Origin of the sequence: Synechococcus sp. 1G10 (assembly GCF_002252625.1) — a bacterium.
In the GTDB taxonomy this organism is placed as follows: domain Bacteria; phylum Cyanobacteriota; class Cyanobacteriia; order PCC-6307; family Cyanobiaceae; genus Regnicoccus_A.
In genome coordinates, this window is the sequence record NZ_NQKW01000001.1 from 329193 (window position 1) to 385478 (window position 56286).

At 66.4% G+C, this 56286-nt stretch carries 54 protein-coding genes and 2 tRNA genes (2 of these 56 running past the window's edge); 29 read left to right on the plus strand and 27 right to left on the minus strand.

The features are described 5' to 3' along the window. The 3 genes in view from CJZ82_RS18200 to CJZ82_RS01720 are tightly spaced (at most 20 nt apart) and all read left to right on the plus strand, a layout consistent with a single transcriptional unit that may run on beyond the window. Positions 1-1011 carry the 3' portion of a hypothetical protein gene (locus CJZ82_RS18200; protein ID WP_158218465.1) on the plus strand. It extends 333 nt beyond the left edge of the window, so only the last 1011 of its 1344 coding nucleotides appear in the window; its start codon lies off the left edge, out of view; it ends in the stop codon at positions 1009-1011. Further along, positions 969-3497, plus strand: coding sequence for an ATP-dependent DNA helicase RecG (gene recG / locus CJZ82_RS01715; protein WP_094554038.1), 2529 nt, complete (start codon positions 969-971; stop codon positions 3495-3497). The genes CJZ82_RS18200 and recG overlap by 43 nt, the downstream gene beginning before the upstream one ends. Positions 3498-3517: 20 nt before the next feature. Then, on the plus strand, positions 3518-4264 hold the full coding sequence (locus CJZ82_RS01720) for a M15 family metallopeptidase (RefSeq protein ID WP_143593498.1): 747 nt from the start codon (positions 3518-3520) through the stop codon (positions 4262-4264). Here the strand turns inward: CJZ82_RS01720 and CJZ82_RS17610 are convergent. After that, positions 4234-4611 carry a hypothetical protein gene (locus tag CJZ82_RS17610; protein ID WP_143593499.1) on the minus strand — a complete coding sequence of 126 codons (378 nt, stop codon included), beginning with the start codon at positions 4609-4611 and terminating at the stop codon, positions 4234-4236. The two genes, CJZ82_RS01720 and CJZ82_RS17610, sit on opposite strands and share 31 nt — an antisense overlap. Further along, positions 4611-6374 (minus strand): sulfite reductase, ferredoxin dependent, encoded by a 1764-nt coding sequence (gene sir / locus CJZ82_RS01725; RefSeq protein ID WP_198949619.1) that lies wholly within the window; start codon positions 6372-6374, stop codon positions 4611-4613. Before sir ends, CJZ82_RS17610 begins: the two co-directional genes overlap by 1 nt. A gap of 157 nt (positions 6375-6531) precedes the next feature. On the opposite strand from sir, the gene glyS reads away from it, so the two are divergent. After that, positions 6532-8700: a glycine--tRNA ligase subunit beta gene (gene glyS / locus CJZ82_RS01730; protein ID WP_094554040.1), complete on the plus strand. Its 2169-nt coding sequence runs from the start codon at positions 6532-6534 to the stop codon at positions 8698-8700. Between the two features lie 18 nt (positions 8701-8718). Here the strand turns inward: glyS and chlP are convergent, their stop codons facing one another. Beyond that, positions 8719-10125, minus strand: a complete 1407-nt coding sequence (chlP, locus tag CJZ82_RS01735; protein ID WP_233129962.1) for a geranylgeranyl reductase — start codon at positions 10123-10125, stop codon at positions 8719-8721. Positions 10126-10301: 176 nt separating this feature from the next. Here chlP and CJZ82_RS01740 point away from each other — a divergent pair, with 176 nt between their 5' ends. The 7 genes from CJZ82_RS01740 to ccsB all read left to right on the plus strand — a co-directional run bounded on the left by CJZ82_RS01740 (position 10302) and on the right by ccsB (position 16849). Beyond that, entirely contained in the window at positions 10302-10991 is a 690-nt protein-coding gene (locus tag CJZ82_RS01740; RefSeq protein ID WP_233129963.1) for a M15 family metallopeptidase, read from the plus strand. 101 nt (positions 10992-11092) lie between these two features. After that, positions 11093-12898, plus strand: coding sequence for a translational GTPase TypA (typA, locus tag CJZ82_RS01745; RefSeq protein WP_094554042.1), 1806 nt, complete (start codon positions 11093-11095; stop codon positions 12896-12898). Continuing rightward, a complete protein-coding gene (locus tag CJZ82_RS01750; RefSeq protein WP_094554043.1) occupies positions 12895-13260 on the plus strand; it encodes a DUF309 domain-containing protein in 366 nt (121 codons plus the stop codon). The genes typA and CJZ82_RS01750 overlap by 4 nt, the downstream gene beginning before the upstream one ends. Continuing rightward, on the plus strand, positions 13257-13958 hold the full coding sequence (locus CJZ82_RS01755) for a hypothetical protein (protein WP_369820004.1): 702 nt from the start codon (positions 13257-13259) through the stop codon (positions 13956-13958). The genes CJZ82_RS01750 and CJZ82_RS01755 overlap by 4 nt, the downstream gene beginning before the upstream one ends. Further along, a complete protein-coding gene (gene lptB / locus CJZ82_RS01760; RefSeq protein ID WP_094554044.1) occupies positions 13955-14683 on the plus strand; it encodes an LPS export ABC transporter ATP-binding protein in 729 nt (242 codons plus the stop codon). Before CJZ82_RS01755 ends, lptB begins: the two co-directional genes overlap by 4 nt. Before the next feature lie 83 nt (positions 14684-14766). Beyond that, positions 14767-15885, plus strand: a complete 1119-nt coding sequence (locus CJZ82_RS01765; protein ID WP_369820008.1) for an LptF/LptG family permease — start codon at positions 14767-14769, stop codon at positions 15883-15885. 55 nt (positions 15886-15940) lie between these two features. Beyond that, positions 15941-16849, plus strand: a complete 909-nt coding sequence (ccsB, locus tag CJZ82_RS01770; protein WP_094554046.1) for a c-type cytochrome biogenesis protein CcsB — start codon at positions 15941-15943, stop codon at positions 16847-16849. 70 nt (positions 16850-16919) lie between these two features. On the opposite strand, the gene rpe is transcribed toward ccsB, so the two are convergent. Further along, the gene (gene rpe, locus CJZ82_RS01775; RefSeq protein WP_094554047.1) at positions 16920-17603 is read right to left on the minus strand and encodes a ribulose-phosphate 3-epimerase; all 684 of its coding nucleotides are present in this window, start codon (positions 17601-17603) and stop codon (positions 16920-16922) included. A gap of 167 nt (positions 17604-17770) precedes the next feature. On the opposite strand from rpe, the gene glpX reads away from it, so the two are divergent. The 7 genes from glpX (at position 17771) to CJZ82_RS01810 (ending at position 24709) form a co-directional block, all read left to right on the plus strand. Then, entirely contained in the window at positions 17771-18775 is a 1005-nt protein-coding gene (gene glpX, locus CJZ82_RS01780; RefSeq protein WP_094554048.1) for a class II fructose-bisphosphatase, read from the plus strand. A gap of 10 nt (positions 18776-18785) precedes the next feature. Then, positions 18786-20096 carry a glutamyl-tRNA reductase gene (locus CJZ82_RS01785; protein WP_094554049.1) on the plus strand — a complete coding sequence of 437 codons (1311 nt, stop codon included), beginning with the start codon at positions 18786-18788 and terminating at the stop codon, positions 20094-20096. Between the two features lie 121 nt (positions 20097-20217). Next, on the plus strand, positions 20218-21513 hold the full coding sequence (locus tag CJZ82_RS01790; protein ID WP_094554050.1) for a glucose-1-phosphate adenylyltransferase: 1296 nt from the start codon (positions 20218-20220) through the stop codon (positions 21511-21513). 113 nt (positions 21514-21626) lie between these two features. After that, positions 21627-23042 carry an NADP-dependent phosphogluconate dehydrogenase gene (gene gndA, locus CJZ82_RS01795; protein ID WP_094554051.1) on the plus strand — a complete coding sequence of 472 codons (1416 nt, stop codon included), beginning with the start codon at positions 21627-21629 and terminating at the stop codon, positions 23040-23042. After that, entirely contained in the window at positions 23042-23773 is a 732-nt protein-coding gene (gene pgl, locus CJZ82_RS01800; RefSeq protein WP_094554145.1) for a 6-phosphogluconolactonase, read from the plus strand. Before gndA ends, pgl begins: the two co-directional genes overlap by 1 nt. A gap of 14 nt (positions 23774-23787) precedes the next feature. Beyond that, complete coding sequence (locus tag CJZ82_RS01805) at positions 23788-24342, plus strand: CIA30 family protein (RefSeq protein WP_094554146.1); 555 nt, start codon at positions 23788-23790, stop codon at positions 24340-24342. Position 24343: 1 nt separating this feature from the next. Then, positions 24344-24709: a hypothetical protein gene (locus tag CJZ82_RS01810; protein ID WP_094554052.1), complete on the plus strand. Its 366-nt coding sequence runs from the start codon at positions 24344-24346 to the stop codon at positions 24707-24709. Here the strand turns inward: CJZ82_RS01810 and ilvD are convergent. The 12 genes from ilvD to CJZ82_RS01865 all read right to left on the minus strand — a co-directional run bounded on the left by ilvD (position 24693) and on the right by CJZ82_RS01865 (position 38783). Further along, positions 24693-26363, minus strand: coding sequence for a dihydroxy-acid dehydratase (gene ilvD, locus CJZ82_RS01815; protein ID WP_094554053.1), 1671 nt, complete (start codon positions 26361-26363; stop codon positions 24693-24695). The two genes, CJZ82_RS01810 and ilvD, sit on opposite strands and share 17 nt — an antisense overlap. A 74-nt stretch (positions 26364-26437) precedes the next feature. Continuing rightward, on the minus strand, positions 26438-26731 hold the full coding sequence (locus tag CJZ82_RS01820) for a hypothetical protein (RefSeq protein WP_094554054.1): 294 nt from the start codon (positions 26729-26731) through the stop codon (positions 26438-26440). Positions 26732-26767: 36 nt separating this feature from the next. Further along, positions 26768-28270, minus strand: coding sequence for a GMC oxidoreductase (locus CJZ82_RS01825; protein ID WP_094554055.1), 1503 nt, complete (start codon positions 28268-28270; stop codon positions 26768-26770). Continuing rightward, positions 28267-28869 (minus strand): heme-copper oxidase subunit III, encoded by a 603-nt coding sequence (locus CJZ82_RS01830; RefSeq protein ID WP_094554056.1) that lies wholly within the window; start codon positions 28867-28869, stop codon positions 28267-28269. Before CJZ82_RS01830 ends, CJZ82_RS01825 begins: the two co-directional genes overlap by 4 nt. Before the next feature lie 3 nt (positions 28870-28872). Beyond that, positions 28873-30564: a cbb3-type cytochrome c oxidase subunit I gene (locus CJZ82_RS01835; RefSeq protein ID WP_094554057.1), complete on the minus strand. Its 1692-nt coding sequence runs from the start codon at positions 30562-30564 to the stop codon at positions 28873-28875. 4 nt (positions 30565-30568) lie between these two features. Beyond that, a complete protein-coding gene (locus CJZ82_RS01840) occupies positions 30569-31498 on the minus strand; it encodes a cytochrome c oxidase subunit II (protein ID WP_094554058.1) in 930 nt (309 codons plus the stop codon). Beyond that, the gene (locus CJZ82_RS01845; RefSeq protein WP_094554059.1) at positions 31495-32070 is read right to left on the minus strand and encodes a DUF2231 domain-containing protein; all 576 of its coding nucleotides are present in this window, start codon (positions 32068-32070) and stop codon (positions 31495-31497) included. The genes CJZ82_RS01840 and CJZ82_RS01845 overlap by 4 nt, the downstream gene beginning before the upstream one ends. After that, positions 32070-32567, minus strand: coding sequence for a DUF2231 domain-containing protein (locus CJZ82_RS01850; RefSeq protein ID WP_094554060.1), 498 nt, complete (start codon positions 32565-32567; stop codon positions 32070-32072). Before CJZ82_RS01850 ends, CJZ82_RS01845 begins: the two co-directional genes overlap by 1 nt. A 109-nt stretch (positions 32568-32676) precedes the next feature. Next, on the minus strand, positions 32677-32826 hold the full coding sequence (locus tag CJZ82_RS18205; RefSeq protein WP_158218466.1) for a hypothetical protein: 150 nt from the start codon (positions 32824-32826) through the stop codon (positions 32677-32679). Between the two features lie 28 nt (positions 32827-32854). Further along, on the minus strand, positions 32855-34669 hold the full coding sequence (gene ggt / locus CJZ82_RS01855; protein ID WP_094554061.1) for a gamma-glutamyltransferase: 1815 nt from the start codon (positions 34667-34669) through the stop codon (positions 32855-32857). Beyond that, positions 34656-38282: a hydantoinase B/oxoprolinase family protein gene (locus tag CJZ82_RS01860; protein ID WP_094554062.1), complete on the minus strand. Its 3627-nt coding sequence runs from the start codon at positions 38280-38282 to the stop codon at positions 34656-34658. The genes ggt and CJZ82_RS01860 overlap by 14 nt, the downstream gene beginning before the upstream one ends. A 9-nt stretch (positions 38283-38291) precedes the next feature. Continuing rightward, positions 38292-38783 carry a YajQ family cyclic di-GMP-binding protein gene (locus tag CJZ82_RS01865; protein ID WP_094554063.1) on the minus strand — a complete coding sequence of 164 codons (492 nt, stop codon included), beginning with the start codon at positions 38781-38783 and terminating at the stop codon, positions 38292-38294. Positions 38784-38843: 60 nt separating this feature from the next. On the opposite strand from CJZ82_RS01865, the gene CJZ82_RS01870 reads away from it, so the two are divergent. After that, entirely contained in the window at positions 38844-39305 is a 462-nt protein-coding gene (locus CJZ82_RS01870; RefSeq protein WP_094554064.1) for an MAPEG family protein, read from the plus strand. Positions 39306-39330: 25 nt separating this feature from the next. Here the strand turns inward: CJZ82_RS01870 and CJZ82_RS01875 are convergent, their stop codons facing one another. After that, complete coding sequence (locus tag CJZ82_RS01875) at positions 39331-40245, minus strand: SPFH domain-containing protein (protein WP_094554065.1); 915 nt, start codon at positions 40243-40245, stop codon at positions 39331-39333. A gap of 86 nt (positions 40246-40331) precedes the next feature. On the opposite strand from CJZ82_RS01875, the gene CJZ82_RS01880 reads away from it, so the two are divergent. Next, on the plus strand, positions 40332-40775 hold the full coding sequence (locus CJZ82_RS01880) for an NfeD family protein (protein ID WP_094554066.1): 444 nt from the start codon (positions 40332-40334) through the stop codon (positions 40773-40775). A gap of 23 nt (positions 40776-40798) precedes the next feature. On the opposite strand, the gene CJZ82_RS01885 is transcribed toward CJZ82_RS01880, so the two are convergent. The 3 genes from CJZ82_RS01885 to ebsA are packed head-to-tail and all read right to left on the minus strand — an operon-like array spanning position 40799 to position 42922. After that, positions 40799-41311, minus strand: a complete 513-nt coding sequence (locus tag CJZ82_RS01885; protein ID WP_094554067.1) for a DNA recombination-mediator protein A — start codon at positions 41309-41311, stop codon at positions 40799-40801. Between the two features lie 55 nt (positions 41312-41366). After that, positions 41367-42467, minus strand: coding sequence for a phosphotransacetylase family protein (locus CJZ82_RS01890; RefSeq protein ID WP_094554068.1), 1101 nt, complete (start codon positions 42465-42467; stop codon positions 41367-41369). Positions 42468-42502: 35 nt separating this feature from the next. Next, positions 42503-42922 (minus strand): type IV pilus biogenesis protein EbsA, encoded by a 420-nt coding sequence (gene ebsA / locus CJZ82_RS01895; protein ID WP_094554069.1) that lies wholly within the window; start codon positions 42920-42922, stop codon positions 42503-42505. Positions 42923-43052: 130 nt separating this feature from the next. On the opposite strand from ebsA, the gene CJZ82_RS01900 reads away from it, so the two are divergent. Beyond that, positions 43053-43799, plus strand: a complete 747-nt coding sequence (locus CJZ82_RS01900; RefSeq protein WP_233129964.1) for an NAD-dependent epimerase/dehydratase family protein — start codon at positions 43053-43055, stop codon at positions 43797-43799. A gap of 10 nt (positions 43800-43809) precedes the next feature. Here the strand turns inward: CJZ82_RS01900 and map are convergent, their stop codons facing one another. Further along, positions 43810-44676, minus strand: coding sequence for a type I methionyl aminopeptidase (map, locus tag CJZ82_RS01905; RefSeq protein ID WP_094554070.1), 867 nt, complete (start codon positions 44674-44676; stop codon positions 43810-43812). Positions 44677-44737: 61 nt separating this feature from the next. Between map and CJZ82_RS01910 the strand changes: the two genes are divergently transcribed. The 6 genes from CJZ82_RS01910 (at position 44738) to gltX (ending at position 47664) form a co-directional block, all read left to right on the plus strand. Further along, positions 44738-45061 carry a peptidase gene (locus CJZ82_RS01910; protein ID WP_369820005.1) on the plus strand — a complete coding sequence of 108 codons (324 nt, stop codon included), beginning with the start codon at positions 44738-44740 and terminating at the stop codon, positions 45059-45061. 42 nt (positions 45062-45103) lie between these two features. Beyond that, on the plus strand, positions 45104-45619 hold the full coding sequence (gene rplS / locus CJZ82_RS01915) for a 50S ribosomal protein L19 (protein WP_094554148.1): 516 nt from the start codon (positions 45104-45106) through the stop codon (positions 45617-45619). 64 nt (positions 45620-45683) lie between these two features. Beyond that, a tRNA-Trp gene (locus CJZ82_RS01920) sits at positions 45684-45756 on the plus strand. Positions 45757-45792: 36 nt separating this feature from the next. After that, positions 45793-45981, plus strand: coding sequence for a hyperconserved protein Hcp (locus CJZ82_RS01925; protein ID WP_006043540.1), 189 nt, complete (start codon positions 45793-45795; stop codon positions 45979-45981). Positions 45982-46104: 123 nt separating this feature from the next. Beyond that, positions 46105-46178: transfer RNA gene (locus tag CJZ82_RS01930), tRNA-Asp, on the plus strand. Positions 46179-46203: 25 nt separating this feature from the next. Next, complete coding sequence (gene gltX, locus CJZ82_RS01935; protein WP_094554072.1) at positions 46204-47664, plus strand: glutamate--tRNA ligase; 1461 nt, start codon at positions 46204-46206, stop codon at positions 47662-47664. On the opposite strand, the gene CJZ82_RS01940 is transcribed toward gltX, so the two are convergent. Further along, positions 47655-48902, minus strand: coding sequence for a sodium:proton antiporter (locus CJZ82_RS01940; RefSeq protein ID WP_094554073.1), 1248 nt, complete (start codon positions 48900-48902; stop codon positions 47655-47657). The two genes, gltX and CJZ82_RS01940, sit on opposite strands and share 10 nt — an antisense overlap. Before the next feature lie 23 nt (positions 48903-48925). After that, complete coding sequence (locus CJZ82_RS01945) at positions 48926-49168, minus strand: hypothetical protein (protein ID WP_094554074.1); 243 nt, start codon at positions 49166-49168, stop codon at positions 48926-48928. Positions 49169-49238: 70 nt separating this feature from the next. Here CJZ82_RS01945 and polA point away from each other — a divergent pair, with 70 nt between their 5' ends. Further along, positions 49239-52232 carry a DNA polymerase I gene (gene polA / locus CJZ82_RS01950; RefSeq protein ID WP_369820006.1) on the plus strand — a complete coding sequence of 998 codons (2994 nt, stop codon included), beginning with the start codon at positions 49239-49241 and terminating at the stop codon, positions 52230-52232. Positions 52233-52360: 128 nt separating this feature from the next. Further along, complete coding sequence (locus CJZ82_RS01955; protein ID WP_233129965.1) at positions 52361-52717, plus strand: hypothetical protein; 357 nt, start codon at positions 52361-52363, stop codon at positions 52715-52717. Here the strand turns inward: CJZ82_RS01955 and CJZ82_RS01960 are convergent. The 4 genes from CJZ82_RS01960 to CJZ82_RS01975 all read right to left on the minus strand — a co-directional run. After that, positions 52702-54684, minus strand: a complete 1983-nt coding sequence (locus tag CJZ82_RS01960) for a nucleoside-diphosphate sugar epimerase/dehydratase (RefSeq protein WP_233129966.1) — start codon at positions 54682-54684, stop codon at positions 52702-52704. The two genes, CJZ82_RS01955 and CJZ82_RS01960, sit on opposite strands and share 16 nt — an antisense overlap. Before the next feature lie 59 nt (positions 54685-54743). Then, on the minus strand, positions 54744-55178 hold the full coding sequence (locus CJZ82_RS01965; RefSeq protein ID WP_143593500.1) for a hypothetical protein: 435 nt from the start codon (positions 55176-55178) through the stop codon (positions 54744-54746). A 101-nt stretch (positions 55179-55279) separates the two neighbouring features. Continuing rightward, complete coding sequence (locus CJZ82_RS01970; protein ID WP_094554077.1) at positions 55280-56173, minus strand: archaeosortase/exosortase family protein; 894 nt, start codon at positions 56171-56173, stop codon at positions 55280-55282. Further along, positions 56170-56286, minus strand: partial view of an HpsJ family protein gene (locus tag CJZ82_RS01975; protein ID WP_158218467.1) — the end only. The gene runs 648 nt beyond the window's last position; 117 of the gene's 765 nt are visible here — the last part of the coding sequence; its start codon lies beyond the right edge, outside the window; its stop codon occupies positions 56170-56172. Before CJZ82_RS01975 ends, CJZ82_RS01970 begins: the two co-directional genes overlap by 4 nt.

Sequence of the window (56286 nt, forward strand, 5' to 3'; positions counted from 1 at the left end):
CGGGCCCTGGCGCAGATGTCCGGCGGAGCTGACGAGGGCGACTCAGAGGATGACTGGGACGAGCGTGAGGAAGCCGAGGGCTCGATCCGGCTGGATCTGAACCTGCCCCTCTCCGCCGAGCTGTTCTCCGGTGGCATCCCTGCCCTGGCCGGCCTCACCAGGCTGGTGGCCCCTTCGGCGGAGTGGGTGGCCGAAGAAGGGCGCGGCGACGAAGACGGCCATGACGATGACTACGACGTTGTGGAGGAAGGCGACGAAGCAGGAGAGGGAGAGGACGAAGACCTGGACCTGGACCTGGACCTGGACCTGGAGGAGTCGGCCCTGAAGGGATTGGGGGAAGTGGATGGATTGGAAGGTTTGGAGAACCTCGAGGCCGGGGACGTTGTTGCCGCCGAAGCGGAGCCCGACGATCCCACTGACATCCTGCGGGCCCTGCTGGTGATGGCCGTACCCCCCGAACGCCGCTCCCAGGTTCAGGATCCTGATCACCAGCGTCCCGGCACCTCAACAAGACCACTGCCGCAGAGGTCGGATGAAGCCGATGGGGATCAGGGCCTGGTGCCCCAGCAGCCGGTGGAGCTGCTGGAGTGGTGGAAGGCGCTGGACCAGGCGCTGCAGCGGCGTCTGCGCAACCTCTCCCACGCCATCAATCTGGATCTGATCAAGCTGGGACTCACCCGCAGCCTGCTGCCACTGAACCTGCTCGATGCCGTGCTGCAGGGAGACCTGGAAGCTCTGCCCGCCCCGGCCAACCTGCTGAAGATTCAATTGCCCTTCAGCAGCCCTGACATGCCGATCCAGGTGCAGGCCCTGGGGGTGCTGCTGCGCACCAGCGACCTCGAGTACGAACAGCCCCGTCTGCGCACCTGCCGCAAGCGCCTCGAGCAGCGCCGCGCCAGCGTGCGCAAAATGGCTCAGCAGTATCGCCACTGGCAGCGGCGGGCCCGGGCACTGGAAGCGGAACAACAGTGGATGCAGGACAGTCAATCCACCCCCGAGAGCCCAGCCTGAACCATGGAGGCTGGATCACCACCCTGCAGCAGGCGTTGCAGCTGGAGGTGGAGCGTGGGTTCGAGAACCTGCAGGGCCGCCGAGAACGGTTCAGCCTCTTTCTGGAGCGCCAGTGCCGCCAGCCACCGGAGGAGCTGATCCGCCGGGTGCCGGAGGCGGCGCCAGCCCTGATCGCCCTGGCGGAGCTCTTCGCCTCCTACGACACGTTGCCGCTGGCCCAGCGCCAGTCATTGCTGAGGCGATGCCGGGAGCGCCTGCACAGCCTGCGCCAGAGCCTGGATCCCCCCCGGCCGCCCGGCCCTCCGCGCCTGAAACTGGCCCCCCAGGAGCCGGCCTCCAGCAACGGTGGCTCGGGAGCCCACAGAACGGCCAGCCCCATCCAACCCGACACTCCCCTGGCCGAGGTGCCGGGAATCGGGCCGAAAACCGCCACGCGGCTGGCGGGGCTGGGGTTGCTGCTGGCTTGCGACCTGCTGCGTCACTATCCGCGTGACTACCTCGATTACGCCAACCTGGTGCGCATCAGCGAGCTGGTGCCTGGCAGCACAGCCACGATCGTGGCCACGGTTCAGCGCTCCCATGCCTTCGCCAGCCCGCGCAACCCCCGGCTGGTGATCCTGGAGCTGCAGCTCCGCGACATCACCGGGCGGCTGCGATTGAGCAAGTTCTTCGCCGGCAAACGCTTCAGCTCACCGGGCTGGCTCAAAGCCCAGCAACGCCAGTTCCCGCAGGGCTGCAGCGTGGCCGCCAGTGGCCTGGTGCGCCAGACCCCCTACGGCCCCACCCTGCAGGATCCCCTGCTGGAGGTGCTCGACTCCCCCGGAACCCCGGTGCGCTCGCGTCAGATCGGACGGCTGGTGCCGGTCTATGCCCTCACCGAAGGTCTCGGCGCCGAACGCCTGCGCCAGGCCATCCAGACCGTGCTGAGCGCCGCAGCTCACTGGAGCGATCCCCTGCCGGCAGCCCTGCGGCGGCAGGAGGGCCTGCTGGATCGATCCGCCGCCTGGCGAGGGCTGCACGATCCCGCCGATCACGACGACCTCAGGGCCAGCCGCCACCGGCTGGTCTTCGATGAATTCCTGCTGCTCCAGCTCAGCCTGCTGCAGCGGCGAGGGCAGCTGGCGAGGCGGCCGGCACGGCCCCTGCGACTGCCGAAGGGGCAGAACAACCTGATGGCCTCCTTTCTGGAGTTGCTGCCCTTCCAGCTCACCGAGGCCCAGCGGCGGGTGCTGGCCGACATTCAGGCCGATCTGGAGCAGGAGCAGCCGATGGCCCGCCTGCTGCAGGGAGATGTGGGCAGTGGCAAGACCGTGGTGGCGATCGCAGCCCTGCTGGTGGCCATCGAAGCCGGTTGCCAGGGGGCCCTGATGGCCCCCACAGAGGTGCTGGCCGAGCAGCATGCCCGCAAACTGGGGGAGTGGCTGAGCCAGCTGCACGTGAGCACGGCCCTGCTGACGGGATCCACCCCGGCGGGGCGGCGGCGCCAGCTGCTCCAGGACCTGGCCAACGGCCAGCTGCAGCTGCTGGTGGGCACCCATGCCCTGCTGGAGGATCCGGTGACCTTCGCCCGCCTGGGGCTGGTGGTGGTGGATGAGCAGCACCGCTTCGGAGTGCGCCAGCGTGACCGACTGATGGGCAAGGGCCTGCAGCCCCACCTGCTGACCATGACCGCCACCCCGATTCCGCGCACCCTGGCCCTCTCGGTGCACGGCGATCTGGAGGTGAGTCAGATCGACGGCCTGCCACCTGGGCGCACCCCCATCCGCACCCGACTGCTGCGCGGCGGCCAGCGCCAGGAGGCCTACGAGCTGATCCGCGAGGAGGTGGCCCGGGGCCAGCGGGCCTATGTGGTGCTCCCCCTGGTGGAGGAGTCGGAGAACCTTGACCTGCGCTCGGCGGTGGCCGTCCACCAGCAACTGCAGGAGGAGGTGTTCCCGGACCTGCGCGTGGGCCTGCTGCACGGGCGGATGCCTAGCCCCCGCAAACAGGAGGCGATCAACGCCTTCGCCAGCGGCAGCTGTGATGTGCTGGTGTCCACCACGGTGGTGGAGGTGGGCGTCGACGTGCCGGAGGCCAGCGTGATGGTGATCGAGCACGCCGAGCGTTTCGGGCTGGCGCAGCTGCATCAGCTGCGGGGCCGGGTGGGGCGTGGGGCAGCGGCCTCCCATTGTCTGCTGATCAACGATGGCAGGGCCGGGCAGGCCCAGCAGCGGCTGGAGCTGCTGGTGCGCTCCAGCGATGGCTTCGAGATCGCCGAGATGGATCTGCAGCTGCGGGGGCCAGGGCAGGTGCTGGGAACCCGCCAGTCGGGCCTGCCCGACCTGGCCCTGGCCAGCCTCAGCGACGATGGGGAGGTGCTGGAGCATGCCAGGGCTCTGGCAAGGCGGCTGCTGGAGCACGACCCCGAGCTGGAGAGCCATCCAGGCCTGCGCCAGGCGCTGCTCGAGCAGCGGCAGCGGCAGGTGGATGCCGGCAGCTTGAATTGAGTCCTCTGCCATCCCCGCGCGTGAGCCCCAGCCTGCCCAGGCCCTGGAGCCCGATTCCCATCCAGGACACAGCCGAACCGCTGATTCCCCTGCCGAGGCAGTTGCTGCGCCTTGAGCCCCACCCCTACACGTCGCTGGGAGCGCCCTACGGCGACGGCTGCAGCCCCTTCCAGCTGCGCAGCGGTGTGGTGGAACGCCTGCTGGTGGCCCAGGGCGAGCTGAAGCGCCGGCACGGCGATTGGTGCCTGGCGATCTTCGATGGCTGGAGGCCCGTGCGGGTGCAGCAGTTCATGGTGGAGCACACGATCGCCAGCGAATGCCGCCGGCTGGGAGTGGACCCCCGGCAGAGCGGGCCCGAGCTGGAGGCGGTGACGGCGGAGGTGGGCCGCTTCTGGGCCGCCCCCAGCCCTGATCCGGCTACGCCACCGCCCCACAGCACCGGCGGGGCGGTGGATCTCACCCTGGCCACTACAAGCGGAGAACCGCTCGATCTGGGCGGGGAGATCGATGCGATCGGAGCTGTCTCGGAGCCCGATCACTACGACCCGGCGCGGCGATCGCAACGCCTGGATGACAGCTGTGGGGCAAGGGAGCTCGAGCTGGAGTGGCACCAGCGCCGCGGCCTGCTGGGCGAGGTGATGGCGGCAGCCGGATTTGCCCAGCACCCCAACGAGTGGTGGCACTTCAGCCACGGCGACCAGCTCTGGGCCTGGCGGCAGGGAGCTGCGGCTGCTATCTACGGGGGCTGGGATCCAGGCAGGGGCTGACGCTGCAGTTCCCGCCAGATGCGATCGGCTTCCTCCCTGCTGATCCGGTTCTCGTTGGCGCAGCGCTTCAAGCTGGCCTCCCCCAGCTCCAGCTGCATCTGACGCAGGCGTTGCAGCACCTGCGGGGGTTGATCCGCAAATAGCAGCAGCTGGCTCTGGTAAGCCTTGAGCAGTTGCTCCGACCGGCAGGTGTCGCCGTCGGGCTTGTAGATCTTGACCGGAGTTTTCGGAGGCGGCGCCATCGTGCGGGCCCGAAGTGGGGACCCCAAGGGGCTGAGCGCCACCAGGGCCAGGCTGGCGGAACCCAGCAGCAGGCTGGCAAGACAGGACCGCACACGAGCCGTCATCAGCTCTCGGAAGGGAGCAGCGCCTGAATTCGTTCGGCGCCAAGGCTGGAGACGAACTGGCCGAAGCTCTGACGCCCGCCTTTGCTCTTCCAGCTCAGCAGAAGCGGCTCGAGGGTGGTCTCAAGATCCACCAGGGGCATGCGCTCCAGGTACGGAGCCGCCAGCTGGGTGAGGTTGGGGGTGCCGCCCAGCCAGAGCTGATACTGCTCCACGCCGCTGCCCACCAATCCAACTTCGGCCATGTAGGGCCTGGCGCAGCCATTCGGGCAACCAGTCATCCGCACCAGCAGCGGCCGCTCGATGCCGAGCCGTTCCAGCAGGGCCTCCAGGCGCTCAAGCACCGCCGGCAGGATTCGCTCCGATTCGGTGATCGCCAGGCCGCAGGTAGGCAGGGCCGGGCAGGCGATGGCATGGCGCGCCAGCAACGACGGTGCTTCCGGCGTCTCGAAACCGAGGGCCGCGAGGGCCTGCTTCACGCTGCTGCGCTGGGAGGTCCCGATCGAGCAGAGCAGCAGGTCCTGGTTGGGGGTGAGCCGCACCTCCAGCTGATAGGTCTCGACCAGGCGGCGCAGGCCGCGCTTGCGCTCACCCTCGAGCCGGCCACAGAGCAAGGGCAGCCCCACGAACCAGAGCCCACGGTACTGGCGATGCCAACCCAGATAGTCGTCCAGACGAGACTTCGGTTCTGCCCGCATGGGCTTGATCGGCGCTTCCAGGTAACGGCCGAGCTCCTGGCGGAACCAGTCGACCCCGCGGTCATGGATCAGGTATTTCATGCGGGCGTGGCGCCGCTGCTCCCTGTCGCCGTGATCGCGCTGGAGGGCCACGATGGCCTGCACCAGATCGAGCACATGCTCAGCCTGCACGTAGCCGAGGGGGTCGGCGGTGCGGGCGAAGGTTTCGTCCTTGTTGTGCGTGCGGCCCATGCCGCCGCCCACATAGACGTTGCAGCCACGCAGACGGCCGGAGGGGTCGGTGAAGGCCACCAAGCCGATGTCCTGGGTGAGCAGATCAACCGAGTTGTCGCCCGGCACGGTGACGGCCACCTTGAACTTGCGGGGGAGATAGGTGCCTCCGTAGAGCGGCTCGTTGGGGTCACCGCTGAATCCAGCCCCCTGCAGCTGCCGCTGACGCACGCGCTTAACGGCCGCGGCCGGCTTGAAGCGATAGCTGTGGTCGCCATCCACCCAGAGATCCAGATACGACCCCTCAGCCGCCAGCGGAGCGATCAGGTCGGCGATTTCGTCGGCCAGACGCCTGGCGGCGGGATAGCCACCCTTCTCGAAAGGAGCTGCCGGGGCCATCACGTTGCGGTTGATGTCACCGCAGGCAGCGAGGGTCGAGCCCATCGAGCGCACGATCGTGCCGATCACCTCACGGATGTCGGCCTTGGCGATGCCATGCATCTGGAAGGCCTGGCGGGTGGTGAGGCGCAGGGTGCCATTGCCGAGGCGGTCGGAGAGATCGTCCATGGCCAGGTAAAGGGGCACCGGAATGCGGCCAGCCGGGCTGCGCAGGCGCAGCATCATCTGCCAGTCCTTCTCCTGGCCCTTCTGGCGGTTGTCGCGGTTGTCCTGCTGGTAGCTGCCATGGAACTTGAGGATCTGAACGGCCCCATCGGTGAAGAAGGGCTTGTCGTTCTCCAGTTCGGTGGACAGGGGCTCCTTGAGATAGTCGCTGGCCGCCTTCAGCCGCTCGAACTTGCTGGGGGGCTTGATTGCGCTGCCGTTGGCGGGCGGAGAGGATCGAGAGGCTGCATCCACAGCGTCGGTTTCAAGCGTGGTGCTGCCGGATCCCGACGACTTGACTTGACGGTCGGGGGTGAGAGTCACAGCAGAGGCACCAGCGTCACTCGAAGGTAGCGAAGCAGGGTGAGGCTGACGGGCTTTCAATACAGTCACAGGCTGCTGAGCTGTGCGAGTGGCCACGTTCCTGCTGGAAATCGGAACCGAAGAACTGCCGGCCGATTTCGCGCGCCTGGCCCTGCCGCAACTGGAGGAGCAGGTGCGACACGACCTGGCCGCCCAGCGCCTGCCCCATGGCCTGGTGGAGGCCACCGGCACACCGCGGCGCCTGGTGGTGCGCGTTGCCGATCTGCCCCTGCGCCAGCAGGACCTGGCTGAGGAACGCAAGGGCCCCCCGGGGGGACAGGCCTTCATCGACGGGCAACCGGGGCCGGCCGCCATCGGGTTCGCCAACCGCTGTGGCGTCGATCCAGCCAGCCTTGAGCTGATGGACACCCCCAAGGGCCCGTTCGTTTTCGCCCGCATCCTGCAGCCGGGCCGACCCAGCGAAGAAGTGCTGGCGGAGCGCATCCCTGCCTGGATCACCGCCCTGCAGGGGAGACGCTTCATGCGCTGGGGCGAGGGGGAGCTGCGGTTCAGCCGCCCGATCCGCTGGCTGGTGGCCCTGCTCGATCAGCAGGTGATTCCCGTGGTGCTGGAGGGCAGTGATCCCTTGATCAGCAGCGGCCGGATCAGCCGTGGCCACCGGCTGTCGGAGGACACCCTCACCATCCCCGACGCCAACCTTCACAGCGAGCTGCTGGCTGCAGCCGGTGTACTGGTGGAACGCCAGCAGCGGGCCGACTGGATCCGCCGGGAGGTGCTCGCGGCTGCCAGCGCCGCCCAGGCACGGCCTGATTTCCCCGAAGAGCTTTTCGAGGAACTGGTGGATCTGGTGGAAAGCCCCAGCCTGATCGAGGGTTCCGTGGAGCAGCGTTTCCTGGACCTGCCGCCGGAGGTGCTGAGCACGGTGATGCGCAGCCACCAGCGCTACGTACCCCTGCGCCGCCTGGAAGCGTCGGAGGATCCCCTGGCCCTCTCGGCCCAGGACAGCCTGCTGCCCCGGTTCATCTGTGTGGGCAATGGGTTGCCGGGAGCAGCCGCCACGGTGCGGCGTGGCAATGAGCGGGTGCTCAAGGCCCGGCTGGCCGATGCAGAGTTCTTTCTCCAGGCCGACCGCGCCATCAGCTGCGAAGAGCGGCGGCAGCGCCTCGTGAGCGTCACCTTCGCCGAAGGGCTTGGCAGCTTGCTCGATCGCAGCGATCGCCTGTACTGGCTGAGCCATCTGCTGCTGCAGCACCTCTCGCTGACTCCGGAACATCGGGAGGCGGCCCTGCGGGCCGCGCATCTGTGCAAGCACGATCTGGTCAGTCAGATGGTGGGGGAATTTCCCGAACTGCAAGGGGTGATGGGAGCCAAGTACGCCCTGGCGGAGGGGGAATCCAGGGCCACGGCCCTGGCGGTGCTGGAGCACTATCTGCCGCGTGGAGCCGGGGATCAGCCGCCCAGTTCCGATGCCGGGGCGGTGGTGGCTCTGGCCGAGCGCTTGGAGCTGCTCCTGAGCATTTATGCCAAAGGAGAGCGGCCGAGCGGATCGTCAGACCCCTATGCCCTGCGCCGGGCGGGCAACGGCGTGCTGCAGATCCTGTGGGAGCGAGGCTGGTCTCTGAATCTGATCAGTCTGCTGAATCAGGCCAGCACCCACTGGGCCCAGGTGTTGCCCGACCTGCAGCTCGATGCCCTCTCACTCGCAGGCGAGCTTGTGGAAGCCCTGCGCCTGCGCATGGTCTCCCTGCTCGATGAAGAAGGCTTCGATTCCGACCTTGTCCAGGCCGTGGCAGGAGATGGGGTGCCAGCCGAGCGGCTGCTGGGTGATCCGATCGACGCACGCAAGCGCCTGGCCCTGCTGGCCCAGCTCCGCATGAACGACCAGCTGGCACAGGTGCAGGCCGTGGTTCAGCGGGCCGCGCGGTTGGCGGTGAAAGGGGATCTACCGGCCGACGTGTTCAGCCCAGGGGAGGTGGTGGATCCTGCCCTGTTCAGCTCCCCCAGCGAAACGGGCATGTTGCAGGTGCTGATGCAGCTGGTGCCGATCCTGGCTGTTGACGACGGGGAGACCCGTTACCCCCTGCTGGCCAACAAGCTGGCTGAGGGGGCTGAAGCCCTCTCAGCCTTCTTCGATGGCGCCAGCAGTGTGATGGTGATGTGCGACGACCTGTCCGTGCGCCGCAATCGCCTGAACATGCTGGCGGTGTTGCGCAACCAGGCCAGCGCACTGGCGGATTTCAGCAAGCTGAGCAGCTGAGGCTGGTCATCCCAAGCCTCAGCTCTTGGACGTCAGCGCGGGCTCCCGCTCCTCCCTGGCCTGAGGCTCGGCAACCACGGGCTCGGCGAGAGGCTCTTTCCTGGCTTTGCCCACTCCCTGCAGCTGCTCTGATTCCTGGGCCAGGCTGGCCAGCCAGGTTTCCATTTCTTCAGGGCTGCGCACCACGCTGGGCACAGGCTTGTACGACTGAGGGGCCAGGGCATTGCCACGCAGCACGGCACCAAGGGTGAGCAGGGTGAGCTTGATCTGCTGCCAGGGGTTCATCATGACAACCCGCTTGTAGAGATAGCTGTCGAAAGTGAGACGTTGTACGTCCTTGTCGTCACACATCTCGACGAAGGCTTCGCGGGCCGCATCGTTGCGATAGAAGATATTCTGAAGGATTTCCAGCACCTTATAGGTGGCGCCGTACTGCTTGTCCCACTTACGGATGTAAACCTTGAGGTCAGCTTCGCTGGGAATCTTGGCTCCGGAGGCACTGGCAGCAACGATCTGCTCGGCACACATACGGCCACTCTTGGCGGCGAAGTAGATCCCTTCGCCAGAACTCTTGGTGACGTAGCCGGCGGCATCTCCCACCAGGGCCATGCGGCCCACGACACGACGGGGACGCGGATGCTCGGGAATCGGGTGGGCCTCCACCTTGATCACCTCACCGTGCAGCAGCCTGGCACTGGCCCGCTTACGGATGCCCTTCTGCAGGCTTTTGATCAGAGCCTGATTCTTCTGCATCGTTCCCGTACCCACAGCCACGTGGTCGTACTTGGGGAAGACCCAGGCATAGAAGTCGGGGGAGACATCGGTGCCGACATACATTTCCGCCAGATCCTCGTAGTAGCTCATCTCCTCCTTGGGCAGGCGGATGCGCTCCTGGAAAGCAATAGCCACGTTGTAATCACCGGCATCCATGGCCTTGGCCACGCGGCTGTTGGCTCCGTCGGCACCGACGATCAGATCCACTTCAAGGCTCTTGATCTCCCCGGTAGGGCCACCGCCGGAGTAGTCGGCGTAGTGGAGCGTGTAGGGACCCTGGCGGGCTGAGCCGGTGTCGATCGACTGAACCAAACCGTTGACCAGATGGGCACCGAGCTCGGCGGCGCGGTTGCGCAGGAACCCATCGAGGATTTCCCGGCGGCACATGCCGATATATTCGTGCTCGTTTTCAAGATGGATATCCACCTCACGATTGGAGGGGGAAATCATGCGCATGTTGCGCACCTTGCGATCGATGATCGACTCAGGGAGATCGAATTCATCAACCATGCAGAGCGGAATCGCACCACCGCAGGGCTTGGCATTGTCAAGCTTGCGCTCGAAGAGCCAGGTTTCAATTCCCGCCTTCGATAGCACTTCGGCTGCGCAGGAACCGCTCGGGCCGCCACCCACCACTGCGACTCGCAACATCTTGAAACCTGCTCCGCGGGAATGATCCTTGAGCGCGAAGCTAACACCCACGCTCGGCGTGATGTTGATCAAGCCAGGGCTGACATCTACGATTGTGACGAAGTTTGTTACGAGGTTGCGTGCCACCGCGAAGGCCGCAGCGCCTGAAGCGCAGCGAACAGCGCGAGGATCTGCCGGTGGCGCGCCGCACCCTGCCCGAGGCCCGTGGCCGAAGGAGCCTGCTCAAGCCAGTGGCCACCACGACCGTCGTACTGCTGGTGTTGACGGCCGGTGGGATGCTGCTCTTCCTTCAGCCCCTGCGGCTCTGGCTGGCGCCCCAACCGGTGCCTGGCCTTGAGGCACGCCAGAGCCTCGACGGTCGCCTGCTGGGTCACTTTCCCTATCCCGAAGCGCCCGCCAGCGGCCTGGAGGCGGTGGCCCCTGGCCTGAAGCTGCGACCGGAGGCTGCCAGAGCCCTGCTGGCCATGCAGCGCGCCGCCAACGCCGAGGGCGTCGACCTGAGGTTGCTCAGCGCCTTTCGCTCGAAAGAACTGCAGAAGGGCATCTTCTTTGATGTCAAGGCCGAGCGGAACCAGACCGCCCAGGAACGAGCCGAGGTGAGCGCGCCACCGGGATTTTCAGAGCACAGCACTGGCTATGCGGTCGATCTCGGCGACGGCGCCACCCCCCAGAGCCATCTGAGCGAAGGGTTTGATCGCACCGCAGCCTTCCGCTGGCTTGAGGCCAATGCCAATCGCTTCCACTACCAGCTGTCCTTTCCAAGGGGAAACAGCCAGGGGGTGAGCTACGAGCCCTGGCACTGGCGCTACGAGGGATCTCTGGAGGCCTTACGCCTGTTTGAGCCGGCCCGTCAGCTGGGCCGCTGAACCGATTGAGCCTATGGCTTAAAGGAGGTGCTGGGATAAGATGAGGGATTGTTGCAACCGGTTTCGGTTGCTGCGGACAAGATTAAGAGAGAGAATCCTGTATGAGCGCCAATCAGAGCGCACCGATCCGCAACATCGCGATCATTGCCCACGTTGACCACGGCAAGACCACCTTGGTGGATGCCCTGCTTCAGCAATCGGGCATCTTCCGCGAAGGGGAGGCAGTGCCCACCTGCGTGATGGACTCCAACGATCTGGAGCGCGAACGCGGCATCACGATTCTCTCCAAGAACACTGCCGTCGATTATGCGGGCATCCGCATCAACATCGTCGACACCCCTGGCCACGCTGACTTCGGCGGAGAAGTGGAGCGGGTCCTGGGCATGGTCGATGGAGCGCTGCTGATCGTGGACGCCAACGAGGGCCCGATGCCCCAGACGCGTTTCGTGCTCAAGAAAGCTCTTGAGCAGGGTCTGCGTCCGATCGTGTTCGTCAACAAGATCGACCGGGCACGGGTGGACCCTGAGCAGGCCGTCGACAAGGTGCTCGACCTGTTCCTGGAGCTGGGAGCCGACGACGACCAGTGTGATTTCACCTATCTCTTCGGCAGTGGCATGGGCGGTTACGCCAAGCCCGACATGGCCACGGAGAGTGAAACGATGAAGCCGCTCTTCGACGCCATCCTGCGTCATGTGCCGCCACCGGTAGGCGATCCCGAGAAGCCGCTGCAGATGCAGGTCACCACTCTCGATTATTCGGACTTCCTCGGCCGGATCATGATCGGTCGGATCCATAACGGGACGATCAAAGCCGGCCAGAGTGCGGCACTGATCCGAGACGACGGCAGCATCAAGCGTGGTCGCATCAGCAAGTTGCTGGGCTTCGAAGGCCTGGCCAGGGTAGAGATTGCCGAGGCGCGCGCCGGTGATCTGGTGGCCGTGGCCGGTTTCGATGAGGTGAACATCGGCGAGACCATCGCCTGCCCTGATCACCCCGAAGCCCTGCCGCTGATCCGGGTTGATGAACCCACTCTGCAGATGACCTTTGTGGTCAACGATTCTCCCTTCGCTGGCAAGGAAGGCAAGTTCGTCACCAGTCGCCAACTGCGTGATCGCCTCCAGAAGGAGCTGCTCACCAACGTGGCCCTGCGGGTCGAGGACACCGATTCCCCAGACCGCTTCGCCGTCAGCGGCCGTGGTGAACTCCACCTCGGCATCCTGATCGAGACCATGCGCCGGGAAGGCTTCGAATTTCAGGTTTCGCAGCCTCAGGTGATCTTCCGCACCATCGACGGCACCCCCTGCGAACCAGTCGAAACCCTGGTGATGGATGTCCCCGAAGATGCCGTTGGCAGCTGCATCGAGAAGCTGGGAACGCGCAAGGGCGAGATGCAGAACATGGAAACCGGCAGTGATGGCCGCACCCAGCTGGAGTTCGTCGTTCCGGCCCGGGGCCTGATCGGCTTCCGTGGAGAGTTCGTGCGGGCCACCCGGGGCGAGGGGATCATGAGCCACTCCTTCTTTGAATACCGCCCTATGCAGGGCGATTTCGACGCTCGCAGGAACGGGGTCCTGATTGCCTTCGAGGAGGGAACAGCCACCTTCTATGCCCTCAAGGGCGCTGAAGACCGTGGCCAGTTCTTCATCACTCCCGGCACCAAGGTGTACAAGGGCATGATCGTCGGGGAGCACAACCGGCCACCCGACCTTGAACTCAACGTCTGCAAGGCCAAGCAGGTCACCAACATCCGCTCGGCCGGTGCTGAGGTGCTCGACACGCTGCAGTCGCCGATCCAGATGACACTGGAGCGGGCCTTGGAGTACATCGGCCCTGACGAGATGCTGGAGGTGACGCCGGAATCGATCAGGCTGCGCAAGCTGCCGGCGAAAAAGACCGCCAAGCGTTGAGCGAGGTGCTGGAGGACGACCCCCGCTTCCGGCATGCGGTCGTCCTCTTCAATGCCGGTCAGTGGTACGCCTGCCACGACGGGCTTGAGGAGCTCTGGCATGAAACCCTGGGGCCTGACCGGCCCGTGCTCCAGGGCATTCTTCAGATCGCCGTTGCCCATCTCCATCTCGAGCGAGGCAACCAGCGAGGCGCCACGATCCTGCTGGGAGAAGGTGTGGGCCGTCTGGCCCGCAGCGGTTCTGAGGCCCTCGGTCTCGACCTCGTTCACCTGCGGCAGGCCAGCACGGCCCGATTGCGCTGTCTGCAGGCTGGCGGTGACCCAGCCGCACTGCCCCTGCCCAGCCTGCAGCCGCAGCCTTGAGCGTCCGCCCTGAAGCTGGGCTCCAGGCATTGGCCCGTAGATTGCCAGCTTCGATTGAGTTCGCTCACCCCATTGCCGTTGAGATGCTGATCACTGCCCGGCTGAGCACTCTCCTGCTGAGCCCGCTCCAGCTGGATCCCATCCAGTGGTCTGGGTCCCTTCAATGGCGACGGCCAAAGCTGGCGTTGACGGCCCTCAGCGCCATCGCTCTAGTGCTGGGCTCAGCTGCCATTGGCCGCGCCCAGCCGATCCAGCTCCAGCCCGGGGGACAGGTCGGTCCGGCCCTTGATCAGGTGCCTGCGGCGCCAGCGCCAGCGCCAGCGCCAGCCCCGGCACCCACCGGCCAGGTCACGATCGAATCCGACAGCCAGCAGGCCGATAATGTCACCGGCATCATCACCGCCACAGGCAACGTCAGGATCGTCTATCCAGATCGCCGGGTGGTGGCCACCTCTCGCCAGGCTCAGTACTTCACCAGGGAGGGGATGATCCTGCTCAGTGGTGATGTGGATGTGATACAGGAAGATGGCAACCTGCTGCGGGCCGACCGGGTGACCTATCTGGTGGAGCAGGAGCGGGCCCTGGCCCAGCCACTGGAAGGCCAACAGGTGTTCAGCAAGTTGTTGATCCAGACCAAACCCCAGATCCAGCCGTCGCCTGGACCGCAGCAGCAGCCCTCCACCCTCCCGCTTCGATGAGTCTCTCCCTGGAGAGCGTGGCCCTGAGCCTGGGGGGCCGGCCCCTGGTGAAGGAGGTGAGCCTGCAACTCGAGCCTGGAGAGGTGGTGGGCCTGCTTGGGCCGAACGGGGCAGGCAAGACCACCACCTTCAACCTGGTGACGGGCCTGCTCAGGCCCGACAGGGGTCAGGTGCTCCTGGATGGCCACCGGGTTGAAGGGCTGCCGATGCCCAAACGGGCACGGCTGGGCATCGGCTATCTGCCCCAGGAAGCCAGTGTGTTCCGCCAGCTCACCGCTCGGGAGAACCTGCAACTGGCGCTGCAACAGAGCGGCACCCCGGTGCGGTTGCGGCGTCAGCGCTTGGAGCAGTTGATCGAGGAATTCCATCTCAGCAAGTTCCAGCACCGCCGTGGCTTCCAGCTCTCAGGTGGTGAGCGCCGGCGCTGCGAGGTGGCCAGGGCCCTGGCGGTGGGCCGCGAGGGGCCGCGCTATCTGTTGCTGGATGAACCCTTCGCGGGCGTCGATCCCCTGGCGGTGGCTGATCTGCAGACCTTGATCGGCAGCCTGCGCCAGCGCGGCATGGGCCTGCTGATCACCGACCACAACGTGCGCGAGACCCTGGCCATCACCGATCGCGCTTACATCCTCACCGAAGGGAGCATTCTTGCCTCAGGCCCCTCCTCCGAGGTGGCCAGCGACCCCCTGGTGCGGCGTCACTATCTGGGCGAGGGATTTCAACTGTGAGCGCAGCCACCAAGGCCGAAGCCAAGCCAGCGGTTCAACGCCTGCTCCGGCCAATCACGCTGTCGTGGCAGCGGTTGCCGCTGATGGATCGCTGGCTCACGGGCGAGCTGATGGGACCACTGCTCTTCGGAGTCGCGGCCTTCACGGCGGTGTCGCTGTCGGTGGGAGTGGTCTTCGAGCTGGTGAGGCGTGTCGCTGAATCCGGTCTGCCGTTGCTGACGGCCCTGCAGGTGCTCGGCCTGCGGATGCCCGGCTTCCTGGTGCTCTCGTTTCCAATGGCCACCTTGATGGCTACCCTGCTGGCCTACAGCACCCTTTCCAGCAACAGCGAACTCATCGCCCTGCGCAGCGTGGGGGTGAGCACCTGGCGCATGGTGTTGCCGGCATTGATCGTGGCGGTACTGATGAGTCTGCTTACCTTCATGTTCAACGACCTGATCGTTCCGAGCGCCAATCTGGAGGCCTCCAACACCTTGAATCAGGCCCTGGGCAAGGCGATCGCGGCGGAGAAGGGGAGCAACATCATTTATTCGCGCTTCAGCCGACGCCCCAGCAAGTTGGATGAAAGCGGCAGCGAGCGCTATCTCTCCCAACTCTTCTACTCACGACACTTCAAGAATGGGGAGATGGAGGAAGTCACGGTCCTTGATTTCAGCAGCCCCAGTGGAACTCAGATCCTCAAAGCCAAAAAGGGCACATGGAACGATGGGGCAGGAATGTGGGAGTTCAGCGACGGACAGATCGTGCTGGTGGGCGACAATGAAAACACAACCTCAGCCAAGTTCGATCGCTATCTATACCCGCTCGACCAGGGGCCTCTCAAGCTGGCGGCTCTGCCCAAGGATGCGGCCGCCATGTCTGTATCGCAGGCGATGCGGGCTGAAACTCTGTTGCGGGAAGCCGGGGATCAGAAGGAAGCGCGGCGGATGAGGGTGCGCATTCAGGAGAAGTTCGCCTTCCCGGCCATCTGCCTGGTGTTTGGTCTGATCGGAAGCAGCCTGGGGGTAAGACCCAACGCACGCACCAGCCGCAGCCAGGGGTTCGGCATCAGTGTGCTGCTGATCTTTTCCTATTATCTGATGTCTTTCATCTTCAGCTCCCTGGGGGTGAAGGGAACTCTCGGGCCCCTGCTCGCAGCCTGGTCGCCAGTGCTGATCGGGTTGATGCTGGGTCTGCTCCTGTTACGCCAGGCCAGCCGCTGAGCCAGGCCTGCAGGCAGACTGGGCGGCAGATCTGTCCCGCCACGAGCGTGCTTTTGTGAACGATCCGGTGCTCTCCCTCGGCCTGCTGGCCTTCGCGCTGCTGCTGGTGGCGCTGCCTCTGGCCTTCTGGGGCCTCAGCGGCGGTCGCACCAGCAGCCCCGTGCGCCTGCTGGTAGCGGCCGCCAATCTCAGCCTCACGGCCCAGCTGACCCTGCGCTGGTGGGAGTCGGGCCATTTTCCGATCAGCAATCTTTACGAATCCCTCTGCTTCCTGGCCTGGGCCTGCACCCTCACCCAGCTGCTGGTGGAGCGCTCCTGGCCCAGTCCACTGGTGTCCGCGGCGGCAACACCCATGGGCCTGGGCTGTCTGGCCTTCGCCAGCTTCGCCCTGCCCGATCGGCTGCAGGAGGCCTCACCCCTGGTGCCGGCCCTCCGCTCCAGCTGGCTGGTGATGCATGTGAGCGTGATCATGGTGAGCTACGCAGCTCTGCTGGTGGGATCGCTGCTCTCAGTGGCAGTGCTGTTCACCGAGCGCGGCAAGGACCTGCAGCTGCGCAGCAGCTCCATCGGCAGCGGCGGCTATCGCCAGGCAAAGCTGGCTGGAGAAGCCGCCGACCTGAGCCTGAGCAGCGTGTCGATCGGCGTAAGCGAGCAGCTTGACAGCCTCAGCTACCGCACGATCACCGTGGGCTTCCTGCTGCTTTCGGTGGGCCTGGTGAGCGGTGCCGTCTGGGCCAACGAAGCCTGGGGCAGCTGGTGGAGCTGGGATCCCAAGGAAACCTGGGCCCTGATCTGTTGGCTGGTCTACGCCGCCTATCTGCACAGCCGCCTGAGCCGGGGCTGGCAGGGTCGCCGTCCCGCCCTGTTGGCGTCGGCAGGCCTGGTGGTGATCGTCGTCTGCTACATCGGCGTGAACCTGCTAGGGATCGGCCTGCACAGCTACGGCTGGTTCCTGGGCGCCTGACGGGAAGCCGGGCCAAAGCCCGCTTCCCGTCGCTGCCTGCCGTACAACGGCGGCGACGCTGAAGAACCGCTCAGACCAGTACGGCCTCGGGGCGGCGGCTGTGGCGAATGCCCTCGATCGCGACGCGGTAGTCGGGGGCATTGAACACGGCCGAGCCGGCCACGATGGCATTGGCTCCGGCTTCCACCACCTGCCAGGCGTTGTTGGCCTTGAGGCCCCCGTCCACTTCGATCCAGGGATCGAGTCCACGCTCATCACACATCCGGCGCAGGCGGCGCACCTTCTCCACGGCCGAGGGGATGAAGCTCTGCCCCCCGAAACCGGGGTTGACACTCATGATCAAGACCAGATCGCAGAGCTCGAGGCAGTACTCGAGGGTGTCCAGGGGAGTGCCGGGATTGAGCACTGCGCCGGCTTTCTTGCCGAGGTCCTTGATCTGGCCGAGATTGCGGTGCAGGTGCGGGCAGGCTTCGACCTGCACGTAGATGTGGTCGGCACCGGCCTTGGCGAAATCGCCCACATAGCGCTCCGGCTCCACGATCATCAGGTGGACATCGAGGGGCTTGCTGGTGACGGGGCGCAGGGCCTCGACGATCAGCGGGCCGATGGTGATGTTGGGAACGAAACGGCCATCCATGACGTCGACATGGATCCAGTCGGCTCCAGCCTCGTCAACGGCCCTGACCTCATCACCGAGGCGGGCAAAATCAGCGGAAAGGATCGACGGGGCGATCACCAGAGGCTTCGTGCTCATGGTTGGGGCCACCGGGGGCAAGGGAGCCCGCTGATTGTAGGAACGCGGGGTGGGGGGTCTCACGCGGCGCTGATACAGTGACGCCCGCTTCTTGTCGGAAAGACCTTGCCGCAGCTGGTCTGCCTGTCTTTCTGCTGACGCCTTCATTCTCCCCCTGCCGGACCGTCGTGGATCGCACCCTCATTCAGGAATTGCTCGAAGTTGTCGAGCAGGCCGCCATCGCCTCCGCCCACCTCACAGGGCTTGGCAAAAAAGATGAGGCTGATGCCGCCGCCGTCGAAGCGATGCGCATCCGAATGGGCTCCATCGCCATGCAGGGGCGGATTGTGATCGGCGAGGGCGAGAGAGATGAAGCCCCGATGCTCTACATCGGCGAGGAAGTGGGCAGCGGCACCGGCCCCGGCGTCGATTTCGCCGTGGATCCCTGCGAAGGCACCAACCTCTGCGCCAATGCCCAGGACGGTTCGATGGCAGTGCTCGCCGCCTCCGACCGCGGCGGGCTCTTCAATGCTCCCGACTTCTACATGAAGAAGCTGGCGGCACCCCCGGCCGCCAAGGGCAAGGTGGACATCCGCAAGAGCGCGACCGAGAACATCGCCATTCTGAGCGAATGCCTGGGCATGCCCGCCAGCGACCTGACGATCGTGGTGATGGACCGCGCCCGCCACAAGGACCTGATCGCCGAGATCCGCGCCACCGGAGCCCGGGTCAAGCCGATCAGCGACGGTGACGTGCAGGCCGCGATCGCCTGTGGCTTCGCCGGCACCGGCACCCACTGCCTGATGGGCATCGGCGCTGCCCCGGAAGGTGTGATCTCCGCGGCGGCCCTGCGTTGCCTCGGCGCCCATTTCCAGGGCCAGCTGGTGTACGACCCCGCCATCGCTCAGACCAGCGAGTGGGCCGACTACACCAAGGAAGGCAACATCGAGCGGCTCAACTCGATGGGCATCACCGACATCGACAAGGTGTACGAGGCCGAGGAGCTTGCCTCCGGTGACAACGTGGTGTTCGCCGGAAGCGGCATCACTCCGGGCCTGCTGTTCAAAGGTGTGGTCTTCGAGCGCGACTGCACCCGCACCAGCAGCCTGATCATCAGCTCGCTCGACTCCTCGGCCCGCTTCACCGATACGGTGCACATCAAGCCCGGCGCCCAAAGCGTCGCCCTGCGCTGAGCCGCCTCCCATGCACATCGCCGTCGTCGGCCTCAGCCACCGCACGGCTCCGGTCGAGATCCGGGAGCGACTGAGCATCCCCGAGCAGACCATGGAGGTATCCCTCCAGAACCTGCGCGGGGACTCCCAGGTGCTCGAGGCCTCCATCCTCAGCACCTGCAACCGGCTCGAGATCTACACACTGCTGCGCAGCCCCGAGCAGGGCATCCATGCCGTCGGCAGCTTTCTCAGCCAGCACTCCGGGCTCGACTTCGGGGAGCTCACCCCCCATCTCTTCACCTACCACCACGAGGACGCGGTGGCCCACCTGTTGCGGGTGGCCGCCGGCCTCGACAGCCTTGTGCTGGGAGAAGGTCAGATCCTCTCCCAGGTGAAGAAGATGGTGCGGCTGGGCCAGGAACACGGCTCGATCGGACCGATCCTCAATCGCCTGCTCAACCAGGCGGTGAGCACCGGCAAACGGGTGCGCAGCGAAACCAACCTCGGCACCGGCGCGGTCTCGATCAGCTCCGCCGCCGTGGAGCTGGCCCAGTTGAAGGTGGGCCAGGCCCGTGGCCTCGACGAACTGGTGCCGCTCGATCAGGAACAGGTGGCGGTGGTGGGGGCCGGTCGCATGGCCCGCCTGCTGCTGCAACATCTGCAGGCCAAGGGCTGCCGCGGCCTTGTGCTGCTCAACCGCACCGCAGAGCGGGCCGAGGCCCTGGCTGCTGATTTCCCTGAGTTCCCCGTCCAGTGCCGCCCGCTGAGCGACCTGGACCACTGCCTGAGCACCTGCTCACTGGTGTTCACCAGCACAGGGGCCGAGGAGCCGATCATCGACGCCGAACGGCTCGGCCGCCTGAACCGGCGTTCCTCCCTGATGCTCATCGACATCGGTGTTCCGCGCAACATCAGCGCCGACGTGCGGGAGCTCGGTGGCGTCGAGGCTTTCGACGTCGACGATCTCCAGGAGGTTGTGACCCGCAACCAGGAGGCCCGCCGCGACATCGCGGCCGAGGCCGAAGGGCTGCTGCAGGAGGAGGCCCGGCAGTTCCTGGAGTGGTGGGACGGGCTGGAGGCGGTTCCCACCCTGAACCGCCTGCGCCAGCAGCTGGAGGAGATCCGCGAGCAGGAGCTGCAGAAGGCCCTCAGCCGCATGGGTCCCGACCTCTCCGTGCGGGAACGCAAGGTGGTGGAAGCCCTGAGCAAGGGCATCATCAACAAGATCCTGCACAGCCCAGTCACCAATCTGCGGGCGCCCCAGCCCCGCCAGCAACGCCATCAGGCGATGCAGGTGCTGCATCAGCTGTTTGCCCTCGACGCAGAGGGCGAGGCGACTTGATGTCACCAGGGCTACAGCGGCCAGCCACAGTTTTGTGCTGACGCCTGGCGTTCAGGCGTCTGGAGGCACCTGATCCGGTACGGTGCTCGCACGCTGACAGCAGCAGTTCCGGAGGGCATTGATGAAGAGGGTTCTGGCGATCATTCTTGGCGGCGGCGCCGGCACCCGGCTCTATCCCCTCACCAAGATGCGGGCCAAGCCGGCTGTACCGCTGGCAGGGAAATATCGCCTGATCGATATCCCCATCAGCAACTGCATCAACTCGGGGATCAACAAGATCTACGTGCTCACGCAGTTCAACAGCGCCTCGCTGAATCGCCACCTCACCCAGAGTTACAACCTCTCCGCCGGCTTCGGGCAGGGCTTTGTCGAAGTGCTGGCGGCCCAGCAGACCCCCGATAGTCCCACCTGGTTCGAGGGCACCGCCGATGCCGTGCGCAAGTACCAGTGGCTGTTCCAGGAATGGGATGTGGATCAGTATCTGATCCTCTCCGGTGATCAGCTCTACCGGATGGATTACAGCCGTTTCGTGGATCACCACATCCAGTCCGGCGCCGATCTGACGGTGGGGGCCCTGCCGGTGGATGGTGATCAGGCTGAAGGCTTCGGGCTGATGCGCACCGACCTCGATGGCCGCATTCGTGAATTTTCCGAAAAGCCCAAGGGTGAGGCCCTTGAAGCCATGAAGGTGGACACCGCCCGCCTCGGGCTGGCGGAAGCCGAGGCAGCTCGCCGGCCCTACCTGGCCTCGATGGGCATTTATGTCTTCAGCCGCGACACACTCTTCGATCTGCTGGCGCAGAACCCTGCCTCAACCGATTTCGGCAAGGAGATCATTCCCACCGCCCTGGGGCAGGGTGACAATCTCAGGGCCTACCTCTTCGACGATTACTGGGAGGACATCGGCACGATCGGGGCCTTCTACGAAGCCAACCTGGCTCTGACCGATCAACCGAGGCCAGCCTTCTCCTTCTACGACGAGAAGTTCCCGATCTACACCCGGCCCCGCTATCTGCCCCCGAGCAAATTGCTGGATGCCCAGGTCACCCAGTCGATCATCGGTGAGGGCTCCCTGCTGCAGGACTGCAGCATTCACCACTGTGTGCTCGGCGTGCGCTCCCGCATCGAAGGTGAAGTGGTGCTGCAGGACACTCTGGTGATGGGGGCCGACTTCTTCGAATCCAGCGAGGAGCGGGCCGTGCTGCGCGAACGGGGCGGCATTCCGGTGGGAGTGGGCCGCGGCACCACGGTGCGCCGGGCGATTCTCGACAAGAATGTGCGGATCGGTCGCAACGTCACGATCGTGAACAAGGATCATGTCGAGGAGGCCGACCGGCCCGAGCTGGGCTTCTACATCCGCAACGGCATCGTGGTGGTGGAAAAGAACGCCACCATCGCCGACGGCACCGTGATCTGAACCAGCTGCTGAGCCAGCCGATCTGAGCGCTTGCTGACACAGGCGCCAGGCCACCGGCGTTCGGGCAGGCTCAAGGCCACACTGAACCCGAACGGCCTGCACGCCAACTTCTCATGAGCAAAGCACACTTCGGCCTGATCGGCCTCGGAGTGATGGGCGAAAACCTGGTCCTCAACGCTGAACGCAACGGGTACTCCAGCGTCGTCTTCAACCGCACCTACGCCAAGACCGAAGACTTTCTGAATGGCCGGGCCGCCGGGCTGAACATCATCGGTGCCCATACCCTCGAGGAATTCGTCGGGGCCCTGGAGCGACCCCGCCGCATCCTGATGATGATCAAGGCGGGAGAACCGATCGACGCCATGATCGCCCAGATCTCACCCCTGCTGGAGGACGGTGATCTGCTGATCGACGGCGGCAACTCCCTCTACACCGACACCGAGAGGCGGGTGAAGGAGCTTGAGAGCCAGAGCTTCGGCTACATCGGCATGGGCGTCTCCGGCGGCGCCAAGGGAGCACTGGAGGGGCCGAGCATGATGCCCGGCGGCACCAAGGCCGCTTACGACGCCATTGAGGGCCTGGTGTGCAAGATGGCCGCACAGGTGGCGGACGGCCCCTGCGTCACCTACATCGGCCCTGGCGGTGCTGGCCATTTCGTCAAGACCGTGCACAACGGCATCGAGTACGGAATCGAGCAGATCCTGGTCGAGGCCTACGACCTGATGAAGCGCTGCGCCGGCATGGATGGCCTGGCCATGGCCAAGGTGTTTGACGGCTGGAACCAGCTGGAGGAGCTCTCCTCCTACCTGGTCGAAATCACCGAGGTGTGCCTGCGCACCCGGGATCCCGAGGATGGCGGGGATCTGGTGGAGAAGATCCTCGATGTGGCCGGCCAGAAGGGCACCGGGCTCTGGACCGTGGTCAGTGCCCTGGAGATGGGGGTGGCTGTGCCCACCATCTATGCGGCGCTCAATGGCCGGGTGATGAGCTCCCTTCACAGCGAGCGCCAGACGGCGGCGGCCGTGATCGCCGCGCCTGAGGCGGCGGCGATCGAGCTGGGTGAACCCTCCGAAGGCATGCCAGCCCTGCGCGATGCCATCACCCTCGCCTGCATCGCCAGCTATGCCCAGGGCATGGCCCTGATGGTGGAAGCCTCGGCCCTGCATGAGTACGACCTCAACCTCTCCGCCATCGCCCAGATCTGGAAGGGGGGCTGCATCATTCGCGCCAAGCTGCTGCAGCGCATCCAGAACGCCTACGACGCCAACCCGGAGCTGACCAACCTGATGGTCGACCCCTGGTTCGCCGAACAGGTGAATGCGCGCCTCCCCGGCCTGCGTCAGGTGGTGGCCGGGGCAGCCCTGGCCGGCATCCCCGTGCCCTGCCTGAGCAGCACCCTCGATTACATCGACAGCTACCGCACGGCGCGGCTGCCCCAGAACCTGCTCCAGGCCATGCGCGACTGCTTCGGCGCCCACACCTACCAACGGGTGGACCGCGAGGGCAGCTTCCACACCGAGTGGCTGTGATGCGCAGCCAGCCGCCGGCCACCTACAGGGTCGAAGTGGCCGCCGATGGCGGCGAGCTGGCCCGGCGCACCGCCGAGACCATCGCTGCCTGCATCGATCTGGCCCTGGCCCAGCGGGATCGGGCCCAGATCGCCCTCGCCGGGGGAGGCACACCTGCCGCGGCCTACCGGCTGCTGGCGCGGGAGCGGCTGCCCTGGCAACGGGTGGATGTGCTGCTGGGCGATGAACGCTGGGTGGCGGCCGACGACCCCTCCAGCAACGCCCTGATGCTGCATCAGACCCTGCTGGCGGAGGCCCCGGGATCCGAGGCGCGCTTCCATCCGGTGCCCACCGACCTGGAGAGCCCGGAAGCCAGCGCCGCCGCCTACGCCGCCATGGTGGCCAGGCTCTGCCCCGGCGATCCACCGATCTTCGATCTGGTGCTGCTGGGTCTGGGGGAGGACGGCCACACGGCTTCCCTCTTTCCTGGAACCCCGGCCACCACGGTCGTCGACCGGGAGGCCACGGTGAGCGAAGGCAAGGGACTGCCCAGGGTCACCCTCACAGCTCCCGTGCTGAGCGCGGCGCGCCAGGTGCTGTTCCTGGTGAGCGGGGCCGGCAAGCAGCAGGCCCTGCGGCGCCTGCTGGATCCCGATGAATCACCCGAGCGCACGCCCGCCCGGCTGGTATGCCCACGCCAGCAGGTGCTGATCCTCGCCGATGCCGCCGCTGCGGCAGGCTTGGAGGAGTGATCGAGCTGGCCCTGATGGTTGCACCCCTGCTGGTGGTGAGCGGTGATGGATTCAGCGGCTGGCTGGCCCTCAACGACACGATCATGGGCGGAAGCAGCAGCGGGGCCTGCCGCAGCGGACCGTCCGGACTGGTGTTTGAGGCGGAAGTGATCGAAGCCGGCGGCGGCTTCGTGAGCTGCCGCTCCCCCCTGTTCTCGCCGCCCCTTGACCTGAGCGCCTACCGGGCGCTCCAGTTCGACCTGCGCGGCGACGGGCGCCGCTACAAGCTTGCCGTGGCCTGCGCCGATGGGGTGGCTGGCCTCACCGAACTGATCCCGGGGGGGCTGCGCTGGGTGAGCGAATTCGCCACCAACCCGGATGGTCCCACAACAGTGGAGATCCCCTTCGAGCAGTTGAAAGCCTCGGTACGGGCCCAGCCCATGTCACTGCCCCTGCTGCGCTTCGATCCCAGCCGGATCACCCGGCTGCAGATCCTGCACTCGAAGTTCGGCGACGATGGCCGACCCAACCCCGGCTTCCGCGCCGGTGCCCTGCGCCTCGACGTGGAAGCGATCCGGGCCGTTCCCTGACGTGAGCGAGCTGCTGAGACGGGTTGCCGCTGCAGCTGATCTCTGCCTGAAACCCCATCGGCACGCTGTGGTGATCAGCTCTGGCCAGCCGGGCCAGGAAGAGTGCAGCCTGCGGCTGCTATGCCGCCGGGCCGATGGCGAGCGGTCGGAACTTGACGACATCGAGCTGGAGATCTACCGCAGCGGAGACGATCTGCACCTGATGCTGAGCTGGCCTGAGCAAACCGATCAACCCATGCTGTGGCAAGGCAACCATCCGGTCTGGATGAATGGCGACAGCGGCCAGCGCTGCGAGCGACCACCCGCCGGGGCGGCACTGGAGGCTCTGGCCAGGCGGCTGCGGGCTTTGCTCAGCCCTGATCGGTGACCGCCCCCAGGCTGCTGCTGCTCACCTGGCGGGCGTACTTGCCCAGGACACCCGTGCGGTAGCGGGGCTCGGGTTTCACCCAGGCAGCACGGCGGCGCTCCAGCTCGGCCGGATCCACGTTCAGCTGAATCAGCAGCTGGTGCGCGTCGACGGTGATGCTGTCGCCCTCCTGCACCAGGGCAATGGTGCCGCCCACGGCGGCTTCGGGGGCCACATGGCCCACCACCAGCCCGTAGGAGCCGCCACTGAAACGACCATCGGTGATCAGCGCCACCGATTCCCCCAGGCCCTGGCCCACGATCGCGGCCGTGGGCGAGAGCATCTCGCGCATCCCGGGTCCGCCGACAGGGCCCTCGTAGCGAACCACCACCACATCACCGGCATGGACCCCACCGGCGAGGATCGCCTCCAGGGCGCTCTCCTCGCTCTCGAACACCCGGGCCGGACCGGTGATCACCGGGGTCTTGACGCCGCTGATCTTGGCGACAGCCCCCTCTTCGGCCAGGTTGCCCCTGAGGATCGCCAGGTGCCCTTTGGCATAGAGCGGATTGGAGAGGGGCCGGATCACCTCCTGATCGGCCGGCGGCACGCTGGGGACATCCGCAAGCACCTGCTTGAGCGTGAGGCCTTCGATGGTGCGGCAGTCGCCGTGCAGAAGGCCGGCATCAAGCAGCAGCTTCATCACCTGGGGGATGCCACCGGCCCGGTGCAGATCCACCGTCACGAAGCGGCCGCTTGGCTTGAGATCGCAGATCACCGGCACCCGCTGCCGGATGGTTTCGAAATCATCGATCGTGAGCGGCACCTCGGCGGTGCACGCAATCGCCAGCAGGTGCAGCACCGAGTTGGTGGAGCCACCCACCGCCATGATCACGCTGATCGCATTCTCGATCGCCTCACGGGTGATCAGATCGCGGGGGCGGATGTTCGCCTCGATGGCCCTCACCAGCACTTCGGCCGAGCGAGCGGCGCTTTCGGCCTTCTCCGGATCCTCGGCCGCCATGGTGGAACTGTAGGGCAGGCTCAGGCCCATTGCCTCAAAGGCAGAGCTCATCGTGTTGGCGGTGAACATGCCGCCGCAGCTGCCGGCGCCAGGGCAGGCGTTCTTCTCGATCGCCAGCAACTCCTCCTCATCGATGCGGCCCCCGGAGAACTGACCCACCGCCTCGAAGGCACTCACCACGGTGAGATCGCAGGGGCCAAGCCGTCCGGGCTTGATCGTGCCGCCGTACACGAAGATCGCCGGGATGTTCATGCGGGCCATGGCGAGCATGGCGCCGGGCATGTTCTTGTCGCAGCCGCCGATCGCCAGCAGGCCATCCATGCTCTGGGCATTGCAGGCGGTTTCGATCGAATCGGCGATCACCTCCCGAGACACCAGGGAGTACTTCATTCCCTCAGTGCCCATCGAGATGCCGTCGCTGACGGTGATCGTGCCGAACATCTGGGGCATGGCCCCCGCCAGGCGGGCGGTCTCCTCGGCGCAGCGAGCCAGATCGTTCAGGCCGATATTGCAAGGGGTGATCGTGCTGTAGCCGTTGGCGATGCCGATGATCGGCTTGTTGAAGTCACCGTCGCCAAAGCCAACCGCCCGCAACATGGCCCGGTTGGGAGAACGCTGAACGCCTGCAGTGATGGCGGCGGAACGGAGCATGAACCCTTCAGTGGCACCGCTAGCAACCTACCGAGGCGTGCTGCCGCCTCTCCTCAGGCTTCAGGCTTCAGGATTCAGGCTTCGGGGCTGAGGGTCTCCAGCTGACGGCGCACATCTTCGATCGCCCGGTTCAGCTCGTTGACCTTGTGTTGCAGCTGCCGCTCCAGCAACGGACGCCGCACGCCGTCTTCTCCCTCACGGGAGCCTCCCTGCAGGCGCGAGAGAGTGAGACTGCGCCGCTGACGCTGGGCCAGGCGGCGGCGCTCGGCTTCAGCAAGCAACCACCAGGCCAGGCCCGCGGCACCGATCACCACCCCGGCGACGGCACTGGCCAGGATGGGACTGGCGGGGGATCCGCGTTCGGCCATGGGTGTCTGGTCCTCCCAACCCCTGATCGGGCAAGCCTAGAGCCGCTCCGCCATCCGAAGAGCATTGGCGATCACGGTGAGGCCTGGCGACACGATCGGGCAGCTGGGGAAGACACTGGCATCGGCAATGGTCAGGTTGACCAGGCCATGGACGCGTCCGTCGCGGTCGACCACTGAGAGGGCCGGATCGTCGCCCATGCGGCAGGTGCCGCAGGCGTGGCCGATCACCGCCAGGGGCGCCTCGCCACGGGGATAGAAGGGGGCCGGGCGCACCTCGGGGGTGAGGGGATCGGCGTCCACCGCCTTGAGCACGGAGAGCCAGCGGTAGACGAGCCGGTCGTGGGCCTCGAGGTTGTTGGCCAGATACTGAATGCTCAGCCGCTCCCCGCGCAGCTCGATGCGGTTATCGGGATCGGGCAGAACCGGACTCATCGCCCACCAGCAGATCGAGCGCACCGCCAGCTGCTCCAGGGCGGCGTTGGGGAGCAACCGCGTCACCAGAGAGAGCACAGGCGGCGACTCTGCGAACTGGGCGTCCTGCAGCACCCCGCCACCGGTTTCGATATGGCCGAGCGGAAAGCTGACGTTCTGGTCGCCCCAGACGTAGTCGTTGACCCCGAGGCTGCGGGGGAAGCGGCCGCTGTGGGTCTCGCGGGCCAGCTGCAGGATGGCGGTGAGCTGGGGTTTCATCAGGTTGCGGCCCACCTGGCCCGAGCCGTTGGCCAGGCCATCGGGGTGGAGCTCGCTGCGGGATCGCAGCAGCAGCGCTGGCGTGTTGACCGCACCGGCGGCCAGCACCACCTGATCGCCGCGGAACAGCCAGAGCTGGCCATCGATCTCTGCTTCCACTCCCTTCACTTCGCGGCCGCTGGGATCCACATGCAGCTGGGTGACCCGGGCGTTGCTGATCAGGCGGGCGCCGGAATGCTCGAGGGCCGGCTGCACCCCGAACAATTCGGCGTCACCGCTGGGATCCTCCTCAACCTCTGACCAGCTCAGCGGCAGGTCGTAGGGATGGCTGCCCTGGCGCTCCAGCCCTTGGCGCAGGGGCTCGAACAGCGGATCCAGCGGCAGGGGCTGATGGGGGTAGGGGCCACTGCGAGGGGCCTCCTGCGGGTCGAGGCCGGCTCGGCCATGGACCCGGTAAAGCGCCTCGGCCCGTTCGTACCAGGGGGCGAGTTCGTCGTAGGTGATCGGCCAGGCGGGGGCCACCCCCTCCTGCAGGGGCAGGCCTTCGAACTCACGCGGCCACATCCGCTCGAGCACCCCACCCCAGATCTTGGTGTTACCACCCAGGGCGTAGATGGTCTGGGGGGCGAATGGATCGCCGTCAGGGCCGAACCATGACTCACCGGAGTGGTAACGGTTCTTGCGGAACAGATCCACGCTGGCCACATTCTGATCGGCCAGGGCCATGGCCCCTCCTCGCTCCAGCAGCAGCACCGAGCGGCCCTTGGCCGCGAGGGCACCGGCCAGGCTGCCGCCGCCGGCGCCGGAACCGATCACGATCACATCGTGGTGCTGGTCGTCAAAGATCATGACCAGGCGTAGAGGAGAAGAAAGAGCAGCACCCAGATCACATCCACGAAGTGCCAGAACAGGGAGGTGGCGATCACCCCCTGCTCACCGGCGGCGTAGTTGGCCGGGCGGAAGGAGCGCTGCAGCATCAGGGCCATCAGCAGGATGCCGCTGAGCACATGCAGGCCGTGGAAGCCGGTGAGCAGGTAAAAGCAACTGCCAAAACTGCCGCTGGTGATTCCGAAGTCAAGCGAGCGCCATTCGATCGCCTGGCCGTAGAGGAACACGGCCCCCATGGCCATGCTCAGCAGCCAGAAGGCACGGAAGCCCCAGATCTGCCCCTTGGAGAGGAAGTGCTCGGCCAGAGCAACTGTGCCGCTGCTTGAAACCAGCACCACTGTGTACAGCAAGGGGGTGCGCCACTCCAGCCCCTCCACCCCTGGCGGCAGCCATTGCAGGGCGGAGAGCTTCAGCACCGCATAGCCACTGAAGAACGCCAGGAAGATGACGCTCTCGGAGCAGAGAAAAATGATGAAGCCGGTGAGGCTGTAGTTGGCGTGCGCCGCTTCGTGACTCTCGGGGGACGGAGCGGCGGCATCGAGGGGAGGGCTGATGGTCATGGTTCAGGCCTGCAGAAGGGCGCGCTCGATCTCATCCTGGTGCTCCACAAGCGGCCGGCCGGTGCCATAGCCGTAGGGACCGCTGATCACCGTGGGCACATGTTCCTCAAAATTCTCAGCGGGCGGCGGTGAGGGCAACAGCCACTCCAAGCCAATGGCATTCCAGGGATTGGCAGGGGCCTTGGCGCCACGCACCCAGGAACTGACCAGGTTGAGCAGGAAGGGAATGATCGACACCCCCAGCAGGAAGGCACCGAGGCTGGCGATCACATTCCAGAAGGCGAACTCCGGGTCATAGGAGGACACCCTGCGCGGCATGCCCATCAGGCCGAGGGGATGCATCGGAAAGAAATTGAGGCTGGTGCCGATGAAGGTCAGCAGGAAGTGAAGCTTACCCAGGCCTTCGTAGTACATATGGCCGGTGAACTTAGGGAACCAGTGGTAAATGGCCGCATAGACACCCATGGTTGCAGCGCCATAGATCACGTAGTGGAAATGTCCAACAACGAAATAGGTATTGTTTACATGAATATCGACTGGCACGGTGGCAAGCATGATGCCTGTCACACCGGCAAAGACGAAGTTGAACAATCCACCTAGGGCGAACAGCATCGCCGTGTTCAGGCGCAACTTGCCTCCCCACAGCGTTGCCAGCCAGGCGAACACCTTGATGCCGGTGGGCACCGCGATCAACATCGTGGTGACCATGAAGGCATCACGCATCCACTGGGGCACGCCGCTGGGGAACATGTGGTGCACCCACACGATCAGGCTCAGCCCCACGATCACCAGGGAGGCACCGGCCACGAAGGGATAGCCGAACAGAGGCTTGCGTGCATATACCGGAAACAGCTCCGAGAACACCCCGAACACCGGCAGGATGATCACGTACACCGCTGGATGGGAGTAAAACCAGAAGAAGTGCTGATAAAGCACCGGATCACCGCCCCCCTCGGGCCGGTAGAACGAGGTACCCACGACCAGATCGAACAGCAGCATCACCGCACCACCCGTCAGGGCGGGCAGGCCGATCAGCTGAATCGTCTGGGCTGAGAAGGCGGTCCAGCAGAAGATGGGCATCCTGGTGAGGGTCATACCGGGAGCGCGCATGCGCAGGATCGTGGTCACGAAGTTGACCGCGCCCATGATCGAGGAAATGCCAGAAAGAGCCACCGCCAGGATCCAGAGGGCTTCGCCATTGATCAGATGACCCAGTGGATTCTGCAGACTCACCGGCGGATACGACCACCAGCCTGAAGAAGCCGGACCGCCAGGCACCAGGAAACTGGCCATCAGAATCACCCCGAACACCGGCACCAGCCAGAATGCGGCGGCATTCAGCTTGGGGAAGGCCATGTCGGGGGCGCCGATCATGCAGGGGATCAGAAGGTTGTTGAGCCCGTTGAGAACCGGGAAGATGAACAGGAAGAGCATGATCGTCCCGTGCATCGTGTAGAGCCCGTTGTACACGGTGCGATCGACCAGATCCGCCTCCGGTGTGATCAGTTCACCGCGCATGATCATCGCCAGCAGACCTCCCACCAGCAGAAAGAACAGTGCGGTGGCGATGTACTGGATGCCGATCACCTTGGCGTCGGTGTTGAAACTGAAAAAGCGCTTCCAGTTGTCCGGAGCACCGGGCACAGGATGGGGAGCCCGCAGGATGCGCGATTCGACGCCGGCAGTGGAGGTCATGGGATCAGGCGTCGTGGGGAAGGGTGTTGGAGCCGGGCACATTCACAAGCGGGGGCGGTGCCGGCTCGATGGTGGCGTAGCCACTGCGGCGTTCGCCGCTGAGCTGCTGGGCGTATTCGCGGGCCGCATCGCTGAGCCCCGGCTGGAGTGGCAGCCGGGAGGCGCGCCGCAGCCAGTCCTGGTAGGCCTCTTCGCTCTCCACCACCACATCGGCCTGGTTGGCGGCAAACCAGGTGCCGCTGTACTCGGAGTCGCGCAGGCGGTAGCGCCCAGGGCGGGTGGCCGTGAGGAACAGGGTGATCGAGCGACCAGGGATCACCTGCTGCTTGAGGCGGAAGGCCGGCACATAGAAGCCGTGGATAACGTCTTCGCTCTCCAGTTGCAGGCCGAGGCGACGGTCGAGCGGAAGGTGCAGCTCGGTGGACAAGACCCCGGCCACCGGGTAGCGGAACTCCCACGACCACTGCCGAGCGATCACCTGCACCTCCCCGCCGGGCAAAGGAGCGGCAGGGGCGGAGTTTGCCTTGGCTGGGCCATGGGCATGGTCCATGGGGCCGATCAAGCCGATCTCCCTGTTCACCTGGATCGTGTAGGCGGCGATCGCCATCACCAGAACAAGGGGGATCACGGTCCAGACGATCTCGAGGGTGGTGTTGCCCTCGATCGGCTCCGCATCGCTCATGTCGTACTTCTCAGCCCGGTTGAAGAGCACAACCCAGACCATCACAGAGACCACGCCCACGAAGACGAAAGTGGCGACGGCAGTCTCGAAGCCGAACAGGCCATCCACCAGAGGGGCAGCCGAGGAGGCCGACACCGGCAACCAACGGGGCACCTGAGCCCCCATCCAGACACTCAGCAGGGTGAGCAGCACCAACCAGACGGCCAGGCCAATCAGCCGGGGCAGGGGAAAGCGCTGAGGCGTACTGGTCATGGCAGGGCCTCCCGCAGGCTGGCGCCTTCGCCCAGCAGCTGGCTGGCCGTGACGTGCACGCCGAACTCCACACCCAGCTGGGCACCGAGGGTGCCGTGCCAGGCCATCAGAGCAAACACCAGCAGACCCACCAACAGGTAGCCCCACTGCACCTGGCGGCCCATCTCACGACGCCAGCGGAAGCGCTGGAGTCCACGCCAGAGGGTCATCAACACGATCGCGAACAGGAGGGCTACGCCCACGGCCCCATGCCAGAGCATGGTGGCTGTGCTGCCCATGCCGAAGCTGCTGGTGACACCGGGGAGCGGATCGGCCAGCTGCATCTCCAAGAAACCCGCCGCCACCGTGAAGAAGCTGATCAGGCAGCAGGCCAGGAGGTTGTACCAGCCCACATCGTGAAGGCCGGAGCGGGTGACCGGCAGGGCCAGGAAGCGGAACAGGCGCCGCTCAAAGGGGAAGAGCGCTCCAGCGATATCGAAGGCGATGGCAATCACGAACAGACCGATCGTGAGATGCACCAGGTTGGGGTGGATCGGCAGCCGGTAGGGCAGATCGTTGGCTCCAAGCCCCATCACACCAGACCTGCGCGCATCGCCTCCACCACCTTGACGGTGTGGAGGCCGTAGACCCAGATCAACTGGTTCCCCAGCACAACCTGCACCACCACCAGGGCACTGAGCAGGCTGCCAGCCCCGAGAAAGGCCAGAGGCAGCTGCTGGGGATCACGGCTGCGGATCACGTAGCGCCAGGCGGTGAGTACGGAGAGCACTCCGGCCAGCACCCAGCCGAGAGTGCTGTGCAAGTTGAGGATGTCGCGGGAGGCGCCATAGGGGTTGGCCAGCCCTGCCTCCACCTGGCCGAAGATGATCGCGATGAAGATCGCCACCGTGGCGAAGAGCAGGTTCCAGAAGCTCACTTCGTACAGGGAAGGCTTGCCTGCGAGACGGCCGATCAGATCGAAGACGAAGGCGATCAGGGCCATCGCAATCACGAAATGGACCACGATCGGATGGATCGTATCGACCCAGGGGAGGTTGCGATCGTTGAGGGGAGGAAGAAGCTCGAACATGGGTGCACGCCCCTCGTGCCGGTGAATCCAGCTTCGGAGGCCGCACTCAGCGGGAGTGGCCACGGTCAGGGAATCCGGTTCTGACCCGTCGGATCGGCTCTGGCCTCGCTCAGTTCCGGCGGCTGACCAGCCATACGGCCCCGAGCAGGGCGACGAGCACCAGGCTGATCTCGATCAGACCGCCGCTCCAGATCCACTCCTGGAAGGTGAACTCGGCCAGCAGCGCTGGACTGGGTGCAGGGGCAGACAGCAGGGGCACGGACCTTAGGCTCGGGGACGCCCCAGTTTCACTCGCCCGCCAGGGCCGCTCCCGCCCGCCGCGGATCGACCGCCCCCAGAGTTCCCCCGCCGGGCAGGGCCTCCAGCGAGTGGGCTGCCCCCATGGCCGGCGTCAGCCGCCAGCGGTGACCCATCGCCTCCAGCAGCCTGAGGGTGTCAGGGCTGACGCCCTCCTCCACCGCCAGCTCATCAGGCCAGTGCTGGCTGTGGATCCGGCTGGCAGCCACCGCGGAGGCCAGGTTCAGGCCGTGCTCGAGCCGGTTGAGCAGCACCTGCAGCACCGTGGTGATGATGCGGCTGCCACCGGGGCTGCCGGTGGCCAGCAACGGGCCACCCTCAGGGGTGAGCACCAGGGTGGGCGCCATTGAACTCAGTGGTTGCTTGCGCGGCTCGATCGCATTGGCCTTCCCCTGCACCAGACCGAAGGCATTGGCCGCCCCCGGCCGGGCCGTGAAGTCATCCATTTCGTTGTTGAGCAGGAAGCCGGCGCCCGGCACACTCACGCCGTTGCCGTAGGGGAAGTTGAGGGTGGTGGTGGTGGCCACCATCGTGCCGTCACGGTCGATGACTGAGAGATGGGTGGTGTTCAGGTGTTCAGCGATGCGCGCGCCGGACTGGGGATCGAGCTCGCGGGCCGGCCGGTGGCGGCCTGGGCGGATCGTGCGGCGCAGCTCATCGGCATAGGCCTGGCTCAGCAACCGCTCCAGGGGCATCGCCACGAAGCGAGGATCCCCCAGCCAGCGGTTGCGGTCGCGGAAGGCCAGGTTCATCGCCTCCGCCATCGGATGCAGGGCGGCGGCGCTGTTGGGCCCCAGGGCCGCCAGATCGAAGCCGTTCAGGATGTTGAGCAGCTGGATCAGGGTGACCCCGCCGGAGCTGGGCGGGGGCATGGCGATCACGGGATGCCCCCGCCAGGCGCCCACCAGGGGGGGCTGAAGACGGGCCCGGTAGCTGCTCAGATCCTCGGCGCTGATCAGCCCTCCCCGCCGGCGCATCAACGCCACCAGCTTCTGGGCCACCGGCCCCTGATAGAAGCCCTTGTCTCCCTCGGCGGCGATCTGCCGCAGGGTGGCGGCCAGCTGGGGCTGACGCAGGCGCTCGCCAGGCCGGTAAGGCTTCCCTCCGGGGCGGAAGAACAGGCGCAGCGACTCAGGATCGGCCCGCAACAGCGGTGCGGCGGCCTCCAGGGAATCGGCCAGGGCCTTGCTCACCACCACCCCCTCATCCGCCAGACGAATCGAGGGGGCGACCAGGCGGCCCAGGGGCAGGCGGCCGTAGTTGCGGTGGGCCAGCAGCAGGCCCGCCACCGTGCCGGGCACCCCGGTGCTGAGCAGGCTGCGGGTGGCCTTGTGGCGATCCACCGCACCGGAGGCATCGAGCAGCAGATCGGGGCCGGCCGCCTGGGGAGCACTCTCCCGGAAGTTGATCGTCACCGCCCGGCCCTTCCCCACCCGCACCTCATAGGGATGAAGCGGCCGTCCGCGCCTGAGCCGCTCCGGCTGCCAGAGCACGAGGAAGCCGCCGCCACCCAGGTTTCCCGCCTGGGGATGGGTGACCGCCAGGGCGAAGGAGCTGGCCACCGCCGCATCGACGGCATTGCCCCCCTGCCGCAGCACATCACGCCCCACCCGGGACGCCTCCAGCTCCTGGCTGGCCACCATCCCCCCGGCCGACCAGAGCGGCTGGAAGCGCTGACTGGCCTCCTGAAGCACATTGGCCGCAGCCGCCAGGGGCCACAGGCCGAAAGCCGCCAGCGGCAGCAGGGCCCATCCAACCGCCGGCCGCAGCAGCCTTTTGGCAGGGCGGAGTTCAGGGACCGCCATAGCCACCACCTCCGGGGGTCTCGATCACGAGGGCCTCGCCGGCCGCCAGCTCCAGCTCCACAGATCCGCCCAGCTCCAGTTCGCTGCCATCGGCTCGGATCAGCCGGTTGCGGCCCAGCGCCCCAGTGCCACCGCCGGCCAGCCCGAAGGGAGCCACCTCGCGGGAGCTGGAGAGAATCGCCGCGGTCATCGGCTCAAGGAAGCGGATCCGGCGCATCACCCCGTCACCACCCCGCCAGCGCCCCGCGCCGCCGCTGCCGCGCCGCAGGCCAAAGGCCTCCAGCCGCACTGGAAAGCGCTCCTCGAGAATTTCCGGGTCGGTGAGGCGGGAGTTGGTCATGTGGCTCTGCACCGCTGAAGCCCCTGCAAAACCCTGGCCATCGAGGCCGCGACCGGCGCCGCAGCCGCCGCAGATCGTTTCGTAGTACTGATAGCGCTCGTTGCCGAAGCTGAAGTTGTTCATGGTGCCCTGGGCAGCGGCCATCACCCCCAGGGCGGCGAAGAGAGCGTTGGCAATCGCCTGCGACGTTTCGACGTTGCCGGCCACCACCGCGGCCGTCGGGCCCGGATGCAGCAGGCAACCCGGTGGCACCACCAGCTCCAGAGGCCTGAAACAGCCGGCATTGAGGGGAACTGCCTCCCCCACCAGGCAGCGGAACACGTAGAGCACCACCGCCCGGGTGATCGCCAGGGGGGCGTTGCGGTTGCCGTTGTCCTGGGGGGAGGTGCCCGTGAAATCGATCACAGCGCGGCGGGCGGGGCGATCGATGCGCACGGCCACCTGGATGCGCAGGCCGCCATCAAGGGGGAGGCTGAAGGCGCCGGGCTCGAGCCGATCGAACACCCGCCGCACCGCTTCGGCGCCGTTGTCCTGCACGTGGCCCATGAAGGCGGACAGCCGCTGGAGCCCCTCGCGCCGGGCCAGGTCCACCAGCAGCTGGGCGCCGAGTTGATTGGCGGCCACCTGGGCCTGCAGATCAGCCAGCAGCTGCTCAGGGTTGCGCACGGGATGGGGCCCGGACGCGAGTCGCCGCTGCCAGTCGGCAGTGAGCAGTACGCCATCCCGCAGCAGGGGCACGTTGTCGAGCAGGAGGCCTTCGTCCGCAAGGCAGCGGCTGAAGGGGGGCATCGAGCCTGGAGTGATGCCGCCCACATCGGCATGGTGGCCTCGGGAGGCAACGAACCCAGCGTGGCTGGGCAGGAACACCGGGGTGATCACCGTGAGATCGGGGAGGTGGGTGCCGCCGTTGGCGGGGTCGTTGGAGACGATCGCGTCGCCGGGCTTGAGGGCAGGGCGCTCCCCCCGCCGCACCGCCGAGAGCAGGCTTTCCACGCTGGCCCCCATCGAGCCGAGATGTACCGGGATATGGGGGGCATTGGCCACCAGTTGCCCCTGGCCATCGAAGAGGGCACAGGAGAAATCAAGGCGCTCGCGGATGTTCACCGATCGGGCGCTCTGCTGCAGGCGCACGCCCATCTGCTCGGCGATGGCACTGAAGCGGTGGTTGAACAACTCCAGGCTCACGGGATCCAGCGCGGCCCCCTGCTGCGCTGGTCGGGCTTTCGCCGCCCCATGACTGAGCAGCAGGCAGCCGTCGGGGCAACACTCGGCCCGCCAGCCCGGCGCCAACCAGATGGTGCCGGTGGTCTCCACCACCAGAGCCGGCCCTTCAAGCCGCTCACCGGGCGTCAGGGCATCGCGGCGGTGCAGCGGAACGGATCGCCAGGCACTACCGCAGTGGAGTTGGATCAGCCGTTCCTCGACTGCCAGAGAGGCCCGATCAAGGGGAGTTGCTGAGCCGATCTCGGCCGCAACAGACTTCCCTGGAGCCACCACCTCCACCAGCAGCCACTCCACCATCAGCTCGGCAGCTTCGGGGCAGTGGCCGAAGCGGCGCTCATGGTCGAGCTCGAACTGCTGCCGCAGCAGCCTGGCCTCCTGCAGCGGCAGGGTGAGCGTCCGTTCACTGGCACCGAGCCGCACACCCACACTCACGTCGGCTCGGACATCAGCACGGACTTCGGCAGCCAGGGCCTGCCGGCCCCGCTCGTACTGCAATTGGGCCTGCTGCTGGAGCTGCTCCACCAGAGCCTGATCCAGGGGAAGGCGCACCAGCTCCTGCAGCAGCAGTCGCTGGTCGGCCAGAGCGATGCCATAAGCCGAGAACACCCCGGCCAGGGGATGGAGCAGCACCCGTGTCATGCCCAGCCGCTCAGCCAGGTCACAGGCGTGCTGGCCGCCAGCTCCACCAAAGCAGATCAGCGCGGCGCCGCGCACATCGTGACCCCGCTGGATCGAAATGCGCCTGATCGCCTCCGCCATCCGCTCGATGGCGATCGCCAGGGCCCCTTCCGCCAGGGCCTCGGCCGTGGTGGGAACTCCGCTGGCCTGGCCCACCAGCTCCGCCAGCTGCTGGAACCCACGCCGCACCACCGCCGCATCGAGCCCCTGATCGCGGCCTGGCCCGAAGACCGCCGGGAACGCCTCCGGCTGGAGGCGGCCCAGCAGCAGGTTGGCGTCGGTGATCGTGAGCGGTCCGCCCAGGCGGTAGCAGGCCGGCCCGGGATCGGCCCCGGCTGAGCTGGGCCCCACCTGCAGACGCTGACCATCGAAGTGCAGCACTGAACCACCACCGGCCGCCACGGTGTGGATCGGCAGCATCTCCGCCTGCAGGCTGAGGCCGGCGATCTCCGTCTCCTGGCGGCGCTCCCAGCCCGGGGACGGCCCCCCGGCCTCCACATGGAAGACATCGGTGGAAGTGCCGCCCATGTCGAAGCCGACGATGGGCATGCTCCCTGCCGCCAGCCGTACCGCCGCCACCATGCCGCCGGCGGGGCCGGAGAGGATCGTGTCCTTTGCCTTGAGCAGCTCCGGTGCAACCAGGCCGCCGCTCGACTGCATCACCCGCAGGCGGCAGTGGGGTCCGAGCTCGGAGCGCAGCTGATCCAGGTAGGCCACCAGGGCCGGTGCAACGGTGGCCTCCACCACAGCCGTCTGCGCCCGGGGCACCAGCCGGGGCCTCCGGCCCACCTGGTGGGAGAGCACCACCGGCCCAAATCCGAACGGGCGCAGCCACTCGGCCAGCTGCAGTTCATGGCCCGGATGTCGGGCGCTGTGGAGCAGGGCCACCGCGCAGCTGCTGATGCCGTCGCGGCGGGCGTCGTTGAGGGCCCGCTCCAGGGCTGCATCGAGGAGCAGCGGCGTCAGCTCCGTGCCATCGGCCGCCAGCCGCCCCACCACCTCCAGCACCCGCCGGTAGCGCGGAGCCGGCCGCTCGACGTGCAGGGCAAACAGATCGGGCCTGTGCTGGTCACCGATCCAGGCGGCATCGGCAAAGCCACTGCTGATCAGCAACAGGGTGGGAGCACCCCGGTGCTCCAGCAGGGCATTGGTGGCCACCGTGGTGCCGATCCGCACCTCGCTGACCGCCCCGGGAGGGAGCGGCTGGCCGGGAGCAAGCCCGAGCAGCTCGCGCATGGCGGCCACCGCCGGGTCCCCGGCCAGCTGCGGCGGCTGCGAGAGCACCTTGCGAACCACCAGCTCGCCGCCGGGGGCACGGCCCACCAGATCGGTGAAGGTGCCGCCCCGATCAATCGAGAAGCTCCAGCCCACCCAGGGGCCTCAGCGGTAATTCTCGAACTGCAGCGGCACCTCCGGGTCTTCGGCGCGCAGGATCTGGATCACCTGCTGGAGGTCGTCCTTGTTCTTGCCGGTGACCCGCAGGCTCTCGCCCTGAATCGCCACCGTCACCTTCTTGATCTGATCGCGCACGGTCTTGCTCAGCGACTTGGCCAGCTCCTGGCTGAGCCCCTTGCGCAGCTTCACCACTTGCTGCACCCGGTTGCCGCCCACCGGCTCCGCCGGCTGGAAATCGAAGATCTTGAGCGAAAGTTCACGCTTGACCGCCTTCTGGCGCAGCACATCGGTCACAGCGTCGAGGGTCATGTCACTGGCGGTGGTGATCGTGAGGCTGGTTTCCTCCAGATCGATCTCCGTTTTGGAATCCTTGAGGTCGTAGCGCTGGCCCACCTCGCGGCGCACCTGATCGAGCGCGTTCACCAGCTCCTGCCGATCGAAATCCGACACCACGTCGAAGGAGAAGGTGTCGGCCATGAGTAAAAGCGTGAAACAAGCAAAGCCCAGCTTAGAAAAGGACGGCCCAGCCATTCCCCCATGCCCGCCCTCCTTGCCGTCGCCATCCCGCCGGGCAACCCGGCGGCGCCCTTCGCCTGGTCACTGGTGCTGGCCGGGGCTGTGGTGGTCCTCAGCCTGGTGCCCCTGGCAGCCGGCCGCGCCAAGGCCGATTTCACCCCCGGCGATCTGGCCGCCCCCCGGGCGATGTTCGAGCGGCTGCCGGCCTGGGGGAAGCGGGCCAGCTGGGCCCACCAGAACAGTTTCGAGGCCTTCACACTGCATGCCCCGGCTTGCCTGCTCTGTCTGCTGGCGGCGCCGGCAGTGCTGGCGGCCTCACCACTGGCGGCCGCGGCCGCCTGGCTCCATCCGGCCCTGCGGCTGGCCTACATCGGTGCCTACGTGGCCAACATTCCTCCCCTGCGCAGCCTCTGCTGGATCGGTGCGCTGCTGAGCACAGCTGTTCTCTACAGCGAAGGGCTCAAGGCCCTGCTGCGCAGCTGAACGGAGAAACCTCCCCGCAGGGATCTCAGCTGCCCCCCTTCTCCTGCAACCCCTTGAGCGCGGCAAGCAGGGAAGCGGGACTCTGGGGATCCACCATCAGAACTGAGCCTCCACGGGCCGCGGCCATCTCCTGGCCCATCGCCATCCAGTCCCTGGCGAGCAGCAGGCGCAGGCTCTCGGCCGCCGCCGGGTGGGCCTCGATCACGGCGGCCAGCTCGGTGGCCGACTCAGCCCGCGCCTTGGCGAGCAGCAGCTGCTGCTTGGCCTGGGCGTCGGCGTCGAGCAGCACCGCCTCCTGCTTGGCCTTGGCATCGAGCACCAGGGCTTCGGCCCGCCCCTTGGCGGCATTCACCTGGGCTTCCCGCTCGCCCTCGGAGCGCAGGATCGCCGCCCGCTTCTCCCGCTCGGCGGTCATCTGCTGCTCCATCGCCTGCTGCACCCCCTGGGAGGGCTGGATGTCGCGCAACTCCACCCGGGTCACCTTCACCCCCCAGGGGTCGGTGGCCTGATCCAGCTCGTTGAGCAGGGTCTCGTTCACTTCCTGGCGGGTGGTGAAGGTCTGATCGAGGTCGAGCTTGCCCATCTCGGCGCGGATCTGGGTGAGCACCAGGTTCACCATCGCGGCCTGCAGATTGTCAACGCCGTAATAGGCGCGGGCATGCTCAAGCAACTGCCAGTACACCACCGCATCCACCACGATCGAGACGTTGTCGCGGGTGATGCACTGCTGTGGCGGGATATCGAGCACCCGTTCCTTGAGTGATTCATGGCTCACGACCCGCTCCATTCCCGGAATCACCAGGGAGAGACCAGGCCTCAGCTCCCGGTCGTACTTGCCGAGACGTTCCACCAGCATCGAGCGGCTGCTGCTGGTGACCTTGATGCCGCTGATGCCCAGGCCAGCCAGCACCGCCAGAACCGGAATGAGCAGAAATTCCATCCAGAGACCATCGCTGGGACCACGGTAGGCAGGATGGGGACAGCGAACGGCGATCGGTTTCTGCTTTCCCCGTCCTCCCCTCTCCCGTGAATCCCATCCTCTGGTTCGCCCTGGCGGCGGCGGTGCTGGCCCTGGAGCTGGCCGGAGCCGACGGTGACGGCCTGTTGCTGATCGCCGGGCTGGCCGGTCTGCTGCTGACCCTGCTGAGCGCCCTGCTTCCCGCCCTGCCGACGGCGGCGCAGCTGGTGCTGTTCCTGGCGCTGGTGGCGGCTGGTTACGCCGGATTGAGACGATGGTCGGCGGGACGGCAGGCACGGGCGATCCCACCCTCGGCCAGGGCCGAGCTGGCCGAGGTGATCAGCAGCTTCGACAGCAATGGCGAAGGGCGGGTGCGCTGGCAGGGCCAGAGCTGGGCCGCCATCAACCTGGCCCCCGGCGAGGCGCTCGCCCCAGGCGCCCAGGTGAATGTGATGGGCCGTGAGGGAACCTCCCTCCAGGTCCTGCCCCGCCAGAACTCTCTGCCTGATTGATCCCGAACTGGAGTAACGCCGATCTAATCGAAGAACATCAGGCTGACCACCTTGTTCATGTCCTCGGCGGTGCGGCAGCTGGAGAGCAGGGTCTCGCTGTCGTGGAAGGCGTAGCAGATCAGCTGATCGCAGCGGCCGATGATCTCCTGGTTGCAGAGACTGCTGGCCATGGGCAGGGGCAACTCGTCGTGCTCGGGCTTCTCCACCAGATGCAGCACCCGCTCCATCTGCTCGCGGCTATCACTTGACTGGCGCTCGAGGCTCTGAGGCAGCAGAACGGTGAGCCGGGCCGGATCGACGCTCAGCACCCCGCGGATCACAGCAGCGTTGACCCCCTGGGATCCGGATGTGATCAGGTTGTGACCCTCCTGGGCCAGGGAGCGGGCCACCAGTTCCACCAGGTGAATCGAGACGGCAGGAACGTGGCGACTGCCGAGGATGGCGATGCGGCGCTTGCCGCGATCCTGAAGCAGGGCCAACTCCTGGGCCAGGGTGTCAATCCGGTCGAGGGCCGGCAGATCAAGGGACCGGGTCACCTCGTGAATGCATCCGATCGGCCGAAACTAGCAGCGCCCTTGCGGGGCCCATGCTTCAGGCCTTCAGCAGTAGACCCAGGCGCTCGAACAGGCGATCGAAGCAACAGTGCTCCTGAACCAGGCGGATGGCATAACTGGCCTTGACCGTCTCGTGCAGGCGCACATGGCCGAAGGCGCGCTCAATCACCTCCACCGTGGTCAGCGTGTCCTGCTCCACCTTCAGGATCGGAACCTCCAGCTCCTCAGCGCGACTGATCAGCTGGGGCAGAGGTTCCCCAGCCCCCGTGAGGATCAGGCATTGGGTGGAGGCCTCCAGGGCCGCCAGCTGAATGTCGGTGCGATCAGCACCCGTGACCACCGCCATGTTGCGGCGACGGCGGAAAAACTCCATGGCGGAGTTGACGTTCATCGCGCCGATCGAGAGCGTTTCGACCAGCAGATCGAGCCGCTCGGGGCAGCAGAGCACCCGGGCCTCCAGGCGATCGACCAGCTCCTCGACTGTGACGCTGCGCAGCAGCGGGCTGCGGGGCAATACGCCCAACACCGGCAGCCCCAGCTGCTCCAGTGCCGGCACCACCTCGGCGCGCAGACGATCCACCGCATCGGGATCGACGGCGTTGAGCATTACCCCAGCCAGGCGCTCCTGCAGCAGGTTCCGGGCTGCCAGTATGGGATCGACACTGCGGCTGTCCTCCCAGAGATGGACCAGCACCACAGGAGCCTCCAGGCCCTTGGCCAGCTGGGGCAGGCTGAGGCCATAGAGCAGGCCTTCGCTGAGGGTGCCGGTGCCCTCCAACAGGGTGAGGCCATCGGGGTAGGAGTCCAGCTGTTCCCGCAGGCGGGAGAAGCCCTCGCCGGGATCCAGATTGCCGCGCAGCAGCCGCTCCTGGGCTGTGGCAGCCCCCAGCAGGTGCAGGGACGGCAGCAAGTTCTCGTCAGGCAGGCCGAGGATGTTGCCGACGAAGCGGACATCGTCGTCGAGGCAAGCCTGGGAGGGGGGGGTCTCCCCCTGCCGGGGTGGCCGCACACTGGTGGCAAGGGGCTTGCCGTAGCGCACGGAGAGTCCCTGTTTCATCAGGGTCCGGGTCAGGCCGAGCACCAGGGCTGACTTGCCGCTGAAGGGATCACAGGATCCGATCAGCAAGGTGCTGCTCATGGCATGACCTCTAGGATTGGCGCTGGCAAACCAATCTAGGCGCCGGAGGTCTGGGGGGATTCCCCGAGCAGCAGCCAGCGCCAGAAGGCCTCGGGCAGATCGAGCTGGGGGTCACCGAAGGCCTGGGGCTGCCGATGCTCCAGCAGGTCCATCAGCCAGCGCACCAGCTGATACGTGGGCAGATCAAAGCTGTAGCCCAGTTCCGCTGCTGCCGGGAAACTGAGATCACAGTGGCTTGTTTCCTGGGGAGCCAGCCCCGCCCGCCAGCGCAGCAGGAACGGATGCTCCCCGTCGGGGCGCATCCGCCGTATTCCCTCGATCTCGCCGATAGCCAGCTGGTCGAGGGCCTGGATCAACCAGGCTTCCCGCAGCACGCCATCGCAGTAGGGGGCGTAAAGGGCCACCTGGCCGGGGTCATGGCTGGGGGTGGCTCCGAAGATCGACAGAAGGCCCAATGGAGGAAGCGAAAGAGACGGCCGGAACGAGAGCGAAAAAACGCCGCGAGCGAGTGGCGGATGATTCCAAGGCAAAGAATGGCCCATGACCGACAACGCCGTGCCAGGTCAAGCCGCTTCAGACCCACCGGTGCCGTTCACCTTCTGGCCGGCACTGCTGCCCCTGCGGGGGAGAACCGTGGCGGTGACCGGGGCCAGTGGGGCCCTGGGCACATCCCTGCTGCGCGCCCTGCATGGCCATGGGGCCGAGCTGATCGCCCTAAGCACCGCCTCTGAGCCGGTGGTTATCCGCGGCGGTGACGGCAGGGTGATCCCGCTGCGCAACGTGGTGTGGTGCTGCGGCCAGGAGCAGCAGCTGGAGGCCACCCTGCGCGACGTCGACATCCTGGTGATCAACCACGGGGTCAACGTCTATGGCGACCGCAGCGCCGCAGCGATCGAGCGCAGCCTGGAGGTGAACGCCCTCAGTGCCTGGCGCCTGCTGGAGCTGTTCCTGGGCCTGAGCGAGCGTCAGGCTGGAACCCCCTGCCGGGAGGTGTGGGTGAACACCTCGGAGGCGGAACTGCTGCCCGCCCTCAGCCCGCTCTATGAGATCAGCAAGCGGCTGCTGGGCCAGTTGCTCAGCCTGCGCGCCCTCGATCATCGAGGCGAGAATCCCTGCCGGATCCGGCGGCTGGTACTTGGACCGTTCAGCTCTTCCCTCAATCCCTACGGCGTGATGGGTCCAGACTTCGTGGCGGGCCAGGTGATCGCCCAGGCGCGCAGGGGCTTCGGCCTGATCATCGTGACCCCCAATCCCATCACGGTGGTGCTGGTGCCCCTGCAGATGTGGCTGAGGCACCTCTATGGCCGTCTGTTCAGCCGGGCTGCCAACTGAGAGGCCTGGATCAGAAATCGCGGTCGGTGAGGATCTCGCAGCCATCGGAGCTGACCACGATGGTGTGCTCCCACTGGGCCGAGAGCGATCCATCCACCGTCACGACCGTCCAGCGATCGCGCAGGGTGCGGCACTCCTTGCTGCCGGCATTGAGGATCGGCTCCACCGCCAGGGTCATGCCAGCGCGCAGCTTGACGTTGGGCAGGTCGTTGGTGCGGAAGTTGAACACCGACGGCTCCTCATGCAGATTGCGGCCCACGCCATGGCCGGTGAAGTCCTCCACCACGCTGTAGCCATGGGCCTCGACGTGGTCCTGCACGGCGCCGGCGATGTCGAGCAGGGTGTTGCCGGCCTTGATCCGGGCGAGACCACGCATCAACGATTCCTGGGCCACGCGGCTGAGGCGGGTGGCGTCCTCGGAACATTCGCCCACGCAGATGCTGACGCAACTGTCGCCGTGGTAGCCCTCGAAGTAGGCGCCGGTGTCGATCTTGACCAGGTCACCGGCCTTGATCACCTGTTTGGCACTGGGGATGCCGTGGACCACCTGGTCGTTGATGCTGGCGCAGATGCTGGCCGGAAAGCCGTGGTAGCCCTTGAAGCTGGGGGTGGCCCCCATGGCGCGGATGCGCTCTTCCGCGTGGCGGTCGAGATCGGCGGTGGTCATCCCTGGAGCTGCCATCTCCATGATTTCACGCAGCACCGTGGCAACGATGCGGCTGGCCTGGCGCATCACCTGGATCTCGCGCGCCGATTTGATCTCGACGCCCCGGCGTCCCTTCTGAATGCGCGGGCCGGTGCTGGTGGTGGCGCTGGCAGCCTTGGTGGTGGAGGCCTTGGTTGAGGAGCCCGCCAGCAGGTCAGCAAAAAGATTCATCGACGGGGCCCGGGCAATCCAGGATTCAAGCTATCAACTTTCCTCATCGATGCTGTCGACCATGCAGGTCCTGGCCCGACTGCGCCGCTGGCATGCCCTGATCGGGCCGGTGGTGGTGCTGCCACTGCTGATCACGGTCAGCAGTGGCATGGGCTACCGGCTGCTGCGCGACTGGGGCGGCCTCAGCCGCGACCAGGTGCATGGGCTGATGGTGCTGCACGAAGGCGAATGGCTCGGCCCGGTCGGTGAGACCTTTTACGTCGCTCTCAACGGCCTGGGGCTGCTCTGGATGCTGATCACCGGCACGGGCCTGGCGCTGCAGGGGTGGAGTCGGCGGCGGGGGCGGCCGGAGCAGCATGAGAGCGCTGGGGAGGGGGGAACATGAGCCGTTACAATGGTTGTTTGGCTGGGCGATCGCATTACTGAGATGGCCGCGGACAAGAACGACAGCGCCGAACTGATGGCGGAACTGAAGGACGACATCGACATGGATCAGACGAGCGTGGAAGAGACCGGCACAGCCGAGACCGCGGCGCCAACGGCCGTGGCCGAGAAGCCCGCCGTGACCCCGGCTCGCACCGGCAAGCTCAGCGCCCAGGACCTGATCAAGGCCTTCGAAGCCGAGCAGCTCAAGAGCGATCTGCCCGAGATCTACGTGGGCGACACCGTGCGCGTGGGCGTGCGCATCAGCGAGGGCAACAAGGAACGCATCCAGCCCTATGAAGGTGTGGTGATCGCCAAGCGCCATGGCGGGCTGAACGAAACGATCACCGTGCGTCGGATCTTCCAGGGCGTGGGGGTTGAGCGGGTCTTCCTGCTGCACAGTCCTCAGGTCGCCAACGTCAAGGTGGAGCGTCGCGGTAAAGTGAGGCGTGCAAAGCTCTTCTACCTACGCGATCGTGTGGGGAAAGCAACCCGCGTGAAGCAACGCTTCGATCGCTGAAGCTTCATCGCTCAATTGCCCATGCCGGTGCCGCCTCGCGTCCCGGTCGAAGGGGCATCGTCATGCGCCGTTAGTTCAGTTGGTAGAACGCAGGTCTCCAAAACCTGATGTCGGGGGTTCAAGTCCTCCACGGCGCGCTCGATGCCCTTTCCTGCTCTTTCGTGGTTCCGGACATGGAGTTGGATTTACAACCCGGTGATGTGGTCAAGGTGCTCGAATCCGCTGCCCTTGGCTGGGTGCGGGCGCGGGTCATCCGGGTCAAGTCCGGCGGTCGTGTGGTCGTTCAGAGCGACCAGGGCCGTGAATTCACAGCAAGAGGCAACCAGGTTCGTCTGATCGAACCCGCTGGTTTCCGCCCATGATCCACCGCCGCTGTCTCCGCCAGTTGACGGCGGGGCCAGCGGCAGTGGATACTTCCCTAGTCGTTAACACGACACCAGAAGCCAGGTCCGGCAAGGGTTTTCAACCCTTTTCGCCTTTCATCTGGGACTGTAGTTCAACCGGTTAGAGCACCGCCCTGTCACGGCGGAAGTTGCGGGTTCGAATCCCGTCAGTCCCGTTTCAATCTTTATGAGCTTTCGCCAGTGACCGTTCGGGTTCGTCTGGCTCCCAGCCCCACGGGAACCCTGCACATCGGCACCGCCCGCACTGCGGTGTTCAACTGGCTGTTCGCCCGCCATCACGGCGGGGAGTTTTTACTGAGGATCGAGGACACCGACCGGGAGCGCTCCAGGCCGGAGTTCACCACCGACATCCTTGATGGCCTGGCCTGGCTCGGCCTGAGCTGGGACGCGGAGCCCGTGATCCAGAGCGAGCGGATCGAAGCCCACCGCGCCGCCATCAACCAGCTGCTGGAGGCGGGTCTGGCCTACCGCTGTTATGCATCGGAAGCCGAACTGGAGCAGATGCGCGAGCGGCAGAAGGCCAGCGGCTCCGCTCCCCGCTACGACAACCGGCACCGCAATCTGACGCCTGAGCAGGAGCAGGCCTTCCGCTCAGAAGGTCGCGAGGCGGTGGTGCGCTTCCGCATCGACGACGGGGCCACGATCGGCTGGAACGATCTCGTGCGCGGAGAGATGCGCTGGAGCGGCAGCGATCTGGGCGGCGACATGGTGATCGCCCGGCGGGCGCCGGCCGATCAGGTCGGTGACCCGCTCTACAACCTGGTGGTGGTGGTCGACGATGCCGCCATGGCCATCAGCCATGTGATTCGCGGCGAGGACCACATCGCCAACACCGCCAAGCAGCTGCTGCTCTACGAGGCCCTCGGCCTGCCCCTGCCCGTCTTCGCCCACACACCCCTGATCCTCAACCAGGAGGGCCGCAAGCTCTCCAAGCGCGATGGGGTCACCTCGGTGGGTGAGTTCAAGGCCATGGGCTACACAGCCGAGGCGCTGGTGAACTACATGACCCTGCTGGGCTGGTCACCGCCTGAAGGCATGGGCGAGCGCTTCACGCTCAGGGAGGCCGCTGAAGTGTTCAGCTTCGATCGGGTCAACCGGGCCGGCGCCCGCTTCGACTGGGACAAGCTCAACTGGCTCAATGCCCAGGTGCTGCATGACCTGAGCGCCGCCGAGCTGCGCCAGGCCCTGGCTCCCCTCTGGCGCGCCGAGGGCTGGCAGGCCCCGGGCGGCGATGAGTCAGGCGGTGGCAGCCGCGAGGCCTGGGAACTGGAGCTGGCCGAACTGCTCGGCCCCTCCCTGACCACCCTGCGGGATGGCCTGGAGCAGGCCCGCCCCTTCTTCGAGCGCCCTGAACTCGACGCTGGCGCCAGCCAGCAACTGGACGCCGATGGGGCCACCGCTGCCCTGACGGCCCTGCTCGGGCAGCTCGACGAGAACGCCAGCCTCAGCGTTGAGCAGGCCCAGGAGCAGCTCGCCGGCGCAGCCGCAGCGGCGGGAGTGAAAAAGGGAGTGCTGATGAAAAGCCTGAGGGCCGCCCTGCTGGGCAGCCTCAAGGGACCGGATCTGATCACCACCTGGCGCCTGCTGCACGCCAGCGGCGAAGACCGAGCGCGGCTGATGCTGGCCGTGGCTCAGAGCTGAACCTCCTCCAGAGGCATGACCTCGCCGGACTCGCCGGCTTCGCTGAGGCGCAGACCCAGCAGGCCCGCCAGGGGAGCCGCGGTGAAACCCTGCAGACCCACGGTCATCAGGATCGTGAGGAACACCAGCCCCTGCAGAGCTCCAGCCCCCTCCACACCGGCTTCATAGAGGCGGAGGGCGAACAGGCTGGCCACAGCGGCGGTGACGATCCCGCGCGGGGCCAGCCAGCTCAGCATCACCTTCTGGCCGCCGCTGAGGGGCAGGCCGAAGGTGGCCAGCTGCATGGTCACGGGCCGCACCACCACCATCAGCGTCAACACACAGGCCAACCCTCCCCAGCCCAGCGGGCTGAGGTCAGACCAGGCCACATCGGCGGCCAGGAGCGGAAACAGGATGCTGATCGCCAACTGGGCCAGCTGGCGGATCAGGTCGTCGAGCATGGCGGCTTCGGTGTCAGCGAAGCGACCCACCAGCACCCCGGCCATCACGGCAGCCGGCAAGCCCGATTCGGGCATCAGCACCTCACAGCCGGTGAACATCAGAAACATCACCCCCAGGGTGAGCTGCAAGCGAAGACCGCTCTTCGGGTCCACCGGAAGGCGCCGGAGCAGCACCGCCAGCAACAGGCCGCTGACGGCACCGACCCCCACGCCGAAACCCAGCCGTTGCAGCAATTCAAGGGCGAGATCCTGCCAGTCGTAGCGATCGCTGATCACCAGTTCCAGCAGCAGCAGGGCCAGTACGGCCCCGATCGGCTCCAGCACCAGTCCTTCCCCTTCCAGCACATCGCCCAGGGGGGGAGCCAGGCGCATCTGTTGCAGCAGAGGGGTGACCACGGTGGGGCCGGTGCCGAGCACGATGGCGCTGTAGACCGCCGCCAGCGGCCAGCTCAGACCCGCCAGCCAATGGGCCGCCAGCAAACCGGCAGGGAGAGCCAGCAGCATGCGCACGATCACGATCCGCAGCACCGCTATCCGGGCAGTGCTGCCGCGAAGACTCAGCTTGAGCCCCCCGTCGAACAGCACCAGGCTCACCAGCAGCCCCACGATGGTCTCCAGGCCACTGCCCAGGGCCAGGGGATCCACCAGCCCCAGGCCCGAGCGGCCGATCAACAGGCCGGAGGCCAGCAGCAGCACCACTGACGGCAAGCCCGTGAGCAACGAGGTCAGCTGGGCCAGCGCCCCGGAGAACACAGTGATCCCCCAGAGCAACTGGAGCCTCTCGGGGGCATCAGTCATGGCTCGATTCAACCACTGCCCACTCAGTCGTCGAGGGCGGTGAACTTGGGCTCCACACGGATCCCGATCACGCTGCTGGGGCGCAACACGAGGTATTCCCCGTCGAGATCGCCGATCGGCACATTCACGAAGGTTTCGGGCGCTCCGGCGTTGAGCACATCCCGGTACCACTGCTGGAAGGCTTCGAGCGTGGCGAAGTGCACCTGCTCCCGGTGGCCTCCGGCCAGGAGCAGGTGGACGGCATAACGGCGGGGCTGACGGGCCATTGCGGTAATGACCAGCGGCGCTTCTACACAATGCCTGAAAGCGACCAGCCCCCATCGGCGGGTCGCTTCGATGGCAGGCTGTGGCCACCACGCCAGCACGGACACCGAGGAGCGCATGGCTGAGGCACCACTGCTGCTGCTCGTGGATGGCCATTCCCTGGCCTTCCGGAGCTTTTATGCCTTCGCCAAGGGTGGTGAGGGGGGGCTGGCCACCAAGGAGGGTGTGCCCACCAGCGTCACCTACGGATTCCTCAAGGCCCTGCTGGACAATGTCAAGGGGTTGACCCCCCAGGGGGTGGTGGTTGCCTTCGACACGGCCGAGCCCACCTTCCGCCACGAGGCCGACGCCAGCTACAAGGCCCACCGGGATGTGGCCCCGGAGCACTTCTTCACCGATCTGGCCAACCTCCAGGAGATCCTCGCCGGTGCAATGGATCTGCCCCTGTGCATGGCCCCCGGCTACGAAGCCGACGACGTGCTCGGCACCCTGGCCAACCGGGCCGCCGACGCGGGCTGGCGGGTACGGATCCTCTCGGGCGATCGGGATCTGTTCCAACTGGTCGACGACGAGCGCGACATCGCCGTGATGTACATGGGCGGCGGCCCCTACGTCAGGAACGCCGGTCCCGTGACGATCCGCCGGCAGGACGTGGTGGCCAAGCTCGGGGTGACGCCAGAGGAGGTGGTGGATCTCAAGGCCCTCACCGGTGATGCCAGCGACAACATCCCCGGGGTCAAAGGGGTAGGCCCCAAAACCGCCATCACTTTGCTGAAGGCCCACACCAACCTCGACGGCATCTACGCGGCCCTTGAGCAGCAGAAGGGAGCCCTCAAGGCCAGGCTCGAAACCGACCGGGAGAACGCCTACCGCTCGCGCATGCTGGCCGAGATCCTGATCGACATCCCCCTGCCGGCCGAGCCACGGCTACAGCTCGGCGACGTGGACGGAGCGGCCCTGGCCCATCGGCTGGAAGAACTGGAGCTACACAGCCTTGTCAGGCAGCTGGCGGCCTTCGAACTGGCGTTCTCCGCCGATCACCAGGCCCAGGGATCGAAGGCTTCGGCCAGGAGCAGCTCTTCGTCGGCGCCATCTGCGGCTGGCAGCACGGTTGCAACAGCTCCTGGCAAGGTTGAACCGGCCACAGCGTCCTCCCCGCAGCCAAGCTCCAGCCCGGAAGGCGTTCCGCCAGCCCTTGCGCCGGAGATCATCCAGAGCCCAGAGCAACTCACTGCTCTGCTGGAGCGGCTGATGGCGGCCACCGATCCGGCCCAGCCGATCGCCCTCGACACCGAGACCACCTCGTTGAACCCCTTCCAGGCCCAGCTGGTGGGGGTGGGACTGTGCTGGGGCGAGGGCAGCGGCGATCTGGCCTACATCCCGGTGGGCCACCTGCCGCCGCCAGCCCCAGCGATCCAGCAGCTGCCCCTCGGCCAGGTGCTCACGGCGCTGGCCCCCTGGCTGGCCAGCGCGGCTCACCCCAAGACCCTGCAGAACGCCAAGTACGACCGTCTGATCCTGCTGCGTCACGGGCTGAACCTGGACGGGGTGGTGATGGACACCCTGCTGGCGGATTACCTGCGCGATGCCAACGCGAAACACGGGCTGGAGGTGCTGGCCGAGCGCAATTTCGGCTTCACGCCGACGAGCTTCACCGAGCTGGTGGCCAAGGGGGAGAGCTTCGCGGCGGTGCCGATCGAAGCCGCCGCCTGCTACTGCGCCATGGATGTGCACCTCACCTGGCGGCTGACGCCGCTGCTGCGCGGCCAGCTGCAGCAGCTGGGGGAGGCACTGCCAAAGCTGCTCGATCAGGTGGAACTGCCACTGGAGCCGGTGCTGGCCCGGATGGAGGCCACCGGCATCCGCATCGACAAGCCCTATCTGGCCACCCTGAGCGAGGAACTGGCGGGCACCCTGGCCAGCCTGGAGACCGGGGCCAGGCAGGAGGCCGGCGTCGATTTCAACCTGGCGTCTCCCAAGCAGCTGGGCGAGCTGCTGTTCGACACGCTCGGGCTCGATCGCAAGAAATCGCGCAAGACGAAAACGGGCTGGAGCACCGATGCCACCGTGCTCGAGAAACTCGAAGCCGACCATCCGGTGGTGCCGCTGGTGCTGGAGCACCGCACCCTGAGCAAGCTCAAGAGCACCTACGTGGATGCGCTGCCAGCCCTGGTGGAGCCGGAAACCGGCCGCGTCCACACCGATTTCAACCAGGCGGTGACTGCCACGGGCCGGCTCTCCAGCAGCCATCCGAACCTGCAGAACATCCCCATCCGCACGGAGTTCAGCCGCCGCATCCGCAAGGCCTTCCTGCCCCAGGAGGGTTGGCAGCTGATCAGCGCCGACTACTCCCAGATCGAGCTGCGCATCCTCACCCACCTTTCGGGCGAGGAGGTGCTGGTGGAGGCCTACGCCAACGGCGACGACGTGCACGCCCTCACCGCCCGGCTACTGCTCGACAAAACCGAGGTGACGCCTGAAGAGCGGCGCCTTGGCAAGACGATCAACTTCGGTGTGATCTACGGCATGGGTGCCCAGCGCTTCGCGCGCGAAGCCGGGGTGAGCCAGGCCGAGGCCAAGGAGTTTCTGAGCCGCTACAAGGAGCGCTACCCCAGGGTGTTCGGTTTTCTGGAGCTGCAGGAACGGCTGGCGCTGAGCCGCGGCTACGTGGAAACGATCCTGGGACGGCGGCGCCCGTTTGCCTTCGATCCGGGCGGTCTGGGGCGGCTGAAGGGCAAGCCGCCGGAAGAGATCGAGCTGGAGGTGGCCCGCCGCGCCGGGATGGAGGGCCAGCAGCTGCGGGCGGCGGCCAATGCACCGATCCAGGGCTCATCGGCAGACATCATCAAGCTGGCGATGGTGCGGCTCGATCAGGAGTTGCACACCCATGACCTGCCGGCCCGGCTACTGCTGCAGGTGCACGACGAACTGGTGCTGGAGGCGGCCCCCGAAGCCCTCGAGCCCGTGCTGGCGACGGTGAAGCGTGTGATGGAGAACGCCATTCGCCTCAGCGTCCCCCTGGTGGTGGACACCGGCTGGGGCGCGAACTGGATGGAGACGAAGTGATTCGCCGAGATTTGGGCGAGGATTGAAGCAGATCCAAATGCGCGATGCAGTCAAGCCAGCTCAGCCGCAGTCGAAGCCGCAGCCGCCCGAGGCAACTGTTGTGCCCGGCACACCCCGATCAACGGCTGATGGGCCAGGGCAGGAAGTATTTCCTGCACCTGCTCAGCCCCGAAGAGCTCAAGCAGCGGGGCATGACTGACAAGAAGGCCCGGCTGGTGATCCAGGCCTATCCGGTGCTGGTGCTCAGCAACGAGTGGCTGGAGGAACTCTTCTGCGCCCACTGTGGTGTCAGCCGCTGGTGCCACGTGATCCGCCACGACCGGGTGCTGCACACCGTGCGCTGGGCGCCGCGCGAGCTGTGGGAACAGGTGGCCCATGTGGATCCGGTGGTGGCGAATCCCAGCGTGAGCGAGTTCAGCCGGCGGGAAGCAGGCAGGCAGCGAAGCAAGCGAAGCGACGGAGGCCGCTTCTACGACCGCGGCTGAGCCTCTGTGCAGGCCGGCTCTGGGCCAGTTGGCTGCTGGTACTCCGGCACCAGCTGCCTGAGCACGGCGAGTGCCTGGTCATCGTCCCAGGCCTGCAGAGCCTCCAGCAGTTTCTGCAGCAGGGGATCCAGCTGCGACTGCGGCAGGAATGATTCCTTTGCCTGGCGGATCAGGGGGTGGAGAGTCGGCTGGTCGGTTGCGCTGATCAGCAACTCCTCGTAGAGCTTCTCCCCGGGACGCAGGCCGGTGAAGCTGATCGCAATGTCGCCGTCTGGACGTGAGTCGTCCCTGACGCTGCAACCGGAGAGGTGAATCATCTGACGCGCCAGATCGATGATCCGCAACGGTTCGCCCATGTCGAGAACGAAGACCTCGCCGCCACGCGCCAGACCGCACGCCTGCAGCACCAGCTGAGCCGCTTCCGGAATGGTCATGAAGTAACGGGTGATCTCGGGATGGGTCACCGTGACCGGCCCGCCGGAGGCGATCTGCTCGCGGAACAGGGGCACCACCGAACCGGAGGAACCGAGCACGTTGCCGAAGCGGACCATGGCGCAGACAGGACCCTGGCCGGCGGCGGCGATCGCCGCAGCAGCCGCCTGAACCAGCAATTCACAGGCCCGCTTGCTCGCTCCCATGGTGTTGGTGGGGCGCACTGCCTTGTCGGTGGAGATGAGCAGGAACCGCTCTAAGCCACAGTTGATCGAGGCCTCCAATGCGGAGCGGGTACCGAGCAGATTGTTGGCGATCCCGGCGCAGACGTTGCTCTCCACCAGGGGGACGTGCTTGTAGGCCGCGGCATGGAACAGAACCTGCACTCCGTGCTGCCGGAGCAGGGCCTGCAGTCGGGGTTGATCAGCCACGTCGCCCAATACCGGCACCAGCTTCGCCATCCCCAGTTCACCTGGCTGTGATCGCTCACGCGCGTGGAGAGCCAGCGACTTCCTCAATTCCTGCTCGATGGAGTACAGAGCAAATTCGCTTTGCTCGAGCAGCACCAGTCGAGCGGGCTGCTGGAGCAGGATCTGGCGGCAAAGTTCGCTGCCGATCGATCCCCCGGCTCCAGTGACCAGCACCGTTCGCCCCCTGACAGGGGCCGCCAGAAGAGCGGAGTCGGCCGTGCTGGCATCGCGGCCAAGCAGATCCTCGATCCGAACCGGCCTCAGATCCGACACGCTCTGGGCACCGGAGGCCACAGCGCTCAGGGAAGGAATTGAGAGTACGTCCACACCGAGGCTCCGCATCCACTCCACCAATTGGCGGCGCCGGGCTCTGGGAGCGGAAGGGATCGCCAGCAAGACCTGACGAATGTGGTGTCGAGCGATCAGATCGGGAAGCTGGCTGGGCGGATGGATCGTGAGTGCGTGCAGCTTCCGTCCCCAGAGCGCTGGATCGTCATCGAGAACGGCAACGAACCTGAACCGCGGGTGGAAGCGCAGTTCGGCAAGCAGCAGATTGGAGGCCTGGCCAGCCCCGAACAAAAGCGTCGAAACTCTGGTTTTCTGAGAGGAAATGGTGCTGTCGGTGCTGTCGGTGCTGTCGGTGCTCCCGATTATCGACTGGGGAGCCGGGCGATGGGCCAGCCAGTAGCGGAGGACATCGCGCAACACGATCCGGCTGCCGATCAAGCTGCCGGACACCAGCAGCCAGAACAGCAGCCAGAAACCTCGGAACGGTGGATCGCCATGCCCGGACAGGGTGCAGACCAAAAGCAGCAGCAGCACGATCAGCCCCGTGCGGGGCAGCAGGCTGTAGAGCGAGTGGCTGCCGGAATAGCGGGTCAGGCCGCGATACCAGCCACTGGCCAGCAGCACAGCCAGGCCGATTCCAATTGCCCAGGGCAGCAAAACGAGGTTGTTTCGCAGACCGTCTGAAAAAGGAGCGTTCAGGCGGAGAGCAAAGGCCAGCCAGAAACTGAACGCCAGCAAGCCTGCATCGAGACCGATCAGCGCCATCCTGCGGGCCATGACCTCAGGAACCAGCAGCCCGGCTGGAGGCCTGAGAGGGGAGCGGCTCGATCGACTCATCAAGGCAAGCTTTCCCACAGACACCCGTTGGCTCGGTAAGGCCGCAGACCGGCGAGCCAGGCAACGATTTCAGCAGGAGCGGGCCTCTGCGGCGCCATCCAGGCCGCCCAGGCTTCCCCGCTGGGCAACTCCTTCTCGATCGCTCCACCGGCGTCGAGGACAACACAGCGCCCTTTCCCCCCGGGGCCCAGGATCGCGGGACCGATCGCCTCCACCGGCAGGTCCACACCAGTGCCGCTGGTGGTGAGGCCCAGGCGACGCAGAAGAATGGGCCTCGTCGCTGAGACAGCACCAGAGGAAACCGGGAGATAGTCGGCCTGCTCGAGCAGCACCACTCCCTCAGGCAGCGAGTCCTTGAAAGCAGCCGTCGAGGGCTGGCGCTGCCAATCGAGCCCATCTCGCTGGAGGCGCTCGGGCAGGCCCCCGTCAGTCATGAAACCGCCGGGGCGAAACCAGCTTTCTAGGGACAGCAGCGCCGCCCAGCCGGCCATACCACTCAGCAATACAAGTCTCCAGCCCGGCGGATGGCGCTTTCTCACGACGGTCGGCTCTGCCGCGGACGCGACCGGCGCAACGCCACCTCCAGGGCCAGGACGTAGAGCCCGCAGACGAGCCCCATGGCTGTGAGGGAAAACAGGTTGGAGCCACCGCCGTCGTGCCAGAAGTCGAAGCTCATCAAGGAGCCATACCAAGCCTTGGGGGGATCATGGGTTGTGAGGCCGAGCAAGGCCACCCGGATGGCGTTGACAGCAAAGGCCAGTACGAGCGCCAGCATCGCCATGATCGCCACGGTGGCCGAGCGACCCCAGCGCCAGGAAGGCGGCGGAATCAGCAAAACGAGCAGCAGGGTGGCCGCGAGGCATAGCGCCATCGTGTTGACCCCGGTGCAGCTGGCATCCACCACCAGAATCTGCTCCTGCATCACGATCCGATCGCCCTCGGAGAGGGCTGGCTGGCCCACCAGCCAGAGCAGGAACGCCGAGACCCATGCGGTGACGGCGGCCAGTTGTGCGGTGGGCAGGAAGCGGTTAATCAGCACCTGGGCTGGCAGCAGCAGCGCGATCACGGTGAGCTCGAGAACCAGCCTGGAGCGCCAGCGAGCGCCGAGCGCCAGGGCCAGCCCAAGCAACGAAGCCACTGGCACCAGATGCAGCAGCGGGTCGTAGAGCCGGGCAGCGAAGCTCAGCACCAGCAGAGCCCAGAGCAGGAGAAGGACGCCTGGGAATAATCGGCGGCGGAGAATTCGGCCCAGCTCCAACACATCATCCTTGTCTTCCTGCTCGACGAGCAGCAAGCCTCCGCCCAGCCAGGAGAGGCTCGCCATGATCGCGAAGGGAGCCATTCCCGCCCGCATAAGCAGGGTGAGCTGTGTGGACGCCAGCCCCGCCAACAGCGTGAGCCGGGCCAGGGAAGCAGGTTGACGGTTCAAGGATCTTCTGCCAAGCGCGCCTCCCTGGCTTGAAAGATCCGCTCCCGAGTTGCCGCCAGTGAGCGGGGCCAGATCAGGTGAGCGGAGAGGAAGAACAGGGTGTAAAGAAAGGC

Coding starts and splice junctions, on each gene's coding strand:
- CJZ82_RS17610 (WP_143593499.1), bottom strand. CDS start 4,611: ATGACGGCTCGTGTGCGGTCCTGTCTTGCCAGCCTGCTGCTGGGTTCC.
- chlP (WP_233129962.1), bottom strand. CDS start 10,125: ATGTTGCGAGTCGCAGTGGTGGGTGGCGGCCCGAGCGGTTCCTGCGCA.
- typA (WP_094554042.1), top strand. CDS start 11,093: ATGAGCGCCAATCAGAGCGCACCGATCCGCAACATCGCGATCATTGCC.
- lptB (WP_094554044.1), top strand. CDS start 13,955: ATGAGTCTCTCCCTGGAGAGCGTGGCCCTGAGCCTGGGGGGCCGGCCC.
- CJZ82_RS01765 (WP_369820008.1), top strand. CDS start 14,767: ATGGATCGCTGGCTCACGGGCGAGCTGATGGGACCACTGCTCTTCGGA.
- rpe (WP_094554047.1), bottom strand. CDS start 17,603: ATGAGCACGAAGCCTCTGGTGATCGCCCCGTCGATCCTTTCCGCTGAT.
- CJZ82_RS01785 (WP_094554049.1), top strand. CDS start 18,786: ATGCACATCGCCGTCGTCGGCCTCAGCCACCGCACGGCTCCGGTCGAG.
- CJZ82_RS01790 (WP_094554050.1), top strand. CDS start 20,218: ATGAAGAGGGTTCTGGCGATCATTCTTGGCGGCGGCGCCGGCACCCGG.
- gndA (WP_094554051.1), top strand. CDS start 21,627: ATGAGCAAAGCACACTTCGGCCTGATCGGCCTCGGAGTGATGGGCGAA.
- pgl (WP_094554145.1), top strand. CDS start 23,042: ATGCGCAGCCAGCCGCCGGCCACCTACAGGGTCGAAGTGGCCGCCGAT.
- CJZ82_RS01805 (WP_094554146.1), top strand. CDS start 23,788: ATGGTTGCACCCCTGCTGGTGGTGAGCGGTGATGGATTCAGCGGCTGG.
- ilvD (WP_094554053.1), bottom strand. CDS start 26,363: ATGCTCCGTTCCGCCGCCATCACTGCAGGCGTTCAGCGTTCTCCCAAC.
- CJZ82_RS01820 (WP_094554054.1), bottom strand. CDS start 26,731: ATGGCCGAACGCGGATCCCCCGCCAGTCCCATCCTGGCCAGTGCCGTC.
- CJZ82_RS01825 (WP_094554055.1), bottom strand. CDS start 28,270: ATGATCTTTGACGACCAGCACCACGATGTGATCGTGATCGGTTCCGGC.
- CJZ82_RS01830 (WP_094554056.1), bottom strand. CDS start 28,869: ATGACCATCAGCCCTCCCCTCGATGCCGCCGCTCCGTCCCCCGAGAGT.
- CJZ82_RS01835 (WP_094554057.1), bottom strand. CDS start 30,564: ATGACCTCCACTGCCGGCGTCGAATCGCGCATCCTGCGGGCTCCCCAT.
- CJZ82_RS01840 (WP_094554058.1), bottom strand. CDS start 31,498: ATGACCAGTACGCCTCAGCGCTTTCCCCTGCCCCGGCTGATTGGCCTG.
- CJZ82_RS01845 (WP_094554059.1), bottom strand. CDS start 32,070: ATGGGGCTTGGAGCCAACGATCTGCCCTACCGGCTGCCGATCCACCCC.
- CJZ82_RS01850 (WP_094554060.1), bottom strand. CDS start 32,567: ATGTTCGAGCTTCTTCCTCCCCTCAACGATCGCAACCTCCCCTGGGTC.
- ggt (WP_094554061.1), bottom strand. CDS start 34,669: ATGGCGGTCCCTGAACTCCGCCCTGCCAAAAGGCTGCTGCGGCCGGCG.
- CJZ82_RS01865 (WP_094554063.1), bottom strand. CDS start 38,783: ATGGCCGACACCTTCTCCTTCGACGTGGTGTCGGATTTCGATCGGCAG.
- CJZ82_RS01870 (WP_094554064.1), top strand. CDS start 38,844: ATGCCCGCCCTCCTTGCCGTCGCCATCCCGCCGGGCAACCCGGCGGCG.
- CJZ82_RS01875 (WP_094554065.1), bottom strand. CDS start 40,245: ATGGAATTTCTGCTCATTCCGGTTCTGGCGGTGCTGGCTGGCCTGGGC.
- CJZ82_RS01890 (WP_094554068.1), bottom strand. CDS start 42,467: ATGAGCAGCACCTTGCTGATCGGATCCTGTGATCCCTTCAGCGGCAAG.
- map (WP_094554070.1), bottom strand. CDS start 44,676: ATGAATCTTTTTGCTGACCTGCTGGCGGGCTCCTCAACCAAGGCCTCC.
- CJZ82_RS01910 (WP_369820005.1), top strand. CDS start 44,738: ATGCAGGTCCTGGCCCGACTGCGCCGCTGGCATGCCCTGATCGGGCCG.
- rplS (WP_094554148.1), top strand. CDS start 45,104: ATGGCCGCGGACAAGAACGACAGCGCCGAACTGATGGCGGAACTGAAG.
- CJZ82_RS01925 (WP_006043540.1), top strand. CDS start 45,793: ATGGAGTTGGATTTACAACCCGGTGATGTGGTCAAGGTGCTCGAATCC.
- CJZ82_RS01940 (WP_094554073.1), bottom strand. CDS start 48,902: ATGACTGATGCCCCCGAGAGGCTCCAGTTGCTCTGGGGGATCACTGTG.
- CJZ82_RS01945 (WP_094554074.1), bottom strand. CDS start 49,168: ATGGCCCGTCAGCCCCGCCGTTATGCCGTCCACCTGCTCCTGGCCGGA.
- polA (WP_369820006.1), top strand. CDS start 49,239: ATGGCAGGCTGTGGCCACCACGCCAGCACGGACACCGAGGAGCGCATG.
- CJZ82_RS01955 (WP_233129965.1), top strand. CDS start 52,361: ATGGGCCAGGGCAGGAAGTATTTCCTGCACCTGCTCAGCCCCGAAGAG.
- CJZ82_RS01960 (WP_233129966.1), bottom strand. CDS start 54,684: ATGGCCCGCAGGATGGCGCTGATCGGTCTCGATGCAGGCTTGCTGGCG.
- CJZ82_RS01965 (WP_143593500.1), bottom strand. CDS start 55,178: ATGACTGACGGGGGCCTGCCCGAGCGCCTCCAGCGAGATGGGCTCGAT.